The sequence below is a fragment of the Gammaproteobacteria bacterium genome (assembly GCA_029862005.1).
GTDB lineage: Bacteria > Pseudomonadota > Gammaproteobacteria.
Window position 1 is genome coordinate 115,344 of the sequence record JAOTYD010000003.1, and the last position, 56,891, is coordinate 172,234.

Below are 56,891 nucleotides of genomic sequence, written 5' to 3' on the forward strand. Positions count from 1 at the left end.
GAGCGCGGCATCCTTGCCGCGCTACACTTTTGCGGGCAGTCTCCCCGGGCTGCTGGGCATACGAAATTTAGACCTGCTGGCCTTTGCCTTCCTGAAACAGGGATAGTCTCCCAGGCTATTGAATATTCGAGCCGTGGACGTTGGAACTTCTTTGCGGGACGCTGCGCAACAGGGATGTTGCGCGCGAGCCTACATGGATGTATTTACGGCGTTCCCGCGAAGAAGTTCCAATGGCCGCGGCTCTTGCAGCTGTGCTTGTAAAGTTGGTGTTACAGGGTTTTTGAATACCCGGGAATGTCGACAGGATCACGAATCGAGAGCGCGCTTGATTTCCTGGTAGATCAGGCGTGAATGCTGGGTGCGTTTGGCGTCGGTCCTGGCATGCTGGTGGTTACGCAACAACTGGCGCAGTTTCTGACGATCGGCTTGCGTGATTTTGGCCAGCAGTGCTTCGATCGCATCGTTACCCTCGTCAATGATGCGATCGCGCCAGCGTTCCGCACGATGGTGGTGCTGAATAGACTGCCGGCTTTCGTTGTCAATTTCGGCGAGTGCGGCCAAAATAGGCTCGGTATCGCGTGCGCGCAGCAGTTTGCCGAGAAACTGGTAGTGGCGCTTGAGAGCGCTGCGCTTGTTTTGAATACGACGTGCTAACGCGATTGCCTCGAGCACAGGTTGATCCAGTGGAATACGCGCCAATTGATCCGCAGATAATGTGGCCAGCCTCTTGCCAAGGCCCTGAATGGCATGGCTCTCCCTTTTTAGTTGACTCTTGCTGACATATTCGCTTTCATCTATCTCTGCTTCGTTTTCCATAACAGCTTGGGATAAAATAATCTGATGGACCTTGAAAAAAACAGCATGTTAGCATTTCCGCAAGCGGATTCCCTGAAAAAAATCGTTGCCGATGCAATCGAATTAGCACAGGCAAAAGGCGCAACTCAGGCCGAGGCGGGCTTGTCCGTTACCCAGGGCCTTTCAGTTGCGACACGGATGGGAACCGTGGAAACCATCGAGCACCAACAGGATAATGGTCTCGGTATCAGCGTCTACATCGGTCAACACAAGGGCAGCGCCAGCACTTCAAACCTCGATGCGGAGGCAATTCGCAAAACGGTTGAGGCAGCCTGTAATATCGCCCGTTATACGTCAGAGGATCCCTGCACCGGTCTCGCCGATGCCGGGCTGATGGCGACCGATATGCATGATCTTGACTTGTATCATCCCTGGGAACTCGAGCCGCAGGCTGTTATCGATTTAGCGCTGGAGTGTGAAAACGCGGCACTCGAGTATGATCAGCGGATCGTCAACTCCGAGGGTGCCTCGGTAGATTTGAATGCGGGTGTGTCGGTATATGGCAATTCTCATGGATTCCTGCAGGCCGAGCGCAAGACCCGGCACAGCATCAGTTGTTCGGTCGTGGGGGAGTCAAACGGGAATATGCAACGTGATTACTGGTATGATATCAGTCGTCATCCCGGCCACCTCATGAGCGCTCGAAGTATTGGCGAGAAGGCAGCCGAACGCACCGTCCGCAGACTCGATGCCAGTAAATTGAATACCCAGCAGGTTCCGGTGCTGTTTGTACCCGAGCTTGCGCGCGGCATCATTGGCAGTTTCACATCTGCAATCGGCGGTGCGGCCCAGTATCGAAAGGCCAGTTTTCTGCTGAATGCCGTGGGCGAAAGCGTTTTTCCCGAATTCGTGCAGTTGCGCGAAGATCCTTTTATCCCGCAGGCGCTCGGATCAGCTAATTTTGACTCGGAAGGTGTCGCGACGCATGCCAATGAACTGGTTACCGACGGGGTAATCCAGCATTACTTGCTGGACAGCTATTCGGCGCGCAAGCTGGATTTGACTTCGACTGGTCATGCCAGCGGGCTTCATAATCTTACCCTGAATGATACCGGTAAAACCTTCGACGAATGCCTGGCCGCGATGCACCGAGGATTCCTGGTGACCGAATTGATGGGGCACGGGGTCAATGGGGTAACGGGCGATTATTCGCGCGGGGCCGCGGGTTTTTGGGTTGAAAATGGTAAACTGGACCACGCTGTCGAGGAAGTGACTATCGCGTCCAACTTGAAGGCCATGTTCAAGGGCGTTGTCGAGATTGGCAAGGATATCGATTTCAGGGGCAACATTCGCTGCGGCTCAATATTAATCGACAATATGACTATCGCTGGATCGGACTAGAATGCGCATACCTCACCCCTCGATTTTATTACTGGCACTGACGCTAGTCGCCTTACCAGTCAGGGCGCTGGATGAGAAGCAGGCTCAAGGTTACGTATTCAGCGTGACCGTGAGTTCTTCGCAACAGCTCGATGTGGTACTGGACCGCGCCGAGGACCTGCGGGCTCTGTTTAACCCGGATGAGCATGGCAAAATCGCGATTGTCCTGCACGGCGATGAACTGCAGTTGTTTCAGAAAAACAGCTATGCGACAAACCGGTCTGTGGTGGAGCGTGCACGCATGCTGGACCAGGATAACATCATCGATATCAAGGCTTGCCAGACCATGATGCGAGTACTCGATATCGAGCAAAACGAACTCCCCAGTTTTATCGAGCAGGTACCATTCGCACCCGCAGAAATCGAGCGGTTACAAAACCAGCAGGGTTTTACCCGTTTATAAATCCCAGTCGACTTTCTGCAGCGATAGTACGGATTGGCTTTCGCCAGACTCAAGCTTCTCTATGCGCAAGGGCAGGAGCGGATTCGCGGCATCGTAGTAATACTTAATTCTCGAGTTTGATCGAACTATCATCTGCTTGTATATGACGGCGTCGATAGACTCGCCGTTGATATTGACCTTCCCGGTGCCGCCGTAGACGATTCTTGATTTGACCAGTTTTCCTTTGACGTAAAAATCGACGGTTGTATTTTCCTGTTGCCGTAGCTGCATCGCTGCCGTGAGCAGGTGAACGCTATGGTAATCATAGACATTGGCATCGAGCGGCAGCTGTTTCTGCTTGCCGCGCCTGAGCACGGCAATAGTACCCTTGCTCCAGTCGAAGTTCGCAGATTCGTTTTTCTTTTCATCCGCCGCGTCCGTGACCAGAATACGTTGCAACTGGATATCGTTATTGTCCTGAGTGAAGGTGGTTTCCGAGTAGGGGCTGCTGTTGATAAACAGCGAATAAATACCGCGCGACCGTGTTGACATGCGCCAACGCCAGAGCCCATCCGAATCCTGCAGGCTGAGTTCGGCAGTAGCGATATGCATGCCGCCCTGGTAAAGGTCGTAACTGGCGTTAAAGGATCGTAGCGGAACTTCAGCGCTGGATCCCGGCGAGATCAGCAAAAGGATCAACAGTAACAGACTAGCGATCGAAGAGGATTGGCTGTTCAAGCAATGCCTTTTCATAATAAACCTGTTCGTCTTTAATGGTTAACCTGTCGTCGCTGAGCCAGCTCAATACCTGTGGATACATCCTGTGTTCGAGCTGGTGGCCCCTGGTTTGCAGATCCTCGACGGTGTCACCGGCTTCGATGGCGTAGCTTGCCTGCAGGATAATCGGCCCAGCATCGAGTTCTGCGGTCACTAAATGGATGCTGACCCCGTGTTGCGTCTCGCCATTATCAAGCGCGCGCTGGTAAGTGTTCAAGCCTTTGTAAGCCGGTAACAGCGAAGGATGTATGTTAAGGATCCTATGCTCGAATGCCTCGATGAAGCCGGGGGTCAATATGCGCATAAAGCCGGCTAGCACGATATAGTCCGGAGCCATGAGCTCGAGATAGTGCTGCAGGGCTTCATCATAGTCTGAACGACTGGCATAGTCCCGGGCATCAATTACCCGGCTGTGGAGATTATGCCGGGTTGCGCGCACCAGACCATAGGCTTCCGGGTTGTCAGATACCACGGCTGTAATTTCAGCATCGAGACGCCCTGCCTCGATGGCATCGATGATCGCCTGCAGATTGGAGCCATTGCCGGAGATCAAAATCGCCAGCTTCATGCGGATGGTCATGTGAAAATAACCGGCGCGTTGTTTTCCCGTGGTATAACATCACCAATAATCCAGGCGCTTTCACCGAGCAACGCCAGTTGCTCGAGGCATGGTTGGGCCTGTTCTGCTTCAACCGCAAGTACCATTCCCACGCCGCAGTTAAAGGTGCGCAACATTTCCATTGGTTCGACATTACCCGCCTGCTGCAGCCAGTCAAAAACGGGCGATGGTTGCCAGCTGGACAAATCGATTCTGGCGCCGAGTTGATCCGGTAACACGCGCGGTATATTCTCGACCAGGCCGCCACCCGTGATATGTGCGATGGCATTGATCTGGCAGTTGCCGGATAACGCCAGCAGGTTTTTAACGTATATCCGGGTCGGCGCAATCAGTGCATCCGCAAGTGATTGTTCGCCGCAATCCTGTGACAAATTTGCAGCCGAGACTTCGAGGATTTTGCGCACCAGGGAGAAACCGTTTGAGTGTACCCCCGACGAGGCGAGGGCAATCAGTCGGTTGCCCGCGGCGACACGGCTACCGTCGATGATGCCATCTTTCTCTACAATACCGACACAGAATCCGGCCAGGTCAAAATCCCCGGGCTGATAAATACCCGGCATTTCGGCAGTCTCGCCACCGATCAACGCGCAACCGGCCTGCTGGCAACCTGCTGCTATTCCCTTGATAACCCGTTCGGCCTGCCCAAGCTCCAGGTTACCGGTGGCGTAGTAGTCGAGAAAAAACAGCGCCTCGGCACCGAGAACGGCGATATCATTGCCACACATCGCGACCAGGTCAATGCCGATGCCATCGAGTCTGTCGAGCTCGATGGCCAGCTTGAGCTTCGTGCCGACACCATCGGTGCCCGAAACCAGTAATGGATTTCGGTAACGATCCAGTGGTAACTCGAATAATCCTCCGAATCCGCCAATGCTACCGACACTCCCGTCCCGCCGCGTAGATTTGATCGCGGGCTTAATGCGTTCCACCAGTTCATTACCCGCGTCGATATCGACGCCGGCATCGCGATAATTCAAAGATCGTCCGGGATTCATGGTTTGTTGGTTCAGGAAACAATAGTGGTGTGCTATTTTACACGCCTTGAAGGCAAATGTCCGTGGATGAAAATAGGCAAACAATGAAGTCGCACAAACTTTTAGCACTGTTGTCGGTATTGCTGGGTTCGCTAAGTCTGCCTGCTGGCGCAGTAACCGTGGAAGATCTGTTTACCGTGGAATTATCAGTAGCGGATCAAACCACGAGTTTAAGGCTCGAGTCCTTCAGCCGGGCTTTCAGGCAGGTGATCGTGAAGGTAAGTGGATCAGATGACGCCCTGCGCAGCCCGGCCTTTGAGCGGCCGATCGAAAGCAGCGCACGCTATGTCAAGCAATTTCGTTATATCAACCGCAGTTTGCCCGAAGATGATGAGTCCGACGTGGGGCGTCTCTACTTGCGCATCGATTTCGACCAGCAATTGATAGAAAGCCTGCTACGTGAACACAATTTCCCGGTATGGGGGCGCGAACGCCCCAGCACCCTGTTGGTGATTTCCTATGATGTCAACGAAAACATCAAACTGGTATCACAGGATTCAACCCCGAGCCTGGTCGAGGTGCTCGACCAGGCCGCATCGACTCACGCGGTGCCGGTGCTGTTTCCGCTCATGGATCTCGAGGACATCGCCCTGGTGAAGATAAGTGATGTTGTTTCCCGGGAATTCGGCAAAATTCAAACCATGGCGGTACGATACGCCCCGGACGCTCTGCTCGTCGGCCAGGTACTGGGACGCAGTGGCCAGGGTTGGCGCGGCGACTGGGAAGTGCGTTTTGCGGACCAAATTTTCAAATGGAAATTTGAAGCCCCGTCCAGGCGGCAGGTGATCGACCAGGTCATTAGGCACCTGTCAAAGATACTGGCGCTCGAGTATGCACTGGAAGACCATCGTCGGGTCGAGCAAACACTTTTGCTAAGCGTGACTGCTCTGGAAGGTATCGATAATCTGATCAAGGTGCAGAAATACCTGAAATCCCTGAATGTTGTCGAAAGTGTGCACGTTGCAATGATTAACGGTGATGTCATTACCTATCGCCTCAGGTTGCGCAATGATCCCGAAGACTTGCAGCGTCTCATCGATTTCGGAGACGTGCTGGAGCAGGAGAATTTTCCACAGCTGAGCACGAGCGGCGAGGAACAGATTATCCTGAATTACAGCTACATCAATCGCGGAGTCAGCAATTAAACAGATCGCGTTACCGCTTTCGCTTGACCGACAGTTCAGTTTTGAAAACTACATATCTGGCCGGGCAGAGTTGATCCAGACCAGCATCAAGGCGCTTGTTGCTGGCAGCGGCGAGGTACAGATCGGTCTTTGGGGGGCAAGCGCGAGCGGCAAGACCCATTTATTAAACGCCAGCGCTGATCTGGCCAGGCGCAGTGGCGTGCAGCTGCAGATCTACGATGCGGTACAATTACTGCAGTGTGATGCGAGCGCGTTCGAAGGCTTTGCAAATTGCGATGTGCTCGCGGTTGATAACCTGGATGCCATCGCAGGTAAACCCGAATGGGAGGCCTGCTTCTACCAGGTTATCAATCGTTGTCGCGCGGGCGATTTTCGATTCTTGTTTTCGATGTCAGTTAAACCGGATGAACTGGAAACAAGCCTGGACGATTTTCGGTCCCGCCTGCAGTGGGGACTGTTGTTGCAACTACCCGAAAGTAGCGAAATCGAGATTCGTGAAATTCTGCGCAAGCGCGCTGGATTAAACGGGATTGAATTGACCGATGACGTGATTTCCTACCTGATGACCCATTATGCCCGTAACCTGTCTGCGCAAATGGAAATACTCCAGCGGCTGGACGGGGCATCCCTGTCACAGCAGCGCAAAGTGACCATCCCGCTGGTCAAGCAGGCGTTGCTCGAACGCAATTGCTAACTCAAGTCCGTGGCTGAAGCCCGAGGTAACGGGCATAGTAAATACTCGACAGGAACAGTAGCGTGCTGCAGATCGTCGTCCCGAGGCCGTAGATGCGCAAATGCGCATTTGAAACCAGCTCGCTGATTCCGATACAGAAGTAGACCAACGTCATGAATCCAATCCATCTATAGGTGTAGCGTTGATCAGACAGCAAGCCTTTGATCGGAATCAGCAGGGGCAGGGCAGTCAGGAGTACCCAGTAATAGGCAACATCGTTTGCAGGCCACAACAGGTAGAGCTGAGAAGCAAGCAGGCCTAGCCAGGACAACAGGCTGATGGCTTTGAGCGGGTGCATATGCGCTTTTTATAGCTACGCTAGCTTACAGGCAAGATCGGCAATGCGCCGACCAAGTGCCTTGCAGGCTGAACGTTCGTGATCGCTGAGCGCCTGGCCATTCTGCCCCGCGACATGACTGGCGCCGTAGGGGGTAGCCCCGGATCGAGTCTGGTTCAGCGCGGGTTCCGAATAGGGGATGCCGGTAACCAGCATGCCGTGATGCAGCAGCGGTAGTATCATACTGGTCAAGACGGTCTCCTGGCCGCCATGCATGCTGGAGGTTGCTGTAAACACGCCGCCCGGTTTACCGATCAATCCACCCGAGAGCCATAACGCGCTGGTCTGGTCGAAATAATACTTTACCGCAGCAGACATGTTGCCGAAATATCCGGGGCTGCCGACGATCAATCCGGAGCATGTTTCCAGATCGGAGAGGCTGGCGTACGGAACGCCACTTTCGGGAACAGCCTCCTCGGCTGGTTCAGTTGAGAGCGCTACTGTTGGCAGGCAGCGCACAACTGCCTCACAGGCCTGGTTGGAATCAACGCCGAGACTCACCTGTTCGGCCATGCGCGCGACGCTGCCATGGCGACTAAAATAAACAATCAGAATTTTATGCAAGGATTTCCATTATCCTGATCGGTGGGCGTCCAATAATTGCCCTGCCATCCGAAATCACGATGGGGCGTTGCAACAGTGCAGGATATTCGTAGATCGCTTCGATGATTTCATCGTCGGTCAGGGTGTCATCATCGAGCTCCGCGTCCTTGTAAACCGGGTCGGTAGTACGCAGTAAATCTCGCGCGGAGACGCCCAGTATTCCGATGAGTTCCTTCAGTTCCAGTGGCGTTGGCGGATCTTCGAGGTAGTTGATTATTTCAGGACTCAAATTTTTATCTTGCAGAATCTGAAGCGCTTCACGAGATTTGCTGCACGCTGGATTATGATAGATGGTGAGTTCTTTTGCTTTCATTTCCGGGTTTCTTGGTACCGAAATTGCTGCCGTTTTACAATATCAATCAAGGTTTAGCAATAGCAGGCTTCGACTGCTTCAGCAGGGCATATTATTCAATCAATTTGAAGTTCGGCTGTAATCTTCAGAAATTGGTCTATAATCGCCGCTAATTGAGTAATATTTACATTAAAAACTTGCTCTAAAGGGTTGATCAATGTAGGCTTCTTGGCAAAATGGGCTCACAAAAATCATTAAGCACTTAATTCGATAAAGTTCTCGGAGAATACAAAAGATGAAACCAACAGAACTACTTAAAGTTGCGGCTATTGCCGTAGTAACGTCAGGTCTGATCGTCGGTTGTCAGCAGTCGTCTGAAGAGATGACCGAAGTGGCGATGGAAGAAGAATGTCAGGGTGCGACCCCCGAGGTTCGAAATGCCATCTACGCCGCCAAGTTGAAAAATGCACGTGCCAGAAACCTGGGTGCAGAATGGGAAGAGAACGCGAAGATTATCGAGGAAGCGGAACAGGCTGCCGCCGATTGTGAAAACGTTCGCGCCAAGATTCTTGCTAACAAGGCAGAAGATGCTGCGGCAGCAGCAATCGCTGCGATGTCCCAGCCGATGGAAACCGAGACTACCGAAGTGGCAGAAGAATCGCCGTACCTGGGTGGTTATCTCGTAGTCAGCGGCGACAACCTGTGGAACATTGCAGGGCAGGACACCATCTATGGCAATCCTTTCATGTGGCCCTTGATTTACAAGACCAATTCAGGGCAGATAAAAGATGCCGACCTGATATATCCCGGTCAGTACTTTTACATTCCCAAAGCCAAGGGTCCCGAGCGGGCAGCAGCAATCGAGCATGCCAAGAATCGTGGCGCCTGGTCGATCGGTCAAACCGAGGCATCCGACCTGGACTACCTGGCTCAGTAGAAGTCTACAAGTCAATAAAAGAGCCCGCTCAATAGCGGGCTTTTTTTTGGTTTTTTGCTGACAGGAATTGTCAGATCAGTAGCGAAATAACGCATAAGGTTTATATCGATATGAACTGGCTAGATTTTATGGAGATATTCCTGCCCGGCATATTACGACTGACCCAGATCAAATCAATGAACCAAATCTATTTATTTATCTCCTAGTTACCATGAAGATAACATTAAACCGACCGACGCCATGAAGCGATTCTTACTCGCGATATTTTTCTCGATTAACCTGGGGACTGCGGTATCGGCGCTGGATATGCCGCTAACCGATGTCAATGGAAACAAGGTGAACATCAGCAGTTATCAGGGTCAGTGGATCGTGGTTAACTACTGGGCTACCTGGTGCCCTCCCTGTATTGTCGAGATGCCTGAGCTCCAGGCTTTCCATGATGAACATTCGGGCAAGGGAGCAATGGTTCTCGGGATCAATACGGAACTGATCGGTAAGCAGCAGCTGCAGGAATTCCTGGAAGACTATTTCATCACTTACCCTATTTTCGTATCTAAACCGACGCAGGAATCAGAGCTTGGTTTGATACCGGGTTTGCCGACGACTTTCCTGGTAAACCCGGCAGGAAAAGTGGTGGCACGGCAGGTCGGTCCGGTGACACAGGCAATGATTGAACAATTTATTCAGAAGTGGCAGGAAGAGTAGACTTGTGCCCGCCATTGTGCGGTGCAACTCCGTCAATTCCTGCTAATATGAAGTAAAATCATATTAAGTTTAAATCGTGACTAAACCCCTCTGTACCCTGGAACGGATACTTGAACAGCTCGTATCCCAGGAGATCGTTGAGCAGGACAAAGCCAGCATGGTGACTTCGCTGGTGTCTGCCCAGGACAGAAAAAATCTTCATCCAATTGAAATCATAGCCGGCCGACAGTGGAATCATAAATCACATCCAGAGCAGGTTCTGACGCTGGAGATGCTGACGGAATGGCTGGTTGAGCAGTCCGGCACGACTCGATATCACTTTGACCCGTTGAAAATGGACGTTGGGTCCTGCACTTCGATCATGTCATACGCCTATGCGTCGCGATTTAATATTCTTGCAGTCGAGGTCACCGAAGACACGGTGGTCATCGCGGTTACGGATCCCTACAACCTCGAATGGATGGATGAGCTCGAGCGTATCGTCAACAAAAAGATTACCACGGTACTGGCCAATCCGGCCGAACTGAAAAGTTACCTGGTCGAGTTCTACAGCGTTAGCAGGGCCATGGAAGGTGCCGGTAACAAGTCACTGGGAGAATTGCCGGGCAATATCCAGAATCTGGAACAACTCATCGAACTGGGTAAATCCGGGAAGGTGGATGCCGAGGACCAGCACATTGTCAGTATTGTTGACTGGCTAATGCAGTATGCGTTCAACCAACGTGCCAGCGACATTCATATCGAACCGAGGCGGGAACAGGGCAACGTGCGTTTCAGGATCGATGGTGTCATGCACCAGGTTTACGAAATTCCGGCCAATATCACCGCCGCGGTAATCAGTCGTATAAAAATTATGGGTCGTCTCGATGTTGCCGAAAAACGCAAACCCCAGGACGGTCGTATCAAGACGCTGTCCCCCGATGGTACAGAAATCGAGTTACGTTTATCGAGCATGCCGACAGCGTTCGGCGAAAAACTGGTGCTTCGAATTTTCGATCCCGAGGTACTGGTCAAGAACTTTGCGGCCCTGGGTCTCGAGAAAAAAGAGTCGGAATTATGGAACAGTTTGATTTCGCGTCCCTATGGCATCATTCTGGTAACCGGGCCTACCGGGTCGGGTAAAACCACGACGCTCTATACCAGCCTCAAGCATCTCGCCAGGCCGGAAGTGAATGTTTGTACGATCGAAGACCCTATCGAACTGATCGAACCCAGTTTTAACCAGATGCAGGTACAACACAATATCGACCTGGATTTTGCCACCGGGGTTAAGACCCTGCTGCGACAGGACCCGGATATCATCATGGTCGGTGAGATTCGGGATCGCGAGACCGCTGAAATGGCGGTCCAGGCGGCACTGACCGGGCACCTGGTGCTCTCGACCCTGCATACGAATGATGCACCGTCGGCGATCGCTCGCCTCGCTGAAATAGGGGTACCGCCCTACTTGATTACCGCGACCTTGATCGGTGTTGTTGCGCAGCGCCTGGTACGCACCCTGTGCCCGCATTGTAAACAGGAGACAAAGCTCGAGTTAGTCGACTGGGAGGCGTTGATCAAGCCGTGGACCACGTCCCCACCAGAAAAAATCTCTACTGCCGAAGGCTGTCTCGAGTGTCGCCAGACCGGATTTAGCGGGCGCATCGGAATTTATGAAATGATGCCGTTGACCGATGCTTTGAAAAAGGATGTCAGCAATAATTTCGACCTCGTCAAATTTCGCAAAACCGCGATTCGGGAGGGAATGAAACCACTCAATCTGGCAGGTGCGCAAAAAGTGGCACGCGGCCTTACGACAATTGAAGAAGTTCTTAAAGTAGCTCCACCACGCTACGACCTCTAGTTAACCACCGGCATGAAGATTCCCGCCCGATTGCTCTGCCTGGTATGGGCGGCCATGCTGATCCAGTCCTGTAGCGACAAACCTACGTCACCTGAGGCGGAGATTCGCGCTTATATCCAGTCGGGAATTGAAGCGGCCGAGAGTCGCAGTTCCGATGTGCTGGCCGAGTTAATGCATGATAACTACACGGACTATAAAGGGTATAACAAGAAGCAACTGGTCGGATTGCTGCGTGCCTACTTCTTTCGGCATAAAAATATCCATTTGTTTACCAAGATCGATGAAATAGAATTGCTTACTGAAAACGAAGCGACAGTCAGGCTGCACGTAGCGATGGCGGGCAGCGTCATTGCTGATGTGGAGGCACTGTCGGCATTACGGGCACGTATCTACCGGTTCGAATTACAGCTAATCAAGCAGGACGAATGGATGCTGACGCAGGCGGTTTGGGGGCCTGCAGGTATAGGCGATTTCGACTAGTGCATTCCCGCACTATGCTACTACGAATTTAGGCAGACTGTTGATCAAAAAGCATAGATCAAAACTGATAATTGCGGCCTTGCTGATCACCCTGGGATTAGCCATGGAGATTGCCGGGTTACTAGACGCCAGGCAAATACTGACGGTCGCAAGAGAGTATGCCCAGTACTGGTGGCTGGCAGTAGTACTGATCCTGGCGCAAGCCCTGATGTTTACCTTTGCTCTCGCCGGGTCGATTTTCTTGTGGATTGCGGCACCGCTTTATACGCCTCCGATGGCGACCTTTATTCTTGCGGCAGGGGGCGCGCTGGGTGGTCTGGGTGCTTATTTTTTTTCAAATTATCTGTCGCAGGAATGGAAGGAAAAAGTCAAGGATTCAAGAACTTACAGAACGCTGCAGGCCCAGGAGAACTTTTTTACGCTGTTCGCGATGCGGGTTTTCCCGGCATTCCCCCACGCATTGGTCAATTACAGTGCGGGAATACTGAATGCAAGGCTAAGCCATTTTATCGCTGCGGCAATCCTGGGTATTTCCATCAAGTCCTATATTTATGCACGGGTTATTTACAGCGCCAGCAACTCGGCCTCACCGGGTGTGTTGCTGGATTTGACGGTGATTGGTCCCCTCGTGCTCCTGTCGGTCATCAGCGCTGCAGGCGTGTTCATCAAACACCGATTTTTAGATAAATAGCCGCGGCTTGTTCTTTCTTTTGCGCGGTCAGGATTCAGTTTTGTCCGGAGAGAAAATCGGTTCCAAACAACATAACGGCTATCGGAACCGGGGCCACCGACAATAGAATCGTAATCAGAAATCCCGGCACCGAGTAGAGTCGGCTAACACCTGCAAAAAGTGCGATACCGCCACCGCCGCCAATCAGATAATTACCGGGTATGTTTAAAGCAACCGCCAGCGCCAGGTAGCGATAGCGTAACAGTAACGGCAGGAAACGTTTGGGGGCTTTATCGGCCAGGTAGGTAAGCCTTTGTTTTTTGCTGAGCGGCTCAATCGTTTTGAGCAATTTGCTGGTCCGATTGAGTTTGATGTCTTTTGCGAGACGGACCAGTACGGATAAGGGTATTAGACGCCCCAGGATGAAACTCAGTGAAAGACCGGCAACAGTACACAGGTAGACTAGCAAGGCAATCGGTGGTCCTAGCATTACCAGGAGCCCAATGCCAATCTCGGCCCCGGGTACAAACGGAACGGCCAAAAGCAACGCATACAGGGTGGCCGATACCATAATGGTTCGATGCACGGCATCTTCGTTGCCAGGGCGAATCGGAAAGTGGAGCACCTCCATATAGTTACGGGCGAGAAGATTGGCCGCAATCAGCAGGGCAATTAAGCACACTACTTTTACGATTGCACTCCAGCGAATAGTGGTCGGCAATCGTAACTCAGGCATACTACTCGGTGCTTGCGGTCGATGCTGGCTTGTTGGTCAGTGTTCCTTCGAACTCAAAAGTATTCTCAACGGTCCAGTACCAGCGCTTTACTACCCAGGTCGATTTCCCTTTTATTCTGTCGCCCTCAATAGTACCTCGCCAGATAATCTTCGCATCTTTGTAGGGACATTCTGTCTCACTGATAAATTCTGTCCGGTCGCCATTTGAGCGCACAAAATAGGGTCGAGCAGGATACTTACACCTGAGTTCACACTCTTTCGAAACGAAGGTTCCATTTTCGAAAACGAATGAATCAGGGGTGTCCTTGGGCTTACCGTCCGGACCCAGAGCGCCGGTGAACGTCATACCGTCAAGTGGGCCCGGTATAGGCTTCTCTTGCAGGACTGGATTTTCCGCTGACTCGATGTTGCTGGCTGCAGATAACGAAGCCCAGCCGGCGAGCCAGACTAGAATAATCAATAACAGGCACGCATCGACTTTCGAGCTTTGCATACAATCGCTCGTGAAGCTTTCGACCTGCTTAACATGATCACGTTGCATATCAAAGGATAAAGCCTTTGCAGTTGCAGCCTGCACATTACTCCAATCGCTGTGGAATTTCAAAACTGGCGAGGGGCCGCTTTGGTATCGGGCCGCTATTTGCGGATATTGATTATTGCTTGAACCAGTTCTTATGCAGCGCGTTGATTACTTTATTGGGATAGACGGTTCGGCCGAGGCTACCATTATAACGTGCCAGCGCACGCCCTAGGTCGTGTGGTTCCATGTCCATGTAATAGCGCAATATGGTGCAGCCCATTCTCAGGTTGGTGCGTATCTTGAATAGATTTTGATCCGAGATTCCGATCTCGTCAAGCCAGAAAGGCATGATTTGCATCAGACCGCGGGCGCCAGAGACCGAGATTGCAAATTCATCAAAGCGACTTTCAACTTCGATTAATGCAAGCACCAGTTCGGGCTCGATACCCACGCGGCGAGCCTCGTAGTGAATTTGCTTGAGTAATTCGATGCGCACTTTCGGGTCTACGATAAACTTTTCGAGCCGGCGTGACATATCGAGCAGCCAGACCTGCGCATCGAAGCGATCTTCAAATCCCGAATCCGTTTCAATCGCCTTCTTAAGCAACTGAAGAAGCTCGGGGTCAGCCGAGGCATGGGCGGGATTGACCGCTGCCATTGCCAGCAGGGGCAGGGTTACGATGGCTGCGAGCCGTTTTAACCTGGGGTGCATTGGTCTGGATACAGATTATCGAGAAAGGCGGACAGCTCGGCGAGTGGAAGTTCCTGGGCAGTGTCATCCTTTCTACCCTTGTATTCGAACTGTTGTGCCGCGAGTCCGCGTTCGCTTAGCACGATGCGATGTGGAATTCCGATCAACTCCATGTCGGAAAATATCACTCCGGGACGCAGTGCTCGATCATTCAGCAATACTTCGAGTTCACGTTCCAGGCATTGCTGGTACAGTGTTTCAGTGGCCAGTCTGACGGGCTCTGATTTATGGTAATTGATCGGGCAGATTGCCAGTTGAAACGGCGCCAGCGCCGTCGGCCAGATTATTCCATGCTCGTCATGATTTTGCTCTATTGCGGCGGCAACCACGCGCGTGACGCCGATACCGTAGCAACCCATGAACGGGGCCACGCCTTTGCCCTGTTCATCAAGAACCGAGGCCTGCATGGAATCCGAGTATTTCTGGCCAAGCTGAAAGATATGACCCACCTCGATGCCGCGTAGAACTTTTAACTGCCCCGAACCACTCGGACTGGGATCACCATCGACCACGTTGCGAATGTCGACCGTTAGCGGCTCTTCGCAATCTCGCCCCCAGTTGGCGTTGATAAAATGTTTGTCGTTTTGATTCGCACCGCAGACAAAGTCGCTGACGGCTGCCGCACTGTGGTCAACGAAGGTTTTGATGCCTAATCCAATGGGACCGATCGAGCCGATATCGCTGCCGAGACTAGCACTGATTTGCTCGCGTTGAGCGAGTCGCAGGGGGCTTGCAACGCCATCGAGCTTTTCTGCCTTGAGCGCATTCAGATCGTGGTCACCGCGCAATACCAGGGCAACAAGTCCATTATCGTCGGCTTCGACGATCAGGGTTTTCATACATTGCTGCGCGCTCACGCCAAGTCCGCTGGCGAGATCTTCAATGGTGTACATTCCGGGCGTATCGACTGTCTGCATCTCTGCTCCGGGTGCTGCACGTTCGCTCGCGGGCGGCAATGCCTCAACGGTTTCAATATTGGCGGCAAAGTCACCCCGGTCTGAAAATGCGATCGCGTCTTCACCGGAATCGGCCAGAACGTGAAATTCCTGCGAAGTACTGCCGCCGATTGCGCCCGAGTCAGCGCTCACCGCGCGATAGTCGAGCCCGAAACGATCGAATATATTGATATAGGCCTGGTCCATGATTTCGTAGGAGCGCTGCATGCCATCCCGGTCGATATCGAAGGAGTAGGCGTCTTTCATAATAAATTCGCGCGAGCGCATAACCCCGAAACGAGGTCTGATCTCATCGCGGAACTTGGTCTGGATCTGGTAAAAATTGAGCGGTAACTGGCGGTAGCTGTTAACCTCGCGCCGGAATATGTCGGTCACGATTTCTTCATGCGTGGGCCCGATACAGGCATCCCGCTGGTGTCGATCCTGGAGTCGCAGCAACTCGGGTCCAAACTGGTCCCAGCGTCCCGATTCCTGCCACAATTCAGCCGGTTGAAACGAGGGCATCAATAATTCGAGTGCGCCGGCCCGGTCCATCTCCTCGCGAATGATTTGCTCTACCTTGCGTAATATTCGCAGTCCAAGCGGTAACCAGCTATAGATACCGGCAGCATGTCTGCGGATCATTCCAGCGCGCAGCATGAGCTGATGGCTGATGATTTCAGCATCGACCGGGGTTTCTTTAAGTGTTGCCAGGTGGAAGCAGGAAGCTCTCATAGGTATTCAAACGAGGTGCCGATGCACCTTACAATTAATTCGGCGCATTATAGAGATTCCACCAGCGGTTAACAGGGAATTAGGTAATAAAGTCCCTTTACTCGCAAAAGCGCTCGATGTCGGCTTCGCTTTGGGTCTTACGTTCTTCGATTTCCTCGCTTGTCATATAGCGTGTGCTACCGTCAACAGATCGAAGTTTGATGCGGTTACTGTTGTTAATAATCTTGAGATCCTCTTGCGCTTTTTCACAGGCTACCCGGGCCTGGTCTTCGGGGACATTTTCATTCTGAGCGGCATCGCCAGAGCCGCCCGCAGTCGCCTGGGAGCTATCGGGTGATGACAGCCGGGGCAGTGCTTTACCGGGATTACTCGGGGCTGATTGAACGCGAACGCCTTCAGTCTTGGCTGTAACGGGTGGTGCGTCACCGTAATGGGTATTGCCTTCCTCGTCGACCCACTTGTGAATCGTTCCCGCATTCAACGACATCGAGGTCAGTAACATCAGGTAAATCAAATAGCGCATGGTTTTCCCTGTTTCGCATTATTTATGGTCTACGAACCCAAAGAATAGTTGTCATCCAGATATTTACAATCTTTTTTTAATGTCATCCCTTAATCCCAGGACCCGTTTTTTGCGGCAATCATCAATGAAATTTATCTATCCTGTAGGTATCTATAAAAACAATATATAATGTCTTCCCGGACAAATGGGCTAACGTACGCTATGAGCGATCGCAGACTCAAGGTTTTCCACACTGTTTCCAAGTTGCTAAGTTTCACCAAGGCCGCCGAAGCGCTGCACATGACCCAGCCCGCCGTAACCTTCCAGGTACGTCAGCTCGAAGAGTACTTTAACACCCGCCTGTTTGATCGAACCCATAACAAGGTCAACCTGACGCCGGCCGGGGAGCGTGTTTCCGAGTTTGCGGAGCGCATTTTTGACCTGTATTCGGAGATGGAAAACACGGTTCGCGATTTGACGGGCGAGATCAGCGGTGCGCTGACCATTGGTGCAAGTACAACGATCGCCGAATACATGTTACCGGCATTGCTCGGGGAATTTAAAATTTGTTACCCGGATATCAACCTGCGTCTCAAAGTTTCAAATTCCGAAGGCATCGTATCGATGGTTGAGCACAACGTGATCGACCTTGGCGTGGTCGAGTCGCCGGTAAGCAACAAGAACCTGATTGTCGAAGTGTGCTATGACGATCAACTGGTTGTGATTACCGCGCCCGACCACGAACTCGCAAAACGCGGCGACAAGGTGAAGGCCTCCGATATTGTCAGGTACCCTTTTGTCAGCCGTGAAGAAGGTTCCGGCACGCGCGAGGTGATCATGCAATATTTCCTCGATCAAAAGATCAAACCCAGTGATTTGAACTTCAGTCTCGAACTCGGCAGTCCAGAGTCGATCAAGGGGGCAGTTGAGGCCGGCATGGGAATTACGATAATTTCTCGCTCGATCATCGGCAAGGAATTAAAATTGAACACGCTTTGTGAACTGCAACTTGATCCACCGTTGAGCCGACCTTTCTCCTTTGTTCGCCAGCGACAGAAATTTCGGGTCACGGTAATGGAGAAATTACTCGAGTTCGCTCGATCCTATTTCGAAGACAACAAGTAGCTTCAATTGAATCAAGCTTTGAGTAAAACTACGCGCCATGTTTGATATTTTACAACAGTGGTACCGCCGCCATTTCACCGATCCGCAAACCGTGATTTTCGCGTTTATACTGGTGTCCGGTGCGTTGCTAATATTTGTCCTGCATGCGCATCTACTGCCGATTCTTGTCGCGATGATTATTGCCTATCTGGCTGAAGGGTTGGTGGCGTGGTTGCATAAAATCAATCTTGGACGAACAGTAGCGGCGAGCGTTGTAACTGCACTCATGATTACGGCAATCATCCTCACGTTTTTCGTGTTATTGCCGCTGCTGTCCAAGCAGGTTACCGAATTGTTCCGCGAAATGCCGAACATGCTGAGTCAGGGCCAGCATTTGCTGCTGCAACTTCCCGAGCAATATCCTGATTACGTCTCTGCACAGCAGATCGAGGAAGTTCTGACTCTGGCACGCAACGAATTGACGTCTTTCGGGCAGCGCGCGGTGAGCATTTCGCTATCGTCAGTTGTCGGTGTAATCACCTTCCTCGTTTACATGATTTTACTGCCGCTGATGGTGTTCTTTTTTCTCAAAGACAAGGAACTGATTCTTCGCTGGCTCGCTGATTTTCTGCCTGAAGAGCGTCGATTATTGCGCACCGTCTGGGCGGAACTCGACATCAAGATTGCGAGTTACGTGCGCGGCAAGGTCATTGAGGTTTTGATTATCTGGGTGGCTACTTATATCGCATTTGCAATTATGGGGCTTAATTATGCGATGCTGCTCAGCCTTGCAGTCGGCCTGTCGGTTATTATTCCTTACGTCGGCGCCACCGTGGTTACGATTCCTGTCGCCCTGATCGCCTTTTTCCAATGGGGCTTCACTTCGGAGTTTGGCTGGTTGATGGTGATTTACGGTTTTGTCCAGTTTCTGGATGGTAACTTGCTGGTGCCTTTACTGTTCTCGGAAGTGGTCAATCTGCACCCCGTCGCGATCATTGTCGCGGTCGTATTTTTCGGCAGTTTATGGGGTGTGTGGGGTGTTTTCTTTGCGATCCCGCTGGCGACTTTAATCCAGGCAATTATCAAGGCCTGGCCATCCGATGATCTAATTGCTGAATAAGCAGCAAATTCTTGTACATTCACAGCAGTCTTTATAACATACGTCCCTTGATTGGCCATGGGAGAACCGGGGTTGTCCATGTTTAAAGGCAGTATCGTTGCACTGGTGACACCAATGCTCGACAAGGGAGATGTCGATTATACGGCGCTTGAAGCGCTCATCGAATTTCACGTTCGTGAAGGGACTCAGGCGCTCGTAATTGCCGGCACGACCGGTGAATCGGCAACTCTGAGCCCCGACGAACACTGTGACCTGTTACAAAAAAGCTACGAGATCATTAGTCAGCGCCTGCCGATGATTGCCGGCACCGGTGCCAATTCGACCGCCGAGGCTATCGAACTTACCCGTTGTGCGAAGTCGAGCCATGCGGAGGCCGCGCTGCTGGTATCTCCTTACTACAACAAGCCAACCCAGAAAGGCTTGATTTTGCATCACCAGGCGATCGCCACTGCAGTTGATATCCCGCAGATTCTTTACAATGTTCCGGGGCGCACCGCCTGTGACATGCAGGCCGATACCGTAGCCGAACTGGCTAAAGTCAGTAATATCGTAGGCATCAAGGAAGCGACTGGCAGCATGGACCGACTTGCCGATATCAAGCGTCAGGTTGACGATGATTTTGCTTTGTTAACCGGTGACGATTCGACGACCTGCGAGTTTATTTTAAACGGGGGTCATGGTGCGATTTCCGTAACCGCCAACGTGGTCCCTGCCAAAATGGCCAGGATGTGCCAGCTTGCTCTGGAAGGTAAGGAGAACGAGGCCCGCGCGGCGGATGCGGAAATTGCCGAATTACATCGGCTGTTGTTTATCGAGTCCAATCCAATACCTGTCAAGTGGGCGATTTCGCAGATGGGTTTCGGGGAGCTGAACCTGCGTTTACCGATGACAGTTTTAGACGAACAGTACCAGCAACCGCTACGCCAGGCCCTGGTCGCCTGCGGAGCGCTATGAAGTTAATTCCAGCGGTATCGGTTTTGCTACTTGCAGCATTGCTCGCGGCTTGCCAAGGCATGGGTGCGGATAAGCGTTATCTCGAAGCGTCGCTGGGTAGAAACCTGGAACTGCCTCCGGACCTGTCCGAAAATGAGGAAGGTTCCAGTTTTGAATTGCCGACTGGATTTTCTGGTAATGCGGACGGATCGACAGACAAAGTGCCGGTACTGGCGAGGGTAGAATCGCTGCGACTCGAGGGCAGCGGTGATCTTTACTGGCTGAATGTTGACGAGCCGGTCGATAATCTCTATCAGCTGGTTAAGATTTTCTGGTTTTCCGAAGGCTATCGCCTGGTAGTCGATGAACCGGTTATCGGAATTATGCAGACCGAATGGGTATTGACGGAACAGGGTACTAGTGAAGATGTCCGCCCGTGGTACCAGAGACTGTTCGCAAGCGACGACCTTTCCGCAAGCCAGGATCAATTTAAAACCAGGATCGAGCTAGATCCAAATGGGCAGGGTGGCCGGATCTATATCGCTCATCGTGGAACCGAGTATGTTCACGTGCTGGAAACCACCAGCCGAAGTCAAACGAAGGACGATAGCGACGGTAATCAATGGCGCTTTCGGCAACCCGAACCTGAACTCGAGATCGAAATGTTGTCACGCCTGATGATTTACCTCGGTCTGCAAAAAGCCGAGGTCGAGCAGCAAGTGGCGGATATAAAATTGCTTAGTCCAAGGGCTTTCCAACACATCGATCCAAGTGAAAAATCCCCATTCCTGATTGTAAAGGATCCATATCAGATCGCCTGGAATCGGATTTATCATCAACTTGAGCGCATGAATTTTGAAATCGAATCTGCGAAGTTTAAAAGAGGATTACTCCTAGAGGGCGTGATAATTGTCAATGCGCAGTTCTCCGAGAGTGAAGAGCAAAAAGGATTATTTTCTTTCTTCTCCAGTTCCAGTGAAAACGTTAAAAAACAAATCGTGGTGGTGTTGGCCGAAGAAACCCATGAACACACCCGGGTAATGATCGAAACGAGCAGTGGAGATTTTGATACCTCTCCTGAGGGGGCGGCATTTCTGGACCTGTTATATCGGAATATCAGATAACATGCGTATTGCCTCGTTGGGAAGTGGCAGTCGGGGTAACGCGACCCTGGTACAGCACGAGCAAACAACACTGCTGGTTGATAACGGGTTTTCTTTAAAACAGTTTACGCAACGCCTCGAGCGATTCGAAATCGATCCCGGTTCGATAGACGCGGTGCTACTCACCCACGAACATGGCGATCACAGTGGTGGAATCGAGCGTCTTTGCAATAATCACAATATTCCGCTCTGGACTGCGGTGGGTACCGCTCGCGCCACGCTGCCACCCGATTTTCGCTACCATAGGCTGGTGGCCGGGCAAGCCGTTACCTTCGGCGGGATCGAGGTTTTGCCGATCACTGTGCCCCACGATGCCAGCGAGCCACTGCAGTTTATTTTTCATCAACTGGACAATGGTAAACGCTTAGGCATTCTCACCGATACCGGTCATGTAACAAGACACATCGTCGAGGCTTTCAGTCGTCTCAATGCGTTGTTACTCGAGTTTAACCATGATCCCGACTTGCTGGAAGCAGGACCGTATCCGGATATGGTGAAACAACGCGTCGGTGGAAATCTCGGACATTTATCAAATCATCAATCGATCGATTTACTGCGTCAGATAGATACCGCCAGTCTAAGCTGCCTGATTGCCGCCCATATTTCGGAAAAGAATAACAGGCCGATTATCGTCGATGAGTTGATTCGGGAGCTGGAAGATGTGCCGCCCCCGGTGCTGGCCAACCAAAACGAGGGTTTTGACTGGATATCGATTTAGGCTTTTTTATCGGCGTCCTTATCAAACTCGATCAGGGCATAAGCCGAGTGGTTGTGAATCGACTCAAAGTTTTCTGATTCGAGTACGTATTGCCGAATACGATCATCCTTGTTTAGTTCGCCCGCGATATCGCGCACCATGTCTTCGACAAACTTGGGATTATCATAGGCTCGCTCGGTCACGTATTTCTCATCGGGACGCTTGAGCAGGCCATAGAGCTCGCAAGAAGCCTGTTTTTCGACAATATCGATCAGTTCTTCTATCCAGATAAATCCGCTGGTTCTCGCATCAAGCGTGACATGTGAACGTTGATTGTGGGCACCATAATCCGAAATCGACTTGGAGCATGGGCACAGGCTGGTTACCGGAATCTGGACCCTGATGCGGGTGTTGGTGATGCCGGCATTTATTTCTCCAACCAGGGAAACCTCGTAGTCAAGCAGCGACTCGACCCCCGATACCGGTGCTTTCTTGTTTACGAAGTAGGGGAATTTCATTTCGATGTAGCCCGATTCGGCTTCGAGCAGTTCAGCCATTTCCCTGAGCATGTCGTTAAACGATGTATAGGATATTTCCTTCTCGTGATCGTTCAGTATCTTGACGAATCGCGACATGTGCGTGCCCTTGAACTGGTGCGGCAGGAAAACAAACATGCTGAAGGTTGCGATGGTATGTTGTTTGCCATCGGAGCGGTCTTTAACAATCACCGGATGGCGAATATCCTTGATTCCAACCTTGTTTATTGCGAGTTCGCGTGTATCCGCGGATCCCTGGACGTCGGGAATCGTCGAAATTGTTGACTGTGCTGGTTCACCATTCATGACTTGATCCTTAAGCTATAACTTTGCGCATCGCAGCAGTAGATTAGAATGCGTGATACACGGGATGGAAACTACCGGCATTGCAATAACCGAGTAAAATCGTAGGTTATTATACCGAGCGTATGGGGTAAGGCAAATGTTCATATTCGCTATTTTCCCTTTAACATTGCAGAATGTGATGGATAGCTGCGGTCCTCATCGCCGAATTATTGAGCACAGTCTGGAAGTTAACGAAATCGGTAATTTCGCCGGTTTGCTGAACCTGTCTGCGAGAGACGGGAATCAGGGATGAGGTATAAATCTATTGTTGTTATTATAAATTAAGCGGGTGAAACGTCTTCGGCCTGCGGGCCCTTTGCGCCATCCGTAACTTTCATCGTTACGGCCTGACCTTGCTGAAGCGTCTTATGACCTTCAGACTGAATGGCGCTGTAATGAACAAAAACGTCTTTTCCACCTTCTTGCGAAATAAAACCATAGCCCTTGGCATCGTTAAACCATTTAACTGTGCCAGATACTGTTTCAGACATAACATTACTCTGTAGCTTGTTGATATTTATGTCGATTTTTACTACTCGACATCGCACATTGTAGGATAAACCTTATGCGGACGCCATTATTTAAACCAGGCGGTGCGAAACCTATACAATGCTACCCGAATTCGGCGGTTCAGATTTTCTTCTGTTGTCGCGGCAGCCTGTCTAGCTACGGGTAAACTCGACGATAGAATTGCGTATCGTATCGGCATCGAGCCCGTAATCTTTCAGTATCTGTTCCCGGCTCCCCTGGGAGGGGAACTCGTCGTTGAGCCCCAGGCGCAACAGTGGAGTGTTGATCTTTTCCTGGTTCAGGTACTCGAGAACAGCCGAGCCTGCGCCACCGGCAATACTGGCATCTTCCAGTGTTACCAGGAAATCGTGGTTGGCGGCCAGGTCTTTTATCAGTGTTTCGTCAAGCGGTTTGATAAAACGCATGTTAACGAGACTGATATCGAGATCGTCGGCGATTGGTTGCGCAATGTTGAAAAGACTGCCAAATACCAGTAGTGCGGTTTGTTTCCCGACTCTTGTCTGTATCGCCTTTCCGATTTCAGCGTCAATGTCAGTATTCACTGCCGAGGGTTGTGCGACGCTGTCTCTCGGGTATCGCACCATGGCCGGCCCGGGATATTGATATGCAGTGTTGAGCAACTCGAACATATCTTCACCGTTTGCGGGAGCCATCATGATGACGTTCGGGACACACCGAGCAAAGGCAACATCAAAATTACCGGTATGAGTGGCGCCGTCGGCACCAACAACACCGGCTCGGTCAACCGCAAAAGTTACATCGAGATTCTGTACTGCCACGTCGTGAACAAACTGGTCATAGCCGCGTTGCAGGAAGGTTGAGTAAATCGCAACCACGGGTTTGAGGCCCTCACAGGCCATCCCGGCGGCGAGAGTTATCGAATGTTGTTCGGCGATGCCGACATCATGGTAACGCTCCGGTATCTCCTGTGAAAACCTGACCAGTCCCGAGCCTTCCCGCATTGCCGGCGTAATCGCATGCAGCTTCGGCTCTGCATGGCCTTTGGCAACCAGCCAGTCGGAAAATATATTGGTATATGACTGCAGGCCTGGTTTGCTCGAGGACTTGACTTCGCCGGTTTCCGGGTCAAAGGGACCCACGCCGTGAAACTTGCAGGCATCTTCCTCGGCCGGGGCATAGCCCTTACCTTTGCGGGTGACGATGTGGAGCATCCGCGGCCCGGGTATTTGCTGTAAATTCCGGATAAGGGATAGCAGGTCTTTCAGATTGTGGCCATCGATCGGTCCGAAATAAGAGAAACCGAGTTCTTCAAACAGGGTTCCCGGCGTTACCATGCCCTTGACGTGTTCCTCGGCGCGCTTGGCCAATTCCCAGGCACTGGGAATCCTTTTCAACACTTTTTTACTGCCCGAACGCAGGCTCGAGTAAATCTTGCCCGACCAGATACTGGACAGGTATTTTGACATGGCGCCGACATTGGGCGAAATCGACATTTCGTTGTCATTTAAGATGACCAGCAGGTTATTGTCGATGGCGCCGCCGTGGTTGAGTGCCTCGTAGGCCATGCCGGCAGTCATGCCACCGTCACCGATGATAGCCACGTTCTTACGTTCGATCGCTTGCGCGTGCGAAGCAATCTCCATACCCAGCGCGGCGCTGATTGATGTACTGGAATGACCGGCACCAAAATGATCATATTCCGACTCGGTAATTTTAGGAAAACCCGACAGGCCACCCTGCTGTCGCATTCCCGCCATTTGATCGCGTCGACCGGTTAGTATCTTGTGCGGGTAGCATTGATGGCCAACGTCCCAGACCAGTCGGTCATGCGGTGTATCGAACAGGTAATGCAGCGCAATCGTGATTTCCACCGATCCCAGTCCTGAGGCGAGGTGACCGCCGGTGCGCGCCAGGCTTTGTAACAGGAAAGCGCGGATTTCGTCAGCCAGCTCTGGAAGTTGCGCTTCATCCAGTTCGCGTAAATCCGCAGGGTTGTCGATCTGCGCCAGAATCGGGAAGGTATCGCTTAATTTAGTCAAAGAATTGCTATCCGGCATGAGATTACGGTTAGTTTTTCCGCTCGACGAACCAGGCCGAAATATACCTTAAAATGTCGGCTTCCTCACCAAATATCGATAGGGCCTCTAGCGCGTTCTGATGCAACTCCTGGGCTTTTTCATAAGACGCCTCGAGACCGATGATCGAAGGGAAGGTCGGTTTATTTTTGGCGCTGTCAGATCCTTGCGTCTTCCCGAGCATCTCGGTATCGCCAATAACATCGAGGATATCATCCTGAACCTGGAACGACAGGCCGATGCACTTGGAATACGAATCGAGCGCTTTGAATTGCTGCCGGGTCAGGTTGTTTGTGCTGTACGCCACCAGTTGTACACAGGTACGAATCAGGGCGCCGGTCTTATGGATGTGCATGGTTTCAAGTTCCGCGATGTTCAGCGTTTTACCAACCGCGGCCAGATCGATTGCCTGGCCGCCCGCCATACCGCGTGAGCCTGAGAACAGGGATAGTTTTTCGATCATTTGCAAACGAGCCGCCGGGTCATCGACCATTTCTGGATCATGGCTTATGATGTAAAATGCTAGCGCCTGCAATGCGTCTCCCGCGAGTATGGCAGTGGCTTCATCGAACTCGCGATGACAGGTGGGGCGACCACGTCGCAGGTCATCATCGTCCATCGCCGGCAGGTCGTCATGGATCAGTGAATAGGCATGAATGATTTCAACTGCAGCGGCCACGCCATCGACTCGTTCCAGTTCGATGCCGAGCGCCGACGCCGTTGCGTACACCAGGATTGGTCGCACCCTTTTTCCCGGGGCCAGCACCGCGTATCGCATTGCCCGGTGCAACCGCAATGGATAAACGTCGGCCCTGGGAAGCCAGTTATCGAGCGCGGTGTCTACTCTTTGCTGGAATTCTTCAACCAGGGACTCGAAGACCTGGGCATCAATCTTCATCAATGTCTTCGAAGGGAACGGTTTGCTGCAGGCCGTTTTTTTCGATTAATTGTTCGACGCGCAGTTCGGCATTAGCAAGGGTATCCTGGCAAGTCTTTGCGAGTTTGATACCCTTTTCGAATTGCTCGAGTGACTCTTCCAGACCCAGTTCGCCGGATTCCATGTTGCCGACTATTTTTTCCAGGTGCTGCAGGGATTTTTCGAAATCTTTGAGTTTGTCTTTGTTTTCAGTCATTTTATTGCTCGCATTCGAATCAGCGCATTATAGTGTATCCAGGGTATCAGCTAAATGACTGACCGGTATTAACTTCAGGTTATCAAACAATCCGCTTTTCGGCATGTTGGCCTGTGGAATGATTGCCGTCTTGAATCCATGTTTACTGGCCTCGCGCAGGCGCTCTTCGCCATTGGGTACGGGCCTGATTTCACCGGATAATCCGACTTCGCCAAAGACCAGTGAGTGCCGGTTCAAGGGGCGATCACGATAACTGGACAATATCGCAAGCAAGATCGCGAGATCTGCTGCCGTTTCGGTGATGCGTACACCCCCGACCGCATTGATAAAAACGTCCTGGTCAAAGAGTGGAACACTGCCGTGGCGCTGCAAAATAGCGATCAGCATAGCCAGTCGATTTGATTCGAGGCCCACGCTGAGTCGCCGTGGCTGGCCACCGTGGCATTCACTGACCAACGCCTGAATTTCGACCAGGAAAGGGCGTGTACCCTCGCGCGACACCATGATTACGCTGCCCGATACGGGCTGATCGTGCTGGGCCAGGAATATCGCCGAAGGATTACTGACCGGCTTCAGACCCTCGTCAGTCATCGCGAAGATACCGAGTTCGTTGATTGCGCCAAATCGATTCTTGACCGCGCGAATCACGCGGTAGCGGGTCGAAGCATCGCCTTCAAAGTAAAGCACGGTATCGACCATGTGCTCCAGTACCCGCGGCCCGGCAAGCTGACCTTCCTTGGTCACATGACCGACCAGGACGATGGCGACATTGGATTGCTTGGCAAACCTTACCAGCATGGCGGTACTCTCCCTGACCTGGCTGACCGAGCCCGGCGCCGATTGCAGGCTGCTGCTGAATATTGTCTGGATCGAATCGATGACCATGACCGCGGGCTTGATCTTGCCAGCCTGCTGGATGATATCTTCTACACAGGTCGAGCTGAGTAATTTCATGTTGTCAGCCGGGATACGCAGACGGGTGGCGCGCAAGCTGATCTGCTGGGGCGATTCTTCGCCGGTGACGTACAGCGCTTCGTGATCCTGGCTGATCAGGGTCAGGCACTGCAACAAGATTGTAGACTTGCCGATTCCCGGATCTCCACCGAGCAGCACGACCGAACCTTCTACCAGGCCCCCACCCAGTACGCGGTCGAGTTCATCGATCTGGGTGCCGAAACGAGGCGTTTCGCTGACGGGAACCTGGTTGAGGGTAAACACTTCGGCCCCACCGGCAATCCCATGCCAACTAGCCCTGCTTCCCGGGCTCGACGGTAAGACCGGAATCTCCTCGATACTATTCCAGCTTTTACAGTCGGGGCATTGCCCTGACCATTTGGGTAACGCGGCTGCGCATTCCCGACACTGAAACAGTGCATTTTGCCTAGCCATCGGGCGATGGCTCGGATTTTATATCGGTCGTATCCTGATCCGGCAGCAGGGAGATACGGGCGGTTTTAACCATGTTGTTTTTGACCTGCATAATTTCGATCGGGTAATCGTTTATTTTCAAGCTGGTGCCGGCTTCCGGAATGAATTCCATGTGCTCCAGAATCAGTCCATTCAGGGTTCGAGGGCCCTCGGTCGGCAGGTCGATGTCCAGCTGTCGGTTGATGTCACGGATATGAGTCGAGCCATCGATCAGGAGACTGCCGTCGACATCCCGGAAAAAGTCCTGGTGCAGGGCGCTGGGGTCGGTGGTGAACTCACCGACAATTTCTTCCAGGATATCCTCTATTGTTACCAGCCCCTGGATATCGCCGAATTCATCGACTACAAACCCGATGCGCCGCTTGTTCTTGCGAAAGTTCAGGAGCTGCGTCGTCAGCGCGGTTCCTTCTGGTATGAAGTATCCCTCGCGGGTCAGGTCGACCAGGCTTTCCGCATCAAATTCATCTTTCAACAGCAGCGGTAAAATCTTGCGCATTAACGCGATACCGATCAGGTTGTCGATATTTCCCGAGTAAATGGGTATGCGCGTATAAGACAGGTTGGTGATGAGTTTAAGGGTTTCGTGCCAGTCATCTTCCAGATCGATACCGATGATTTCGCTGCGCGGCACCATGATGTCGTCCACGGTCACCTTTTCCAGGTCAAGAATACTGAGCAGCATATCCCGGTGTGAATCCGGAATCAGGCCGCCGGTTTCATCTACTGCAACCCGTAATTCTGCCGAGGTGAGCGCGTCGTTATCGGCATCCTTGCCGGTCAACATAAACAGCCTCAGTACCAGTTTCGCGAGCCAGTCGATAATCACGACCACGGGGTAAGCTATCTTTGATAATGGTCGGTACACGTAGGCCGCTGGGAACGCTATTTTCTCGGGTCTGGTCGCCGCCAGGGTTTTTGGCGTTACCTCGGCAAACAGCAGTAATATCAGCGTTAAAACGCCTGCGGCGATGGCGATACCCGCCTCGCCGTAAAGGCGATATCCGATATAGGTCGCCAGCTGGGTAATCAGTATATTGATGAAATTATTGCCCAGCAGTATTAACGTGATAAGCTTGTCGGGGTTTTTCAACAGCTCTACAGCGCGGATTGCTCCGCCATGATCTTTGGCAGCCAGGTGCTTGAGACGATAACGATTCAAGCTCATCAACCCGGTTTCCGAACCGGAAAAAAAGCCGGATAGCAGGATCAGTGTGACGAATGCGATGAACAGCCAGTATAAGGGGATTTCGTTCAACTAGGTTTGTCGTCGATATTTAAAGGATAAACTCAAGCACCAGCTTGCTGCCGAAGAATGCAAGCATCAGGAAAGCAAATGCCGACAGGGTCCAGCGAATCGCGGTTTTACCGCGCCAGCCAAACTTTAATCGGCCGAATAGCAAAATCCCGAGAATGATCCAACCGATAATCGATAACACGGTCTTGTGGACCAGGTGCTGCGCAAATATATCTTCCAGGTAGACGAAACCGGTTAACAATGAAGCACTGAGGCAGATGAAACCGAAGCCGAGAAACTGGAACAGCAGGGTTTCCATATCATGCAAAGGTGGCAGATGACGGATGAAGCCGCCGGGGTGATGTTGTCGAATCGAGTGATCCTGGTAGGCCAGTAATGCCGCCTGGAAGGCGCCCAGCGTTATCAGGCTGTAGGCGATTACCGACACCATGATGTGCCCCTTGATTTCACTGTCACTGATGACTATCAGATGATCGGCAAAATGCAGGCTGGCGACCATACTGGCGCATCCACTGATCGGAAACACAACGATGCCGAGGCTTTCGATACGACGGTAAATGCAGCTTAGGATAATCTGGATCGAGATCAGCCATCCGATTAACGAAAAGGCGGCGAAAAAGCCGAGATTGAGGCCTTGAGACAGGATGATTATTTCATTCATTGCCATCGCTTGCAGCAGCATCGCGACGACGGCGGGTGACAGCGCAACCCAGCGCTGGTGTTGCTCGGTACCCAGCTGTTTGAAAATTAAAAAAGCAGACAAGCAATAGAAAAAGACGGCGAGCGCACTTGCGGTGATGGGCGACATGGCTTTCGATCAGTAGCTCAAGATTGAAGTGTAACTGAAAATTCGGATGGTCGCACTAGCGTGCAATGCCTATTCCCGTTAATAAATTGGTTCAGATATCACGAGTTGGCGCGAAATTTTACGTGACGCCAGGTAACAGCAACCCGTTTTTTTTCACCCCCGGAGATTGCCATTTACCCCCGGGTTGTAAATAATTGCACAATTCCGTTGTCTGTTTGCTATAAATTCCGCAGTGAAGCAGGAAGTTTCACCTTCGTTATTCTGAGACGCTTTACCGAACTGCATGCAAATTAAAATACTGGGCTGGGCGGGTGGAATCGGCGCAAACCTGCGAACGACTTCCTTCCTGATAGATGACGATTTGTTAGTTGATGCCGGGACTGGTCTGGGCGATCTGCCGCTCAACCAGATGACGGGAATCCGCCGTATATTTCTGACGCATTCGCACATGGATCATGTGGTTGGATTGCCATTGCTCGCGGACAGTATGTACGGCGTCCACGATGAACCCGTTGTGGTTTATGCGCAGGAACAAACCATTGAGGCCTTGAAGTCTCACATCTTCAACTGGATCATCTGGCCGGATTTTTCCGAGTTGCCATCGAAGGAGAATCCTTCGATTAAATTTGAGGTCATGAATCCGGGTGACAAGGTAAATATCAGGTCTCGTGAAATCGAAATGATCCAGGTTAACCATACGGTCCCCGGCGTGGGTTTTTGCCTTGCGGACGATCAAGCCACCGTTGCCTTTAGCGGCGACACCACGACCAATGATAATCTCTGGGATGTACTGAATGGCTACGACAAGATCGACTTGTTGTTTGTCGAGGCTGCATTTCCGGATAATGATCTGGAAATCAGCAAGATTTCAAAGCATTACTGTCCCAGGCTCCTGGGTGAGGATGTTTTAAAAATGAAACATCGCCCCGACATCTGGCTGACCCATTTCAAACCGGGCGACGAAGAGCTGATTTACCAGGAATGTGTCGATGCGATGGCTGATTTCAATGTGCACCAGCTGAAAGGTGGTGAAATTTTCAAATTCTGACGGGTTTCCGAATAAACCCGCTGGTATAATCCGGCCTTTGCATAGCCTCGAGGCCACTTCATGTTCGAGAACCTGACCGACCGTTTATCCAAAACGCTGCAAGACCTGCGTGGCCGGGGCCGTCTCACCGAAGATAATATTCGGGATAGCCTGCGCGAGGTTCGCATGGCATTGCTCGAGGCCGATGTCGCGCTTCCGGTCGTCAAGGAGTTTATCGAGGCCGTACGGGTCAAGGCGCTGGGTCAGGATGTTATCGCGAGCATCTCGCCCGGGCAGGTGCTGATCAAGGTCGTTAACGACGAGCTGGTCTCGATCATGGGAGAATCCCAGTCGGTTATTGATCTGAATCATAAACCACCCGTGGTCGTATTGATGGCAGGACTGCAGGGAGCAGGTAAGACCACGACCGCGGCTAAACTTGCACGCAGGTTACGGGAGGTTGAGAAAAAGTCGGTGATGGTAGCCAGTGCCGACGTGTATCGTCCGGCCGCGATCGAACAGCTGAAAACGCTTGCGGCTGAAGTCGATGTCGAATTCCATCCCAGTAGTAGTGCGCAGAAACCGGTTGCAATCGCGCAAGAGGCCCTTTCTGCGGCCACCACCGCCGGTGTTGACGTATTAATCCTCGACACCGCGGGGCGACTGGCCATCGATACGCAAATGATGGATGAAATCCGTGCTATCCATGACGCGGTGGATCCGATCGAAACCCTGTTTGTCGTCGACAGCATGACTGGACAGGATGCCGCCAATACCGCTAAAGCGTTTAATGACGCGCTGCCGCTGAGCGGGGTGGTGCTCACCAAGATCGATGGTGATGCGCGTGGTGGTGCAGCCCTGTCGGTCCGGTACATTACCGGCAAGCCGATCAAGTTTATCGGCTCCGGTGAAAAAACGGATGCGCTGGAAGCATTCCATCCGGACCGTATCGCCTCTCGCATTCTCGGAATGGGCGACATCCTGTCGCTGGTGGAACAGGCACATGAAAAAGTTGATCAGGAAAAAGCGGAGAAACTGGCACGTAAAGTCAAGAAGGGCAAGGGTTTTGACCTTGAGGACCTGCGTGACCAGTTTACCCAGATGGAAAAAATGGGCGGACTGGGAAACCTGATCGACAAGTTACCGGGAATGGGGACTGGCGTCGCGCAGGCGATGCAGAATCCTCAGCATGCCAGTCAGATGAAACGCATGGTCGCGATCATCGATTCGATGACACCGCTCGAGCGGCGCCGGCCCGACGTGATCAATGGATCGCGCAAACGCAGGGTTGCGCAGGGATCCGGAACTCAGATCCAGGACGTCAACCGTCTGCTCAAACAGCATAAACAAATGCAGCGCATGATGAAAAAGATGGGTAGCAAGGGCGGTATGGCGAACATGATGCGGGGAATGAAAGGCAGGCTTCCACCCGGTGGAATGCCCTTTTAAAGTCACGCTTTATTAACAATAGCCGCGTCAGCATCGTGCTCGAACGAGCGCCTGTTATCTATACGCAGGTCCCGCGCGCGCTGCTTCCTTGCGGTTGCTGAAAAATCACGACAGGGCATTCCTGGAAATATCCTCATAAAAACAGGGTTTTAAGACTTCACAGGCGGGTTTATTTAGGTACAATACGCGGTCTTCTGACCTGAGGGTCAGTGGCAAACTGTTGTCTGATGACAGGTAGCAGGTGTTCGGGGTCGATCTTCGGATTCGATTATTATTGGAGATTTTGTATGGTTTCAATTCGATTGGCACGCGGTGGCTCTAAAAGACGCCCGTTTTATCACGTTGTGGTAAGCGACAGCCGTCGCGCGCGCGATGGCCGCTACATAGAGCGCGTCGGTTTCTTCAATCCCCAGGCCCGTGGCCAGGAGCAGGAGCTGAAACTCGACGATAGTCGGATCGATTACTGGATTTCTCAGGGTGCGAAGCCCAGTGAGCGCGTCGCCAGTTTGATCAAGGGAGCACGCAAAGCTGCGGCTTAAGTAGGCATGGGCCAACACGATGATGATCTGATCTGTGTTGGGCACATCCTGGGTTCGCAAGGATTAAAAGGCTGGGTCAGGGTGTTTTCGAACACGAGCCCACGCGAGAACATCGTAAGTTACGGTCCCTGGTATATCGAACAGGGTAAAGAACTCAAAGTGACGTCGGTGACGGGACGTTTGCAGGGCAAGAACGTGGTCGCGAGACTTGAGGGAATCGAGGACCGAACCCAGGCAGATGAGTTGATCGGTTGCCGGATTTTCATAAAACCGGAACAATTACCCAGCCTGGAAGCCGGGGAATACTACTGGTCCGACCTGGTCGGGTTATCGGTGGAAACGCTCGAGGGCGACCCGCTCGGAGAGGTCGCCTCGATGATGGAAACCGGCGCAGACGATGTGATGGTATTAAAAGGAGAGCGCGAGCGCTTAATACCGTTTGTAATGGATCAGATTGTCAGGGAGGTTGACCTGGTAAACCGGCGTCTGGTGGTTGACTGGTCACCCGAGTACTGAGATGCGAATCGATGTAATCACGCTGTTTCCCGAGCTGGTCGAACAGGTGATAAGTTGCGGGGTTGTCGGGCGCGCCGCCGAGCAGAAATTGCTCGAGCTGTGTTGCTGGAATCCGCGCGACTATACCCGGGACAGGCACCGCTCGGTCGATGATCGGCCTTACGGTGGGGGCCCGGGAATGTTAATGAAGGTACAGCCGCTGCAGGACGCAATCGGCGCAGTACGGGAACAGAATCCTGATGCCCGTCTGGTGTACCTTAGCCCGCAGGGTGAGTTGCTTAAGCAGCAAAAACTGGCCCGGCAGGTGGAACTTGGATCGGTTATTTTTTTATGCGGTCGCTACGAGGGTATCGATGAGCGCCTGATCCAGCGGGAAGTGGACGAAGAATGGTCTATTGGTGATTATGTCATCAGTGGAGGAGAGCTCGCAGCGATGGTCTGTATCGATGCGATGACCCGACTGATACCGGGCGCACTCGGACATGAGGACTCGGCGCAGCAGGATTCGTTTAGCGCCGGTTTACTGGATTACCCGCATTACACGCGGCCAGAGAACTACCTGGGAGATAGCGTTCCAGAGGTGTTGTTAAACGGCAACCACCGTGAAATTGACGCCTGGCGTGAGCAACAGGCACTCGGGCGCACCTGGCAGCGGCGGCCCGATCTGCTGCAACAGATCAGGCTTGATACGAGACAACAGGCTTTGCTGGATGCTTACATCAGCGAGGCTGAAAGGACTCGCAAGCGGTAAATTACACCGCGTAGAACTTGAGTTATTTGAGGAATTGACATGAGCAACATAATTGCACAACTCGATGCGGAACAGATGAGGTCTGATATTCCTGCATTTTCGCCCGGGGATATCGTGATCGTTCAGGTGCGCGTAAAAGAGGGAGCACGAGAGCGTTTGCAGGCTTATGAGGGTGTCGTAATTGCGAAGCGAAATCGCGGTATTAACTCGGCTTTCACGGTACGCAAGATCTCCCACGGCGAGGGTGTAGAACGTGTTTTCCAGACCCATAGCCCCCTGATTGCAGAGATCAAGGTGAAGCGACGCGGAAAGGTTCGGCGCGCCAAGCTGTATTACCTGCGTGGGCGTACGGGCAAAGCAGCGCGCATTCGGGAAAAGTTGTAGACCCTTTCGTTGCGAAAATGCTGGACAAAAAGCGTGTATGCCCGGGCTGCACGCTTTTTTTATGGCAGTTAACCAGCTGATGCTCAGTTCAAGAATATTACTCTTCGTCGCAGTGGGCCTGGGATTGTTATCCCCGGTTACTGCTGACGAACGACTCGACCTGTTGAAGAATATTTCAGCTGCGGGCGCTCCCGGGCTGACTTTGAAAATGCTCGACCAGGCCCAACCCAGCGTTGATGATGATTTGTACGAGTGGATACTCTGGGAGCAGGAACGACTGGCAATATTATCACAATGGCAGCAGTGGGATCAGTTGCTGATCCGCATCGAGGGATTGCCACATGATGTCCCTAATCAATTCAAGCATCAGGTTGTGACTTACCAGGCAAAGGCTTTTTTTGAACTTGGCCAAACCGCAACCGCGCGCCAGGTGCTGCGACAACAACTCTGGCAGGCTTCGGCCGGTGAGTCGGGCGAATACGAGACATGGCGCCGACAAGTCATTGAAACCTACATCGAAGATGGCCGTATCGAGGAAGCACGAATTGCGATGCTCCGCTTCGACCAGGATTTCGACAGTACCGATCTGGACTGGTTGCTGTTGCGCGCAAGGGTATTAATTGATTCAGGCCGTTATGAACAGGCGATCCTTATTTTACAGGGACAGGAAGCCTGGCAGGCAAGGTTGACCAGCATGCTGGCCAGTTTCAGATTGGATCAGATCGACAAGGCTGAACTCTGGCAGCAGGTTAAAAAGCGCAGCGAAAACAAAGCGGTCGGCGCCGAAGAACGAGCGACATTATGGGCACTGGGATACTTTGCCACCGAGCGGATGTCGCCGGTGGATCGCGTGGTTGCCTTGGAATCGTTATTTCGAATCGGGGTGCAGTCACCTCTGCGGCTATTCCAGATACCCGTCGACAGGTTGTGGCAGGCCTACCTTGAATATGCTGAACTGGTGGGCAATCGATCCGAACTGTTGCTCGGGGCAGATGATCAATGGTTGGAGATGGCGACCAAGTCGAGCAAGGTAACCCCGGTTAAGTCACGCTCCCTGTTCGCAATGCTGATATTGCAATCAGCAGAAAATGAGACTTTGAATCTGGCAGCCGCTGGTTATATGGATACGTTTGCCGAGGTTGACGAAGCGGAACGTAATCTGCTGGAGAATCTGTTCAATCGAAGCGAGATCTTTTCCAACGCGCGCAAGATTCCGCATGGGATACGCTATCAGCTCGTTGATCTGGCGTTGAAATCAACTGATATAGAAGAAGCGACACGCCTGATGTCAGGCCTGAACTCCTTCCCCGAGGGCACAAGTCGATTCGATTGGCAATTACGTCAATCCCGGGTGCTGATACTGGGTGGACGATACGAGGAAGGAAACCAGGTACTACAAAATCTGATTCGGGAGTATCGCGAAGTCGAGCCTGCAGCAACCGACCGAATTCTGCAAGTCCTGTTCGATCTCCAAACCGTGAACCTGCATGAAGACGCGATTACCCATTTCAATCGGCTATTGAGTCTCGAGATCGAACCCAAGCAGCGACGCGAGATTTTATACTGGATCGCGGACTCCTACCGCGGCCTGAAGCAGTTCGACCAGGCGGCTCTGCTGTATCTACAGTCCGCGATGCTGCCGGCGCCGGACTCGATGGATCCCTGGGCTCAGACCGCCAGATTCAACGCGGCAGAAAGCCTGCAGGAGTCCGGCCTGGTCGATGATGCGCGCAGGATTTACAAGGAATTGCTGAGCGTTATCGATGATGCCGCCCGACGCTCCATTTTGAATCACAAGATCCAGCAATTGTGGCTGAATCAGAGCGTTCAGTAGAAGAGACAGGCTCAATGTCAGCCAAAATTCGATGCCATCACGCTTGAAAATATGCCTCGATAACCGCATATAGTTGCGTTAATTATCACCTTCCAGTCGGAGAAAACGAGCTATGACTGCAACCGCAAATACTGAAACCCGGGGCTTTGAAACCGAAGTTAACCAGCTGCTGGATCTGATGATTCATTCGCTGTACTCGAACAAGGAAATATTCCTGCGTGAACTAATATCGAATGCCTCTGATGCCTGCGATCGATTACGCTTCACCGCGATATCGGATGCCAGTCTTTACGAAGAAGACATCGAACTCAAGATCAAGATCAGTTACGACAAGGACAACCGTACGATAACGATTAGTGATAACGGTATCGGTATGACGCGCGAAGAAGTCATCGATCATATTGGTACTATCGCGAAATCCGGAACCCGCGCATTTCTCGATTCGATTACCGGCGATGAGAAAAAGGACGCCAAGCTTATCGGCCAGTTCGGCGTTGGATTTTACTCGTCTTTCATCGTCGCGGAAGAAGTCACCTTGCGCACCCGCAAAGCGGGTGACAAATCCGACCAGGGTGTCGAGTGGGTGTCGCAGGGGAAAGGTGAATATAGTATTGCTTCAATCGATAAACCGGGCCGCGGTACCGAAGTAACCCTCAAGCTGCGCGAAAGTGAAGACGAGTTTCTAAACGACTGGAAACTGCGTTCGATTATTACCGCCTACTCGGATCATATCGATTTCCCGGTGGTCATGGATAAAACGGTTGAGCCTGAAGAGGATGATGGCGAAACCGTGGTTGAAGAAGAGATGGTTAACCAGGCCTCGGCGCTGTGGACCCGCCCCAGGTCTGAAATCAAGGACGAGGAATACAAGGAGTTCTACAAGCACGTTGCACATGATTTTGAGGATCCGATTGACTGGATTCACAATCGTGTCGAAGGCACGAATGAGTACACCTCCTTACTCTATATTCCCGCGCGGGCGCCGTTTGACCTTTACGACCGCGAATCCCGCTCAGGTATCAAGCTTTACGTGCAGCGCGTGTTTATCATGGAAGATGCCGAAAAACTGATGCCCCGCTACCTGCGATTCGTTCGCGGTGTGATCGATTCCAGCAATTTGCCACTCAATATATCGCGCGAAATGCTGCAGGGTAGCAAGATTATCGACAGTATTCGCAGCGGCTCGGTCAAGAAAGTATTGGGCATGCTCGAAAAAATGGCCAGGAATGATCCCGAGAAATATCAGAAATTCTGGAAGGAATTTGGCAAGGTAATAAAGGAAGGCCCAGCCGAAGATTTCGCTAATCGAGAAACAATCGGTAAATTGCTGCGTTTTTCGACAACGCATACCGGTGATGAAGAGCAAACTGTTTCACTGGACGACTATATCGGGCGTATGCAGAAAGACCAGGACAAGATCTACTACATTGCAGCCGACTCCCACGCGGCCGCCAGCAACAGCCCGCACCTGGAAATCTTTCGCAAGAAGGGAGTCGAGGTATTACTGCTTTCGGATCGGGTCGATGAATGGTTGACTTCCCACCTGATGGAATACGGGGGCAAGAAATTGCAATCGGTCGCGAAAGGAGAACTCGACCTGGGTGACGATGAAACTTCGGAGCAAGAGCTCGAAAAGAAGGCAAAATCAGCTGAGAAACTGCTCAAACGAATGAAGGATGCGCTCGCTGAAAAAGCCGCTGATGTTCGCGTTACCAATCGCCTGACTGATTCACCGGCCTGCATCGTGCTCAATGAGCAGGACATGGCCATGCATATGCAGCGCATCCTCAAGGAAGCGGGGCATGATTTGCCGAGTTCCAAGCCGATTCTGGAGATCAATACGGATCACCCGATCGTTAAGAAGCTCGATGCCGAAAAATCTAAGAAGAAGTTCGCAGACTGGTCTAGTATCTTATTTGATCAGGCATTGCTGGCTGAGGGTGGCCAACTGGATGACCCCGCCGGTTTTGTCGCTAAGCTGAATAAGATGTTGGTAACCATTGCCAGATAACACGACGATTCGAAAATTTATCCGTCACCCCGCAGGCGTACCGATAGAGGTTTCGCTGGACTGGGCGGAAGATGAAAACGACGAGACCGTAGACCAGACCATAACCAACGTCAGTCTTGGCGGTCTCGCGTTTGTTTCTCATAAACCGATCGAGTTGCTGGAGCGTGTCAGGATCTGCATCCCGGTACTAAACGAGGAAAATTACCTGGTCGGTAATGTTGTCTGGTGTGAAAAGGCGGGTAGTGGTTACGAAATTGGTATCGAGTTCGAAAAATCCAGGGATGCGTTTCGATTGCGAATGATTGAACAAATTTGCCACATCGAGCACTATCGCAAGGAAATCGCGAGACTGGAAGGGCGCGAGCTAAATCCCCAGGAAGCCGCCAAGGAGTGGATTACCAAGTACGCCGGCGAATTCCCGGCACTCTAAACCGCTGATGGGCAAAAAGCCATCAGTCGCCATTATTGGCGCCGGTCTGGCAGGACTTACCTGTGGCACAGCACTAAAGGGCCTGATCGAAGACGTCAAGATTTTCGAGAAGAACGTAATCCCCGGCGGTAGGGTAGGGACATTTCGGGCCGGGCATTACGAGTTTAACCACGGCGCACAATATTTCACGGTAAACAATCCACTGTTCTGGAATATAGTTTCAGCCTGGCAGACCGAGGGTATCGTGCGCCCCTGGGACGGCTGGATCGTCGAACTGCAGAAAGGGCAGGTTATTAACAGCGACATGTCGACGCAGCGGTTTGTCGGTGTGCCGCGGATGCAGGTTATCGCGGAGAAACTGGCGCTTAATTGCGATCTGGTGACTTCGGCCAATATATCCGAACTGGAGCGGCAGGCGGGCGGTGGCTGGCGGCTTTTCAACGAACGCGGCGATTATCAGGGTGTGCATGATATTGTCATTATCGCGACTTCGGCGCACCAGGTCGCCAGTTTGTGTCGAGCGATTGCAACAATTGCCAGGCCTGCTGAAAATGTCGATATGACCGCGTGCTGGAGTGCGATGTTCGCTTTCGAGAAAACGCTTAACATTCCCTACGATGCGGCATTCGTTCTTGATTCCCCACTTTCCTGGATTTCCCGTTACCGGATTAACGAAACTGGCAACGATGCCGATTGCTGGGTTTTACAGGCCTCCCCTGAATGGTCTCAGCAATATGCCGCCAGTTTTCGGGGTCGTGTTATGAATGCCCTGCTCGATGCTTTCTGGGAGGCAACTGATCTGGGAGCCAGTCAGCCGGTCTCGTCCTCGGTGCATTGCTGGAAGCACGCATTGCCCATCAATCCGATCAGTGAAGATTCGTTATTCGACGAACCGGGAGCGATCGGTGCCTGCGGTGACTGGTGCACAGCGCCGCGCATCGAGGGGGCCGTGTTAAGTGGTTTTTCGATGGCGGACAGGGTTATGAAATACGTAAATAAGAATTATGATTAACGCGTAGACATGATAACCGGTAGCCGGATGAGTAATAACGAAAATACCGTTCGTCTCGATAGATGGTTGTGGGCAGCGCGCTTTTTCAAAACCAGGGCACTCGCCAGCGAGGCAGTTTCCGGCGGCAAGGTCCACTTGGCAGGCAATCGAATAAAACCGTCGCGCAAGGTTAAATTAAATGATTGCTATGAAATTCAGCGCGGGTATGAGCGTTATGAAGTGATCGTGACCGATGTCTCGGACCGTCGTGGCCCGGCTTCCACTGCACAGAACATGTACCGAGAAACCGAGGGTAGTATCGAACGACGCGTTGACGAGGCGGAGAAACGCAGGTTGGCTATGATGCAGCGGCCCCGTTCGAGTACCCGTCCCGACAAGAAGCAGCGCCGGAAAATACGCCAGTTTAACGAAAAGTTATGAATCGGGTGTTTGTCTATGGCACCTTGAAGAAAGGCCATCGCAATAGCCATTTCATGCATGGCGCCGAGTTCCTCGGTAACTTTAAAACTCAAAAAATTTACTCGATGTACGAGTTCGACGACTATCCCGCGGTGTGCCTGCACGGCCGTCATGCAATCGAGGGCGAGGTTTACCACGTCAGTAATCGCCAGATCAGGATGCTGGACGACCTCGAGTGGTACCCGCACTTCTACCAGCGCATTGAAATCCCGACGAGCTACGGTGATGCCTGGATGTACATCGTAAAAATCGAGTTCTGCCACGGCAAAAAGCAAATCCCCGGCACCTGGCGCTAACCCGCTCATTTAAGCCTCCGCCGTTGCCATGGCGAGTGGATCCCCACAAAAGGCGCTTCCAACCGGCGCAGGCGCCGGTTGGTCCATCCATGGAATCGCTTGGAGCGCGGCATCCCTGCCGCGCTACACTTTTGTGGGGATCCACTCACCGTGGCAAGAATCATGTCCAATATCGAAATACTTTTTCAGGGAGCCGCAGGCCACCCAGTCAGTCCCGAGGAGCCTCATTGGTTGCCGATTGGCGACAGGTTATTGGGGGGCGGTCTTGATCAGGGACAGGATACTGCTGCGGACCTCGGTGCTGAGCAGGTTACGTACATCGAGACTGACGTAATCGAATTCCGTTGCGAACTCCAGCTGCTGCTGATTGTTCTTCACCAGATATTCGTTCTCGAGCATGGTCTCTATAAAGTCCCGAAACAGCAGGCGGTCGAAAAAGTCAGGTGAATTAAAGCCATAAATCATCGAGATTTTTTGTGCGAGCAAATGGCAGCGATGTTCCAGTGTCGCTTCCTGCAATGGATCCCCCGAAGTTTGCCATAGTACGATAAAGGTCATGTAGTATCGCTCGAGAATAGGCTGAACAATGTGCGCCAGCCTGGTCAACTGGATAAATTCGTGATTACTGCGCCGCGGACGTCGTAAATCCTTGTCGACCTGCTCGAGCAGGGATTCGTCGATAAGGCAGGAGATACATTCATCGACAATTTCCTCGAGACCGGTATCCTGCCACTCCAGTTGCAGTTCCGATTTCAGAAACGGGTAAAGCAGTTTTATTTTCCGCTGTACGCTGGCGCGTGGTACCCGTCGGACATTGACGAAACAACAGGCAATCAGCGCCGGGATAACCAGGCTGTGTAAACTATTGTTGCGATAGTATCCAATCAGGACCGAATCCTTCGGCTTCAGGTAAACAATATCACCCAGTTCATGCTCGCGGATGTGAATAATTTTCTGGTCTGCAATACGCCTGATCTGCTTCTTGTTAACCTTGCCTTCGATATGGATCGACGCCAGGCAGTGGGCCCCGCGGATGAGCCGGTGATGGAGGCGGGCCTGGCTTATTAGCTCTTCAATTTCGATGCTTTGCCGGGGCGTGGCAAGCAAAATGGTGGCGATCGAATTGACCGGGTTGATGACGCAGGCGCGATTGATACCGTACATGATCTCCCGGGCCAGATGATGCAGGCTGGCAAGATACCATTCGGGTTTTTGCCTGACCTCTTCGTATCGATCCGAGAAGTCGTCGCAGTGTTGTTGAAGTATCTGGTTGAGCTCAATGGGCTCGCCGAAGCTCGTGGTAACCTTGCCGAAATGGCCCTTGAGCCTGAAAATTGCAGTTAAGGCACCCAGGGTTGACTCGCGTTTCTTGTTACCCCCGTAGAGTTCACCGAGGTAAGATTTACCCTCGATCAGTTTCTCATACCCGATATAAACGGGAACAAAAGCAAGGGGTCGGACCTGGCTCTTGATGTAGGCATCGACGGTCATGCCAAGCATTCCGAACCTGGGCTTGAGCATTCTTCCAGTGCGACTGCGGCCGCCCTCGACAAAATATTCCAGCGGAACCCCGAGCTCAACCAGCTGGTTAATATAGGCGCGAATTACCGCGTTGTAGACTGCGTTATCCTTGAAACTGCGGCGGATAAAAAACGCCCCACCGCCGCGCAGTATCCGGCCGATAAAGGGAATATTGAGATTGTCTCCTGCAGCGATATACGGTAGTGCCAGGTTCTCGTTGTATATTACATAAGAAAGTAGCAGGTAATCGACATGGCTCCGATGGCAGGGAACGTACACCAGTTGATGAGTCAGAGCAGCCTGGCGAATACGTTCGACATTGTATACCTCGATTCCGCTATAGAATCGGTTCCAGAACGCACGCAATAATCGCAGCATGACTTCGATCGTCAGCTGGGTGCAGTCGGCAAATATTTCGCGACAATACTTGTGTGCCCTTGTATAGCTTTGCAGCGTACTATCGGCCTCTTCGGAGACCAGGCTTTGAACGATTTGATCTTCAATAACTTTCGCGGACAAGTGCTTATGGCTGGTAATCTGGGGTCCATGGGTGGCTTCACGCTGTTGACGCAGCATGGCAACCAGAGATTCCTGCAGATCCTGTTCGTCATTGCCGTTTTGTTCTATAAGCTCGCGAAAATCGAGCGCCTGCGAAAAAATAAGCCGCGTGTTACGGCCGTGAAATAAAATGGTAAAGAACTTGCGGGTACGCCCGGCAAGCGCCCAGGTATCCGCGAACAGGACCTGCAGCCAGTTTTTGTGACGTGACAGGGAGCGGCCCCAGAAAACCGAAACCGGCACAACCTGCAAATCCAGATCCTTGTCGTCTGCGAAGGCTTGCATTAATTCGGTCAGCTTCGCCGAGCGTTTGCGCCGGCGTTTAATCCAGTCGGTCAGCGGGCTGCGTGAAGCAATGCTGTAAACGGAGTGCAAATGGCTTAAGGCATCGATCGGGATATGGGCCTGCGGCTCTGGAAGACCGTAGCGATGGCAGGCCTGGGTTAATACCAGTAAATCACTGATGCCACGGTCGGCAAGCACATAGAGTGTAGGACGCGCAGGATCCAGGACCGAAGCCAGATTACCTGCAGGGAAAACATCGACCTTTACCCAGAGAAATAAAATCCTGCGTAGAATTCGATTAAACTGTGGCTTCAACGGGGACCTGTCGGTTTACTGCAAGTCACACAATCATAACCTTTTGGGGGCAACATAATGAATAAAATCAAACTGGAATTTGAAAATTCCAATGGTGAAAAACTGGCCGGTTTGCTTGAACTGCCCGAGCGGGTTGGCGATGTTTCCAGTTTTGCACTGTTTGCGCACTGCTTTACCTGCGGCAAGGATATTGCCGCGGCATCAAGAATCAGTCGCGCCCTCGCCACCCGGGGTATCGCAGTTTTGCGTTTCGACTTTACCGGGCTTGGCAGCAGCGACGGCGATTTTGCCAATACTAATTTTTCATCGAACATCGAAGATTTGATCCTCGCCGCAAAGGCGCTTGAGGAAAGCTATCGAGCCCCGCAAATTCTGATCGGACATAGTCTCGGTGGCGCCGCGGTCCTCGGCGCGGCGGTAAAACTCGATTCCGTCAAGGCAGTGGTAACAATCGGCGCACCCGCGACCGCGCAACACGTGGCCCACCTTTTCAAGGAAAAGGCCGATCAGATCCAGCAGCAGGGTGAAGCGGTGGTTGCACTGGGCGCGCGCGAGTTTTCGATCAAGAAACAGTTTCTTGACGATATCGATCAATATTCGTCAACCGAAAAAATACGCGACCTTGACGCTGCGCTTCTCGTGTTTCATTCGCCCGTGGATACAATTGTGTCGATCGACGAGGCGGCCAGCATCTACCAGTCGGCAAGGCATCCGAAGAGCTTCATCTCGCTCGATCAGGCCGATCATCTATTGAGCAAGGCAGACGATGCGGAGTATGTTGCGCTGACAATCGCCTCCTGGACAAGCCGCTATCTCGAGCTCGGTCCCGAAACGGATACCGTTGAGAATCCGGACCTCGTATCAGGCGAAGTGCTGATATCCGAATTGAATCAAAAGTTTTTACGTGGCATGTACACTAACAGTCACTTCCTGCGAGCAGATGAACCGCAGAAGTACGGCGGCTCGGATTTGGGCCCGAATCCTTATGACCTGTTGCTGATGTCGCTGGGTGCCTGTACCTCGATGACGCTGCGCATGTATGCCAATTTTAAAAAACTGCCGCTTGAAGACGTGTCGATTCGACTGCTACATGAACGCGTACACGCCGAGGATTGCATCGATTGTGATGACAAGATCGAACGCATTACGCGTCGTATTTCCCTGGCAGGTGAGCTGAGTGGAGAGCAACGCCAGAAATTGCTCGAGATCGCCGACAAATGCCCGGTGCACCGGACCCTGGAGAGCGATCCGCAAATTGTGACCGTACTCGAAGATTAAACCTGAATCAGAATCCCGTGCTCAGGCGGGCACCAAAACTGATATCGGGTGCAGTGCCGACCAGGATATCTTCGGAGAAGAACAGGTCGACCCGGTGGTTTTCGAACAATCCGAGAAATCCGAGCCCCAGTTGAATCTGAAGCGATTCATCGAAAGCGTCCAGATCGCTGTCTTCAATCGTTTCGGAATGCAGGTCAAGCTGGGCGATTCCGACCAGTTTCTCGCTAAATCGGTACTCGAGGCCTAGCTGGGCCACCCAGATTTCATCGACGATCAGTCCTTCAAGGGTGCCGTCGTCAGCGGGGAAACTTAATCCCAGCAATCCGTAGAGCGACATTTCTTCATCGATACGCTTTTCACGCGAAATCCAGATTGCGAAATCGACCGCCTCGTTACCGCTGAAATCTGACTCGGAGCCGGTCGGTAACTCGATGCCGACGAAGTAACGGATCTCGTTCTGCGACTCAAAACCGATTGCGATTGAAAGATCGCCGAGGCCGCTGGTGTCACTATCCTGCGAAAACTGTTCGATTCCCTCGCGCAGGTATTCGATGTTAAATTCGTCTTTGGGGAACTTGTCCCGATCGCCTTCAGGTAATCCGAATAATTCGTGCCAGCTATCGATCAATCCGTCGAGCTGACCGCCGCTGTTGGCCGCGAAGGGAATATTTACCTGCGCCAGCCATCGGTCTTTGCGGTAACTGAAACCGAGCTCGTAGCGATAGTTTTCCACGTCGATGACCAGGTTTTCGCCACTTTCACTTTCTTCCTGGAGGGTATTCGTTATATAAAAGCTGTGGTCGATTCGCCAGCCATTGTCTGGGTTAACGGGAGCCTGGGTCGGCAAATAGATTGGTTGCAGCACGGGATTGAGGTCACGCGTCGCAAGGCCCACGCCCGCAGTTGAGATTTTGCTGATGCTGGAGAGAACCATAACGCCCGCAAGTAAAATCCACCTATTCAGTCTCATAGTCACCATGCTCACGGGTTGCGAGAAATTCTATTTCAGGCCAACGTTCCTCGGTCATGGTCAGGTTAACCCGTGACGGGGCAACGTAGGCAAGGTCCCCGGCATGGTCGAGAGCCAGGTTGTTACGCATTTTCTTTTTGAATTCCTCGAGTTTTTTATTGTCGCTGCAGGAGATCCAGCGGGCAGTATTGACGTTAACGGCTTCAAACTGGCAGTCCACACCGTATTCGTCTTTGAGTCGATGAGCGACCACGTCGAACTGGAGCACCCCGACCGCTCCAAGTATCAGGTCATTGTTGGCGATTGGTCTGAATAGCTGGGTTGCACCTTCCTCGCATAACTGGGTCAATCCTTTCAGCAGGGCTTTCATTTTAAGCGGGTCTTTCAGCTGCGCGCGTCTGAACAGTTCCGGGGCGAAATTCGGGATACCGGTGAAGGCAAGCTGCTCGCCCTGGCTGAAGCTGTCACCGATTCGAATGGTGCCGTGGTTGTGAATGCCGATGATATCCCCGGTATAGGCTTCTTCCACGCGCCCGCGGTCGGCCGCAAAAAAGGTCAATGCATCCGGAATTTTCATGTCTTTGCCGATACGGACGTGCCGCAGTTTCATGCCCCGGGTATATTTTCCCGAACAGATCCGCATGAAGGCAATTCGATCACGGTGTTGCTTGTCCATGTTTGCCTGGATCTTGAACACGAAACCGGTGAGCTTGTCCTCGTCGGGTGCAACGTCGCGGCTCCTGGCAGGGCGGGGCGTGGGATGCGGTGCGTATGCGCTGATGGCATCGAGCAGTTCGGCCATGCCGAAATTGTTGATCGCGGATCCGAAGAAGACCGGGGTCAGTTCGCCTCGAAGATAGCTTTCGAGATCAAATTCACTGGCGGCGCCGCGCACCAGCTCGATCTCCTCGCGCAGTTCGTCTGCCATGCCACCCAACACATCGTTAAGCCTCGGGTTGTCAAGACCCTCTATCACTTCACCGGACGATATTTTTTCCGCATCACTCGCGGAAAACAGATGCACCGAGTCGTTGAGTAAATGGAACACTCCTTTCAGACTTTTCCCCATGCCGATGGGCCAGGTAATCGGTGCGCATTGAATCTTAAGCACTTCTTCGACTTCATCCAGCAGGTCGATCGGGTCCCGACCTTCACGATCGAGCTTGTTAATGAAGGTGATGATCGGGGTATCGCGTAACCGGCAGACCTCCATCAATTTAATGGTACGGGCCTCTACGCCCTTGGCGCAGTCGATCACCATGAGTGCAGAGTCAACCGCGGTCAGGGTTCGGTAGGTGTCCTCCGAAAAATCCTCGTGTCCCGGTGTGTCAAGCAGGTTGATAATAATGTCGCGGTAGGGAAACTGCATCACCGACGAGGTTACCGAGATGCCACGCTGTTTTTCCAGTTCCATCCAGTCGGAGGTGGCGTGCCTGGCCGCCTTGCGACTTTTAACGGTGCCGGCCATCTGGATTGCCTTACCAAACAATAACAGCTTCTCGGTCACCGTCGTCTTGCCGGCATCCGGATGCGAAATGATCGCAAAGGTACGGCGTCGACGCATTTCGTCAATGTCTGACATGTATAGCTTCCAAACTTGTTAACAGGACTGGCTAGCGGCTGAGCGCATCGCCAGGCGGTGATATATGCCTTGCAAACAACAAGGCATCTTCACGGCCTTCGTTTGCAGGGTAGTAGTCTTTACGGCATCCGATTTCGTTAAAGCCGGCCGAATTATAGCAACTTATCGCGGCGGTATTACTCGGCCGAACTTCGAGCAACATCGTCCGTGCATCACGGTCACGGGCCTCTTCGACCAGAAACTCGATAAATTGCCTCCCGTAGCCCTTGCGCTGGTGTTCCCTGGCTATCGACAGGTTCAGCATGTGACTTTCGCCGGCGGTGACGCTGATAACCGCGTGACCCACGATACTCTGCTGATAAAGTGCCAGCCAGCAGTGATAGCCGACGCGAATACAGTCGTTGAAGATTTTATCGGTCCATGGAAACTGGTATACCTCGCGTTCGACATTCATGACCCACCGGATGTCGGCAAGGGTCATGCGCCGAAACCACAACTCGGAATTACTCATTGCAGCATCTGGTAGAGCAGTTTTAGATCCTGCCAAGCGATAGCCTTGGCTGATGGGTTGCGCAACAGGTAGGCCGGGTGGTAGGTGACCTTGACCGGAATTTCAGTTCCAGGCAGTTTGTGCATTTGCTTTATCAGCTTGCCAACCGGTTGACTGGTATTGAGCAGGTTATGCGCGGATACCCGACCGACCGAGAGAATTACCCTGGGCGCAAGCTGCTCGATTTGTGCCTCCAGGTAGGCGCGGCATTGTTGCGCCTCATGGGGTTTCGGGTCACGATTATTGGGGGGGCGACATTTTACGATATTAGTGATGTAAACCTGTTCGCGCGAGATACCGATTGCGGCCAGCATCCGGTCGAGCAATTGCCCGGAGCGTCCGACAAAAGGTTCGCCACGAATATCTTCCTCGTGCCCCGGGCCTTCGCCGATAATTAAAAGATCTGCGTGTCGGTCACCAACTCCGGGTACTTTTTGCGTGCAATTTTGCGCAAGCTCGCAGGCGTCACAGGTATGGATTGCGTCGATAATCGAATCCCAGGATGCGAAGCTTTCTGGAATAGATGTCTCGGCAACAGGGCTCACCGGGATCACGGTAGTCGAACCTTCAATGACATCAGCTTCGGTTCGTGATACAGGGTCGCTGCCTGCCTCGGCGACAGGTTCGCTTGCCGACCTGTCGCCGGGGACAGCTTGACGTTCACTCCAAACTTGAATGCCGATTCCCTGCAGGCATTGCTGTTGCCGGTTGGTTAACATCGACTTTTATACATCTCCCAGCTGGGGATGGGTTCGATCAGCGCTATTGATTACCTTGTTCAAGGCATTGATATAGGATTTTGCCGAAGCAATGACAATATCCGTATCGGCTCCCTGGCCATTGATGACGCGGCCTTCTTTTTCGACCCTGACGGTAACCTCACCCTGCGAATCGGTTCCGGTCGTAATTGCGTTGACCGAGTAAAGCTGCAGGTTGACGCCGGTCCCGGTCAACTTTTCAATTGCCTTGAAACAGGCGTCGACCGGCCCGTCACCGCTGGCTTCAGCCTGTTTCTCGCTGCCATCGATATTCAGCGTCATCGTCGCGCAGGGTGTTTCACCGGTTTCACAGCAAACTTTCAGGCTGACCAGCTTGATGGTTTCGTTTTCGGTTTCGAGCGCGGCTTCGTTGACCAATGCGAGCAGGTCTTCATCGTAGATATCGTGCTTTTTATCCGCCAGGCTCTTGAAACGGGTGAAGACCTCGTTCAGTTCCTCCTCCGATGCGAACTCGATGTTCAGCTCCGCCATGCGCGATTTGAAGGCATTGCGGCCCGAATGCTTGCCAAGCACCAGCTTGTTGGTTGACCAGCCAACATCCTGGGCGCGCATGATTTCGTAAGTCTCACGTGATTTCAGGACGCCATCCTGGTGGATGCCGGATTCATGCGCGAAGGCATTAGCCCCAACAATTGCCTTGTTAGGCTGTACTGTAAAGCCGGTTATTCCTGAAACCATTTTAGAGCAGTTCATGATTTGCGTGGTGTCAAGACTGGTATCGCAGGGAAATATATCCTGGCGGGTTCGAACCGCCATGACGATTTCCTCTAACGATGCGTTTCCGGCGCGTTCGCCCAGGCCGTTTATGGTGCATTCAACCTGGCGTGCACCGCACAACACGGCGGATAATGAATTACCGACTGCAAGCCCCAGGTCGTTGTGACAATGCACGGAAAAGATCGCCTGGTCCGAGTTGGGGATGCGCTCCATCAGGTCCTTAATCAATTGACCGAATTGATGTGGCACATTGTAACCCACGGTATCCGGGATATTGATCGTCGTCGCGCCCTCGGCGATAACTGCCTCGATGATGCGGCACAGAAAATCAGGTTCCGAACGACCCGCATCTTCGGGGGAAAACTCGACGTCGTCGGTGTACTTTCGCGCCATGCGAACGGCCGCCACGGCTGCTTCTACCACCTGGTCGGGTGTCATGCGCAGTTTGTGTTCCATGTGAATGGGTGAAGTGGCCAGAAAGGTATGGATCCGTCCCGAAATAGCGGGTTTGATGGCATCGCCGGCGCGCTCGATATCGACCTGTTTGGCCCGCGCGAGCCCACATACCGTACTGTCCTTGATGATTTCGGCAACTGCCTTAACCGATTCGAAATCCCCGTCACTTGCAATTGGAAATCCCGCCTCGATAATGTCGACTTTCATCAATTCAAGTGCCCGCGCGATGCGTATTTTTTCATCACGCGTCATCGACGCACCCGGACTCTGCTCACCATCGCGCAGCGTGGTGTCAAAAATGATTAATTTCTCTTTGCTCATGGCTATCTCGTCTGTCTGAACGTTAAATATAATGGGTGTTGTTTACGTTTGCCCTCGTCAGGAGTTCTCTGATCTGCCTTACGGCAGCAGAGCGAGCAGCAGAGACAGCAGCAGGTACGCAGGCAGGAGACCCAGGCTGGCTGGAGTCTGTATTGGGGAACTGGGGTACCGAAATTGCATAGAATGAAATATAGCCAACTCTGACGAGCTTGCCAAGCAAAATCTCGGTTCTATGCTCAGGCGGGAGTTACTGCTGGGATCCCGAAAGGCGCACCCGCTTGCGATTCCAGCGGAATAGCGAAACGATCGGGCCGGACAACATGTACAGGAAAAAGAAAGAGAACAGCACGGTTGCCGTTTCCATTGACAGGAAAACAAAAATCAGCACCACCGCCAGTATCGCCACGAAAGGGACGCGTTCGCGTAAATCGAAATCCTTGAAACTGTAGTAAGGGAATCGTGAGACCATCAGGATCCCGGTCACGGTGGTAAGCACCAGTGCCGCGTAGGTCACGTCCTCTCCGGCGATGTCGTAACTTTCGCATACCCAGACCGCACCCATGACCACGGCTGCTGCCGCGGGACTGGCAAGACCCTGGAAGTAGCGCTTGTCGGCAACGCCGATCTGGGTATTGAAGCGCGCCAGTCGGAGCGCGGTCGAAGCTGCATAAATAAATGCTGCCAGCCACCCCAACTTACCCATGAACGGCGATACATCGCGCAGATATTCCAGCGACCACAGGTACATGATCAGTGCCGGCGCGACACCAAATGAAACCATATCGGAAAGGCTGTCGTACTCGGCGCCAAAGGCCGACTGGGTATTGGTCAGGCGCGCCACGCGGCCATCCAGGCCGTCGAGTAAACCGGCCAGGAAAATTGCGATTGCGGCAATTTCAAAGCGCTCATTCATGGCCGCGATAATCGCGTAGAACCCGGCAAACAGGGCGCCCGTGGTGAACATGTTGGGCAACAGGTAGATGCCCTTGCGCATACGCTTGCGAACTTCTTTCGGGTTGCTGTCATCCATAGATTCAGGACCGACGCGAGGCGCCTACGAATCCTTTTAGTTTTTGGATTTATCCACCAATGCGTTAGCGCTTAGCCAGGGCATCATCGCTCGCAGCCGGGCGCCGACCTGTTCGATTTCATGTGCCGCATTGTTGCGACGCCAGGCGGTCATCTCGGGGTAGTTCGATTGACCTTCACTAATGAATTTTTTCGCATAGGCGCCGCTTTGAATATCGTTCAGGCATTCCTTCATCGCCCAGCGACTTTCCTCGTTGATAATCTTCGGGCCGGTGCTGTATTCGCCGTACTCTGCATTGTTCGAAATCGAGTAGTTCATATTGGCGATACCGCCCTCGTGGATCAAATCAACAATTAACTTGAGCTCGTGCAGGCATTCGAAATAAGCAAGTTCGGGGGCATAGCCGGCTTCGACCAGTGTTTCGAACCCGGCCTTGACCAGCTCGATGGTGCCCCCGCACAATACCGTTTGCTCACCGAACAGGTCGGTTTCGGTCTCGTCCCGGAAAGTGGTTTCGATAATTGCGGTGCGCCCGCCGCCGATACCGGCAGCGTAGGATAGCGCCAGTTCTTTTGCCATGCCCGAGGCATCCTGCTGGATCGCGATCAGGTCAGGAATACCGCCGCCCTTGACAAACTCGGAGCGCACGGTGTGCCCCGGCGCCTTGGGTGCGATCATAATGACGTCGAGATCTGCGCGCGGCACTACCTGGTTGTAGTGAATCGCGAATCCATGCGCGAACGCCATGGCAGCGCCCTGCTTGATATTTGGTTCGATTTCGTTGGCGTAAAGATCGCTTTGAAATTCATCGGGGGTAAGGATCATGACTACGTCGGCTTCGCGGATAGCGTCAGCAGTATTCTTGACGGCGAGACCCGCCGCCTCGGCCTTGGCGGCCGAAGCCGAGCCCTCGCGCAGTGCGACTGTAACGTCGACGCCGGAATCTTTAAGATTATTCGCGTGGGCATGGCCCTGTGAACCGTAACCGACAACGGTGACCTTTTTGCCCTGGATGATGGATAAATCGCAATCCTTATCGTAATAAATGTTCATAACTGCCTCGTGTCGAAAATCTGGTTAATGTTTTTTTATTAAAGCGTACCTTCCGGGTACCACTAAATGGTAAGCGCTTTTTCGCCGCGCATTATACCCATCGAGCCGGAGCGAACCACCTCGACGATGTTGTTTTCGTGCATGGCCCTGATGTAAGCGTCGAGTTTATCCCCAGCGCCGGTCAACTCGATACAGAAAGTGGTATCGGTGACGTCGATAATACGTGCCCGGAATATATCCGACAGGCGTTTTACCTCGGCACGCTGCGATTCGCCTTCGGCCTTGACCTTGACAAACATCATTTCACGCTCGATGAAATTACCCTCGGTAAAGTCCTGCAGCTTGACGACATCGACGAGTTTATTGAGCTGCTTGGTGATCTGCTCGATGATACGATCCGAGCCGGTTGTAATAATCGTCATGCGCGACAGGGTCTGGTCTTCCGTGGTCGCCACCGTCAGCGATTCGATGTTGTAACCCCGCGCGGAGAACAAACCGGAGATACGGGAAAGTGCGCCGGCCTCGTTTTCGACCAGCAGGGAAATGATGTGTCGCATTAAACCAGTTCTCCCTTCGCCTTTAGTGATGCCTGCACTTTCTGCTGCAGCGGGGAGATATCCATTTCGTTATGGGCTTTTCCGGCCGAAATCATCGGGTATACATTCGCTTCCTGGTCGGTAATGATGTCGAGAAACACGGTTCGGTCCTTGAGCTTGAAGGCCTCAACCATTGCATCGTGTAAATCGTCGGGATCTTCGACGCGAATGCCGACGTGCCCGTAGGCCTCGGTCAGCTTGACGAAATCGGGCAGCGAATCCATGTAAACATGCGAATAACGCTTCTCGTAGAAGAATTCCTGCCACTGGCGCACCATTCCGAGATAGCGGTTATTAAGATTAATAATCTTGACCGGGGTGCCGTACTGCAGGCAGGTGGATAACTCCTGGATGCACATCTGGATGCTGCCTTCTCCGGTGACGCAGGCGACGTCCTTATCGGGGAAGGCAAGTTTGACGCCCATCGCAGCGGGAAGTCCAAATCCCATCGTGCCGAGACCCCCGGAATTGATCCAGCGTCGTGGCTTATCGAAATGATAGAACTGGGCGGCATACATCTGGTGTTGACCGACATCCGAAGTAATATAAGCATCACCCTTGGTGACTTTATAGAGTTCTTCCACGGCCTCCTGCGGCTGAATCAGGCCTTTCTTCTTCTCGTAAGCGAAGCTTTCCTGCGACTGCCAGGCCTTGATAGTTTTCCACCACGCATCAAGCGCCTTCTTGTCGACTCTGAGATCGGTGTGTTCCAGCTGTTTTATCATCTCGATCAGAACCTGTCTGGCACCCCCGACGATCGGAATATCGGCGTTGATCGTTTTTGAAATTGATGCGGGATCGATATCGACATGAATAACTTGGGCATAGGGGCAGAACTTACTGGTCACACCGGTTATACGATCGTCAAAACGTGCCCCGATGCAAATTAAAACGTCGCATTCGTGCATCGCCATGTTGGCTTCGTAGGTGCCGTGCATGCCCAGCATTCCAATAAATAGCGGATCGGTTCCGGGAAAAGCCCCCAGGCCCATCAGGGTTTGCGTGATCGGATATCCGAGCTTACGCACAAAGCTGCGCAACTCATCCGACGCATTGTCGAGAATAACGCCGCCGCCGGTATATATCATGGGCCGCTTGGCACTGAGCATTAATTCGATTGCACGTTTAATCTGGCGCGGATGACCCTTGAAATTCGGATTGTAGGAGCGCATCTCGACCTTTTCCGGGTACTGGTACGGAATCTTGATATGCGGCGCGGTAATATCCTTCGGGATATCGACAACGACGGGGCCGGGACGACCGCTGGTGGCAACGTAAAAAGCCTTCTTCAGGGTCTCCGCCAGTTTATTTAAATCCTTGACCAGGAAATTATGTTTGACACAGGGTCGGGATATGCCCACCGAGTCGACTTCCTGAAATGCGTCACTACCGATTGCGTGGCTTGGAACCTGACCGGTTATTACAACCAGTGGTATCGAATCCATGTAGGCAGTCGCGATGCCGGTGATCGCGTTGGTCGCGCCGGGACCGGAAGTCACCAGGCAGACGCCTGGCTTGCCGGTTGCCCGTGCATAACCATCCGCGGCATGCGTAGCACCTTGCTCATGACGCACCAGGATATGCTCTACGTCGTCCTGCTTCTGCAGTGCGTCGTAGATATGCAGGACGGCACCACCCGGGTAGCCAAACAGGTGTTTGATCCCTTCGTCTTTCAAGAACTGGATTATTATTTCGGAACCCGATAATTCCACACTAACCTCTGATAATCATTAAAACAAAAAGCGCAATTGTTTATGCCAAACCCAAAATTCTATTATGGTTAATAGTCAAATGCACTAATAACAGCTTGGATTTATTGAAGATATCCCAAAAAATCGCAAATTTAGACGCCCAGGGCCGGGATTATCGATGTTTGCGGCTCGGAATCGATTTAAGCCGGGTTTGACGGGATTTTCAGGAGAATCGGGGACTTCAGATTTTCTTCAGTAGAAAAACAAACTTTCCACCTTCCTCACCCGATGACAACAGCTGGATATTGGTCTGCTTCGAAAATGCCTCGAAGTCTTTTATCGATCCCTGGTCAGTCGAGATTACTTTCAGGGTTTGACCGCGCTCCATGTCGTCAAGCATTTTCCTTGCCCGCAACATTGGCAGCGGACAGTTCAGTCCCGAGGCGTCAAGTTCCCGGTCGAATGTTGCCATCAAAAATCTCCGTTTGCCGGTTGGCGGGTCTTACCAAACGGCATTTATATGTCAGGGCTTTTTAAAAGGCAAGCGAGACCGTAACTAGACGATGGCCTCGGCGGGTTTAAGGTCGAGAGCATGACCTCCCGCCGCCCACTTGACGACGCCACCGCGCAGACTGATCACGTTATTGATACCCTGCTGGTTTAAGAAACGGCAAACCTGCGCAGAGCGGCTCCCGGTTCGACAGTAGATAACGATTTGGCGCGGTGATTCGGAGAAGTAGTTGATTTTTAGCGGGATGAGGTGCATCGCCAGCGTCTTGGCGTTGGGCAATACACCACGCTCGATTTCCGCCGGGGTACGGATATCGAGTAATTCAAAATGATCTTCCTTGCGTAACATGCGATGCAAATCGGAAACGCTTATTTCTTTTATCCGGGACATAGAACCTGGCTTGTGGAACGAATACTGTACTACTGTGTCGATACTATTCTAATATAGTCCAATTTTATATCGATCCCAGTAAAATGTTGTTGTGTTTCCGGCTATTACGCAATCTCGGCCTCATGGCCTGTATCGGAATTTCGCTGCTGCTAAACAGCCAGGTTTCCTACGCGAATTCCGAGCTGCCGAGCCTGGGTGAAAATGCGCCATTTAACATTGACCGCGAGACGAAGTTAGGGCGCTCGGTTTACGAAAAACTTCTGGCAAACGGGTTGATCGAAACCAACCCGTTGCTCGATCACTATATTAATGACTTTGGATTCCGGTTACTGGCAGGAGTTGACAACCGCGCGCGCGAGTACCGTTTCTTCATCGTGCGTGATGATTCGGTAAACGCATTCGCGCTGCCCGGCGGCTATATCGGTGTGAACCGGGGTTTGATCGCGCTGGCTCGTACCCAGCACCAGTTGGCCTCGGTGCTGGCACACGAGATAGCCCACGTCCGATTGATGCACGGCATCAACATGATGGAAAAAGCAGGTGAGATCAGCAACGCGACCATTTTGACGATGCTCGCGGGTTTGCTGGTCGGGAGCGTCGATTCACAGGCCGGTAGCGCGTTGTTATTTGGTGGTGCGGCGGCCGGTCAGCAAGCGATGATCAATTACACCCGGGAGAACGAATACGAGGCCGATCGGATCGGGATCGGGCTGTTGAGTGATGCCCGGTTCGATCCCCAGGGCATGGTCGAGTTTTTCGGCATCATGGGTCAGCTCTCGGGCAGTTCCGGGCTTGGTGGGATCGAGTACTTGCGTACCCATCCACTCAGCAATAATCGTGTCGCGGAAGCGATTAACCGGGCCAATAGCTTGCCCGCAGGTGCCAACCAGGTGGACGATTTTTTGTTGTTCAAGGATTTTCTGCAATACCTGAGTAGTGATCACTTACCGCTGCAGGGTAGCGAATATCTGCGTGCGCTGGCCTCGATTCAGGCCGCCGAGTATCAGCGTGCCGATAAGATGCTGGGTGAGTTATACCGTGGCGATAGTGAAAACATCTGGTACGGCATCGCTTATGCAGAAAACCTGGAACAGCTGGGGCGCGAGGCCGACGCGGAGCTGGTGTATCGGCGCTTGCTCGATATCTTCCCCGGGGACTACGTGCTTTCGCTGCGCCTGGTACGCTTGCTCAAGATGGTCGGCCAAAATCAGGCCGCGCTGTTGATTGCAAGGCGGCTCGAAAACAGGTTTTCTCAAGAGCAGCAGGTTTATTTCGAGTTATCGGAAATTTACCGGGCGCTGCAACAACCTGCTCTGCGTATGATGGCCGAGGCAGAATTTCATCGAATTACAGGTAATCCGCAACAGGCAGTAAAACTCTACGATCAGGTACTTAAGTTACCCGAGACAGATCTCGCTACCGAATCAAAGGCTCGCGAAAAGCGCCTGCTGCTGTTAGAAAAATAACAATCGACCCTCGCAGAAATAAAGCTTTAGCCGCGGCTGCCGATAAGTATTCTG

Annotated in this window: 60 protein-coding genes; 28 read left to right on the top strand and 32 right to left on the bottom strand. The window is 52.4% G+C overall.

Annotated features, from left to right (window positions below; all coding sequences use genetic code 11):
• Positions 1-306: 306 nt before the first annotated feature.
• Positions 307-816: a DUF615 domain-containing protein gene (locus tag OES20_03565; GenBank protein ID MDH3633761.1), complete on the bottom strand. Its 510-nt coding sequence runs from the start codon at positions 814-816 to the stop codon at positions 307-309.
• A 24-nt stretch (positions 817-840) separates the two neighbouring features.
• On the opposite strand from OES20_03565, the gene pmbA reads away from it, so the two are divergent.
• Complete coding sequence (gene pmbA / locus OES20_03570; protein MDH3633762.1) at positions 841-2,196, top strand: metalloprotease PmbA; 1,356 nt, start codon at positions 841-843, stop codon at positions 2,194-2,196.
• Between the two features lies 1 nt (position 2,197).
• Positions 2,198-2,638 carry a DsrE family protein gene (locus OES20_03575; GenBank protein MDH3633763.1) on the top strand — a complete coding sequence of 147 codons (441 nt, stop codon included), beginning with the start codon at positions 2,198-2,200 and terminating at the stop codon, positions 2,636-2,638.
• Here OES20_03575 and OES20_03580 read toward each other — a convergent pair.
• Genes OES20_03580 through purM form a run of 3 tightly spaced genes read right to left on the bottom strand, consistent with a single transcriptional unit; the run spans position 2,633 to position 5,008 of the window.
• A complete protein-coding gene (locus OES20_03580; GenBank protein ID MDH3633764.1) occupies positions 2,633-3,355 on the bottom strand; it encodes a DUF3108 domain-containing protein in 723 nt (240 codons plus the stop codon). The two genes, OES20_03575 and OES20_03580, sit on opposite strands and share 6 nt — an antisense overlap.
• The gene (purN, locus tag OES20_03585) at positions 3,327-3,974 is read right to left on the bottom strand and encodes a phosphoribosylglycinamide formyltransferase (GenBank protein MDH3633765.1); all 648 of its coding nucleotides are present in this window, start codon (positions 3,972-3,974) and stop codon (positions 3,327-3,329) included. The genes OES20_03580 and purN overlap by 29 nt, the downstream gene beginning before the upstream one ends.
• On the bottom strand, positions 3,971-5,008 hold the full coding sequence (gene purM, locus OES20_03590; GenBank protein MDH3633766.1) for a phosphoribosylformylglycinamidine cyclo-ligase: 1,038 nt from the start codon (positions 5,006-5,008) through the stop codon (positions 3,971-3,973). Before purM ends, purN begins: the two co-directional genes overlap by 4 nt.
• Positions 5,009-5,091: 83 nt before the next feature.
• On the opposite strand from purM, the gene OES20_03595 reads away from it, so the two are divergent.
• Positions 5,092-6,192, top strand: a complete 1,101-nt coding sequence (locus tag OES20_03595; GenBank protein MDH3633767.1) for a DUF2066 domain-containing protein — start codon at positions 5,092-5,094, stop codon at positions 6,190-6,192.
• 4 nt (positions 6,193-6,196) lie between these two features.
• Positions 6,197-6,886 carry a DnaA/Hda family protein gene (locus OES20_03600; GenBank protein MDH3633768.1) on the top strand — a complete coding sequence of 230 codons (690 nt, stop codon included), beginning with the start codon at positions 6,197-6,199 and terminating at the stop codon, positions 6,884-6,886.
• Between the two features lies 1 nt (position 6,887).
• Here OES20_03600 and OES20_03605 read toward each other — a convergent pair whose 3' ends face one another.
• Genes OES20_03605 through arsC form a run of 3 tightly spaced genes read right to left on the bottom strand, consistent with a single transcriptional unit; the run spans position 6,888 to position 8,178 of the window.
• On the bottom strand, positions 6,888-7,223 hold the full coding sequence (locus tag OES20_03605) for a DUF2069 domain-containing protein (protein ID MDH3633769.1): 336 nt from the start codon (positions 7,221-7,223) through the stop codon (positions 6,888-6,890).
• 15 nt (positions 7,224-7,238) lie between these two features.
• Positions 7,239-7,826 (bottom strand): NAD(P)H:quinone oxidoreductase, encoded by a 588-nt coding sequence (wrbA, locus tag OES20_03610; GenBank protein ID MDH3633770.1) that lies wholly within the window; start codon positions 7,824-7,826, stop codon positions 7,239-7,241.
• Complete coding sequence (gene arsC, locus OES20_03615) at positions 7,819-8,178, bottom strand: arsenate reductase (glutaredoxin) (GenBank protein MDH3633771.1); 360 nt, start codon at positions 8,176-8,178, stop codon at positions 7,819-7,821. The genes wrbA and arsC overlap by 8 nt, the downstream gene beginning before the upstream one ends.
• A gap of 274 nt (positions 8,179-8,452) precedes the next feature.
• Here arsC and OES20_03620 point away from each other — a divergent pair, with 274 nt between their 5' ends.
• The 5 genes from OES20_03620 (at position 8,453) to OES20_03640 (ending at position 12,813) form a co-directional block, all read left to right on the top strand.
• On the top strand, positions 8,453-9,094 hold the full coding sequence (locus OES20_03620) for a hypothetical protein (protein ID MDH3633772.1): 642 nt from the start codon (positions 8,453-8,455) through the stop codon (positions 9,092-9,094).
• 240 nt (positions 9,095-9,334) lie between these two features.
• A complete protein-coding gene (locus tag OES20_03625) occupies positions 9,335-9,799 on the top strand; it encodes a TlpA family protein disulfide reductase (protein MDH3633773.1) in 465 nt (154 codons plus the stop codon).
• Between the two features lie 76 nt (positions 9,800-9,875).
• A complete protein-coding gene (locus OES20_03630) occupies positions 9,876-11,642 on the top strand; it encodes a GspE/PulE family protein (GenBank protein MDH3633774.1) in 1,767 nt (588 codons plus the stop codon).
• 12 nt (positions 11,643-11,654) lie between these two features.
• Positions 11,655-12,122: a hypothetical protein gene (locus tag OES20_03635; GenBank protein MDH3633775.1), complete on the top strand. Its 468-nt coding sequence runs from the start codon at positions 11,655-11,657 to the stop codon at positions 12,120-12,122.
• A gap of 40 nt (positions 12,123-12,162) precedes the next feature.
• On the top strand, positions 12,163-12,813 hold the full coding sequence (locus OES20_03640; protein ID MDH3633776.1) for a VTT domain-containing protein: 651 nt from the start codon (positions 12,163-12,165) through the stop codon (positions 12,811-12,813).
• 34 nt (positions 12,814-12,847) lie between these two features.
• Here OES20_03640 and OES20_03645 read toward each other — a convergent pair whose 3' ends face one another.
• From OES20_03645 to OES20_03665, 5 genes are all read right to left on the bottom strand, one after another.
• Positions 12,848-13,528 (bottom strand): hypothetical protein, encoded by a 681-nt coding sequence (locus tag OES20_03645; protein MDH3633777.1) that lies wholly within the window; start codon positions 13,526-13,528, stop codon positions 12,848-12,850.
• A 1-nt stretch (position 13,529) separates the two neighbouring features.
• Positions 13,530-14,132, bottom strand: a complete 603-nt coding sequence (locus tag OES20_03650) for a hypothetical protein (protein ID MDH3633778.1) — start codon at positions 14,130-14,132, stop codon at positions 13,530-13,532.
• A gap of 49 nt (positions 14,133-14,181) precedes the next feature.
• The gene (locus tag OES20_03655; GenBank protein ID MDH3633779.1) at positions 14,182-14,760 is read right to left on the bottom strand and encodes a lytic transglycosylase domain-containing protein; all 579 of its coding nucleotides are present in this window, start codon (positions 14,758-14,760) and stop codon (positions 14,182-14,184) included.
• Entirely contained in the window at positions 14,745-16,469 is a 1,725-nt protein-coding gene (locus tag OES20_03660; GenBank protein ID MDH3633780.1) for a proline--tRNA ligase, read from the bottom strand. Before OES20_03660 ends, OES20_03655 begins: the two co-directional genes overlap by 16 nt.
• 97 nt (positions 16,470-16,566) lie before the next feature.
• On the bottom strand, positions 16,567-16,992 hold the full coding sequence (locus OES20_03665) for a DUF4124 domain-containing protein (GenBank protein ID MDH3633781.1): 426 nt from the start codon (positions 16,990-16,992) through the stop codon (positions 16,567-16,569).
• A 201-nt stretch (positions 16,993-17,193) separates the two neighbouring features.
• Between OES20_03665 and OES20_03670 the strand changes: the two genes are divergently transcribed.
• The 5 genes from OES20_03670 to OES20_03690 all read left to right on the top strand — a co-directional run bounded on the left by OES20_03670 (position 17,194) and on the right by OES20_03690 (position 22,009).
• Entirely contained in the window at positions 17,194-18,096 is a 903-nt protein-coding gene (locus OES20_03670) for a LysR family transcriptional regulator (GenBank protein MDH3633782.1), read from the top strand.
• 37 nt (positions 18,097-18,133) lie between these two features.
• Positions 18,134-19,195 carry an AI-2E family transporter gene (locus OES20_03675; GenBank protein ID MDH3633783.1) on the top strand — a complete coding sequence of 354 codons (1,062 nt, stop codon included), beginning with the start codon at positions 18,134-18,136 and terminating at the stop codon, positions 19,193-19,195.
• 78 nt (positions 19,196-19,273) lie between these two features.
• Entirely contained in the window at positions 19,274-20,149 is an 876-nt protein-coding gene (gene dapA / locus OES20_03680) for a 4-hydroxy-tetrahydrodipicolinate synthase (GenBank protein ID MDH3633784.1), read from the top strand.
• The gene (gene bamC, locus OES20_03685; protein MDH3633785.1) at positions 20,146-21,252 is read left to right on the top strand and encodes an outer membrane protein assembly factor BamC; all 1,107 of its coding nucleotides are present in this window, start codon (positions 20,146-20,148) and stop codon (positions 21,250-21,252) included. Before dapA ends, bamC begins: the two co-directional genes overlap by 4 nt.
• A 1-nt stretch (position 21,253) precedes the next feature.
• Positions 21,254-22,009 carry an MBL fold metallo-hydrolase gene (locus OES20_03690; GenBank protein ID MDH3633786.1) on the top strand — a complete coding sequence of 252 codons (756 nt, stop codon included), beginning with the start codon at positions 21,254-21,256 and terminating at the stop codon, positions 22,007-22,009.
• Here OES20_03690 and folE2 read toward each other — a convergent pair.
• From folE2 to ccsA, 8 genes are all read right to left on the bottom strand, one after another.
• Positions 22,006-22,830 carry a GTP cyclohydrolase FolE2 gene (gene folE2 / locus OES20_03695; protein MDH3633787.1) on the bottom strand — a complete coding sequence of 275 codons (825 nt, stop codon included), beginning with the start codon at positions 22,828-22,830 and terminating at the stop codon, positions 22,006-22,008. The two genes, OES20_03690 and folE2, sit on opposite strands and share 4 nt — an antisense overlap.
• Positions 22,831-23,150: 320 nt before the next feature.
• On the bottom strand, positions 23,151-23,360 hold the full coding sequence (locus tag OES20_03700) for a cold shock domain-containing protein (protein MDH3633788.1): 210 nt from the start codon (positions 23,358-23,360) through the stop codon (positions 23,151-23,153).
• 171 nt (positions 23,361-23,531) lie between these two features.
• Positions 23,532-25,400 carry a 1-deoxy-D-xylulose-5-phosphate synthase gene (dxs, locus tag OES20_03705; protein ID MDH3633789.1) on the bottom strand — a complete coding sequence of 623 codons (1,869 nt, stop codon included), beginning with the start codon at positions 25,398-25,400 and terminating at the stop codon, positions 23,532-23,534.
• 28 nt (positions 25,401-25,428) lie between these two features.
• A complete protein-coding gene (gene ispA, locus OES20_03710) occupies positions 25,429-26,334 on the bottom strand; it encodes a (2E,6E)-farnesyl diphosphate synthase (GenBank protein MDH3633790.1) in 906 nt (301 codons plus the stop codon).
• Positions 26,324-26,569 carry an exodeoxyribonuclease VII small subunit gene (locus OES20_03715; protein MDH3633791.1) on the bottom strand — a complete coding sequence of 82 codons (246 nt, stop codon included), beginning with the start codon at positions 26,567-26,569 and terminating at the stop codon, positions 26,324-26,326. Before OES20_03715 ends, ispA begins: the two co-directional genes overlap by 11 nt.
• Positions 26,570-26,596: 27 nt before the next feature.
• A complete protein-coding gene (gene radA, locus OES20_03720; protein ID MDH3633792.1) occupies positions 26,597-27,958 on the bottom strand; it encodes a DNA repair protein RadA in 1,362 nt (453 codons plus the stop codon).
• Positions 27,951-29,252, bottom strand: a complete 1,302-nt coding sequence (locus tag OES20_03725; protein MDH3633793.1) for an HlyC/CorC family transporter — start codon at positions 29,250-29,252, stop codon at positions 27,951-27,953. The genes radA and OES20_03725 overlap by 8 nt, the downstream gene beginning before the upstream one ends.
• A 19-nt stretch (positions 29,253-29,271) precedes the next feature.
• Positions 29,272-30,060: a cytochrome c biogenesis protein CcsA gene (gene ccsA, locus OES20_03730; protein ID MDH3633794.1), complete on the bottom strand. Its 789-nt coding sequence runs from the start codon at positions 30,058-30,060 to the stop codon at positions 29,272-29,274.
• 283 nt (positions 30,061-30,343) lie between these two features.
• On the opposite strand from ccsA, the gene OES20_03735 reads away from it, so the two are divergent.
• From OES20_03735 to OES20_03790, 12 genes are all read left to right on the top strand, one after another.
• Positions 30,344-31,108: a 3',5'-cyclic-nucleotide phosphodiesterase gene (locus tag OES20_03735; protein MDH3633795.1), complete on the top strand. Its 765-nt coding sequence runs from the start codon at positions 30,344-30,346 to the stop codon at positions 31,106-31,108.
• Between the two features lie 60 nt (positions 31,109-31,168).
• Entirely contained in the window at positions 31,169-32,536 is a 1,368-nt protein-coding gene (gene ffh / locus OES20_03740; protein ID MDH3633796.1) for a signal recognition particle protein, read from the top strand.
• A 287-nt stretch (positions 32,537-32,823) separates the two neighbouring features.
• On the top strand, positions 32,824-33,075 hold the full coding sequence (gene rpsP / locus OES20_03745; protein MDH3633797.1) for a 30S ribosomal protein S16: 252 nt from the start codon (positions 32,824-32,826) through the stop codon (positions 33,073-33,075).
• A 6-nt stretch (positions 33,076-33,081) separates the two neighbouring features.
• Positions 33,082-33,591 carry a ribosome maturation factor RimM gene (rimM, locus tag OES20_03750; GenBank protein ID MDH3633798.1) on the top strand — a complete coding sequence of 170 codons (510 nt, stop codon included), beginning with the start codon at positions 33,082-33,084 and terminating at the stop codon, positions 33,589-33,591.
• A gap of 1 nt (position 33,592) precedes the next feature.
• The gene (gene trmD, locus OES20_03755; protein MDH3633799.1) at positions 33,593-34,342 is read left to right on the top strand and encodes a tRNA (guanosine(37)-N1)-methyltransferase TrmD; all 750 of its coding nucleotides are present in this window, start codon (positions 33,593-33,595) and stop codon (positions 34,340-34,342) included.
• Positions 34,343-34,381: 39 nt separating this feature from the next.
• Positions 34,382-34,726 carry a 50S ribosomal protein L19 gene (rplS, locus tag OES20_03760; GenBank protein ID MDH3633800.1) on the top strand — a complete coding sequence of 115 codons (345 nt, stop codon included), beginning with the start codon at positions 34,382-34,384 and terminating at the stop codon, positions 34,724-34,726.
• Between the two features lie 61 nt (positions 34,727-34,787).
• Positions 34,788-36,560: a hypothetical protein gene (locus OES20_03765; GenBank protein MDH3633801.1), complete on the top strand. Its 1,773-nt coding sequence runs from the start codon at positions 34,788-34,790 to the stop codon at positions 36,558-36,560.
• Between the two features lie 112 nt (positions 36,561-36,672).
• Positions 36,673-38,571 (top strand): molecular chaperone HtpG, encoded by a 1,899-nt coding sequence (gene htpG / locus OES20_03770; GenBank protein ID MDH3633802.1) that lies wholly within the window; start codon positions 36,673-36,675, stop codon positions 38,569-38,571.
• Positions 38,561-39,001 carry a PilZ domain-containing protein gene (locus OES20_03775; protein ID MDH3633803.1) on the top strand — a complete coding sequence of 147 codons (441 nt, stop codon included), beginning with the start codon at positions 38,561-38,563 and terminating at the stop codon, positions 38,999-39,001. Before htpG ends, OES20_03775 begins: the two co-directional genes overlap by 11 nt.
• Before the next feature lie 7 nt (positions 39,002-39,008).
• On the top strand, positions 39,009-40,013 hold the full coding sequence (locus OES20_03780; protein MDH3633804.1) for an NAD(P)-binding protein: 1,005 nt from the start codon (positions 39,009-39,011) through the stop codon (positions 40,011-40,013).
• A 27-nt stretch (positions 40,014-40,040) separates the two neighbouring features.
• The gene (locus tag OES20_03785; GenBank protein ID MDH3633805.1) at positions 40,041-40,433 is read left to right on the top strand and encodes a S4 domain-containing protein; all 393 of its coding nucleotides are present in this window, start codon (positions 40,041-40,043) and stop codon (positions 40,431-40,433) included.
• Positions 40,430-40,768: a gamma-glutamylcyclotransferase gene (locus OES20_03790; protein MDH3633806.1), complete on the top strand. Its 339-nt coding sequence runs from the start codon at positions 40,430-40,432 to the stop codon at positions 40,766-40,768. The genes OES20_03785 and OES20_03790 overlap by 4 nt, the downstream gene beginning before the upstream one ends.
• 249 nt (positions 40,769-41,017) lie before the next feature.
• Here the strand turns inward: OES20_03790 and plsB are convergent, their stop codons facing one another.
• Complete coding sequence (plsB, locus tag OES20_03795; GenBank protein ID MDH3633807.1) at positions 41,018-43,447, bottom strand: glycerol-3-phosphate 1-O-acyltransferase PlsB; 2,430 nt, start codon at positions 43,445-43,447, stop codon at positions 41,018-41,020.
• A 57-nt stretch (positions 43,448-43,504) separates the two neighbouring features.
• On the opposite strand from plsB, the gene OES20_03800 reads away from it, so the two are divergent.
• Positions 43,505-44,725 carry a bifunctional alpha/beta hydrolase/OsmC family protein gene (locus OES20_03800; protein MDH3633808.1) on the top strand — a complete coding sequence of 407 codons (1,221 nt, stop codon included), beginning with the start codon at positions 43,505-43,507 and terminating at the stop codon, positions 44,723-44,725.
• A 7-nt stretch (positions 44,726-44,732) separates the two neighbouring features.
• Here the strand turns inward: OES20_03800 and OES20_03805 are convergent, their stop codons facing one another.
• The 11 genes from OES20_03805 to OES20_03855 all read right to left on the bottom strand — a co-directional run bounded on the left by OES20_03805 (position 44,733) and on the right by OES20_03855 (position 55,371).
• Positions 44,733-45,695, bottom strand: coding sequence for a DUF3187 family protein (locus OES20_03805; protein MDH3633809.1), 963 nt, complete (start codon positions 45,693-45,695; stop codon positions 44,733-44,735).
• Positions 45,682-47,277, bottom strand: coding sequence for a peptide chain release factor 3 (locus tag OES20_03810; GenBank protein MDH3633810.1), 1,596 nt, complete (start codon positions 47,275-47,277; stop codon positions 45,682-45,684). The genes OES20_03805 and OES20_03810 overlap by 14 nt, the downstream gene beginning before the upstream one ends.
• A 31-nt stretch (positions 47,278-47,308) precedes the next feature.
• Positions 47,309-47,788, bottom strand: a complete 480-nt coding sequence (gene rimI / locus OES20_03815) for a ribosomal protein S18-alanine N-acetyltransferase (protein ID MDH3633811.1) — start codon at positions 47,786-47,788, stop codon at positions 47,309-47,311.
• The gene (locus OES20_03820) at positions 47,785-48,546 is read right to left on the bottom strand and encodes a uracil-DNA glycosylase (GenBank protein MDH3633812.1); all 762 of its coding nucleotides are present in this window, start codon (positions 48,544-48,546) and stop codon (positions 47,785-47,787) included. Before OES20_03820 ends, rimI begins: the two co-directional genes overlap by 4 nt.
• Before the next feature lie 6 nt (positions 48,547-48,552).
• A complete protein-coding gene (locus OES20_03825) occupies positions 48,553-50,100 on the bottom strand; it encodes a 2-isopropylmalate synthase (GenBank protein ID MDH3633813.1) in 1,548 nt (515 codons plus the stop codon).
• Positions 50,101-50,347: 247 nt separating this feature from the next.
• Entirely contained in the window at positions 50,348-51,130 is a 783-nt protein-coding gene (gene pssA / locus OES20_03830; protein ID MDH3633814.1) for a CDP-diacylglycerol--serine O-phosphatidyltransferase, read from the bottom strand.
• Positions 51,131-51,166: 36 nt separating this feature from the next.
• Positions 51,167-52,183 carry a ketol-acid reductoisomerase gene (gene ilvC, locus OES20_03835; protein ID MDH3633815.1) on the bottom strand — a complete coding sequence of 339 codons (1,017 nt, stop codon included), beginning with the start codon at positions 52,181-52,183 and terminating at the stop codon, positions 51,167-51,169.
• Positions 52,184-52,245: 62 nt separating this feature from the next.
• The gene (ilvN, locus tag OES20_03840) at positions 52,246-52,740 is read right to left on the bottom strand and encodes an acetolactate synthase small subunit (GenBank protein MDH3633816.1); all 495 of its coding nucleotides are present in this window, start codon (positions 52,738-52,740) and stop codon (positions 52,246-52,248) included.
• Positions 52,740-54,491 (bottom strand): acetolactate synthase 3 large subunit, encoded by a 1,752-nt coding sequence (locus OES20_03845; GenBank protein MDH3633817.1) that lies wholly within the window; start codon positions 54,489-54,491, stop codon positions 52,740-52,742. The genes ilvN and OES20_03845 overlap by 1 nt, the downstream gene beginning before the upstream one ends.
• A 220-nt stretch (positions 54,492-54,711) precedes the next feature.
• Entirely contained in the window at positions 54,712-54,942 is a 231-nt protein-coding gene (locus tag OES20_03850; GenBank protein ID MDH3633818.1) for a sulfurtransferase TusA family protein, read from the bottom strand.
• A gap of 84 nt (positions 54,943-55,026) precedes the next feature.
• Positions 55,027-55,371, bottom strand: coding sequence for a rhodanese-like domain-containing protein (locus tag OES20_03855; GenBank protein MDH3633819.1), 345 nt, complete (start codon positions 55,369-55,371; stop codon positions 55,027-55,029).
• Positions 55,372-55,454: 83 nt separating this feature from the next.
• Here OES20_03855 and OES20_03860 point away from each other — a divergent pair, with 83 nt between their 5' ends.
• Entirely contained in the window at positions 55,455-56,837 is a 1,383-nt protein-coding gene (locus tag OES20_03860) for a M48 family metalloprotease (protein MDH3633820.1), read from the top strand.
• Positions 56,838-56,891 lie beyond the last annotated feature (54 nt).

What these genes read in the sequence shown, in the direction of transcription:
- ccsA (MDH3633794.1), bottom strand. Translation starts at nt 30,060, where the DNA reads ATGTCGCCCATCACCGCAAGTGCGCTCGCCGTCTTTTTCTATTGCTTG.
- OES20_03620 (MDH3633772.1), top strand. Translation starts at nt 8,453, where the DNA reads ATGAAACCAACAGAACTACTTAAAGTTGCGGCTATTGCCGTAGTAACG.
- ilvC (MDH3633815.1), bottom strand. Translation starts at nt 52,183, where the DNA reads ATGAACATTTATTACGATAAGGATTGCGATTTATCCATCATCCAGGGC.
- rimM (MDH3633798.1), top strand. Translation starts at nt 33,082, where the DNA reads ATGGGCCAACACGATGATGATCTGATCTGTGTTGGGCACATCCTGGGT.
- OES20_03860 (MDH3633820.1), top strand. Translation starts at nt 55,455, where the DNA reads ATGTTGTTGTGTTTCCGGCTATTACGCAATCTCGGCCTCATGGCCTGT.
- purN (MDH3633765.1), bottom strand. Translation starts at nt 3,974, where the DNA reads ATGACCATCCGCATGAAGCTGGCGATTTTGATCTCCGGCAATGGCTCC.
- trmD (MDH3633799.1), top strand. Translation starts at nt 33,593, where the DNA reads ATGCGAATCGATGTAATCACGCTGTTTCCCGAGCTGGTCGAACAGGTG.
- purM (MDH3633766.1), bottom strand. Translation starts at nt 5,008, where the DNA reads ATGAATCCCGGACGATCTTTGAATTATCGCGATGCCGGCGTCGATATC.
- dapA (MDH3633784.1), top strand. Translation starts at nt 19,274, where the DNA reads ATGTTTAAAGGCAGTATCGTTGCACTGGTGACACCAATGCTCGACAAG.
- OES20_03855 (MDH3633819.1), bottom strand. Translation starts at nt 55,371, where the DNA reads ATGTCCCGGATAAAAGAAATAAGCGTTTCCGATTTGCATCGCATGTTA.
- OES20_03735 (MDH3633795.1), top strand. Translation starts at nt 30,344, where the DNA reads ATGCAAATTAAAATACTGGGCTGGGCGGGTGGAATCGGCGCAAACCTG.
- OES20_03675 (MDH3633783.1), top strand. Translation starts at nt 18,134, where the DNA reads ATGTTTGATATTTTACAACAGTGGTACCGCCGCCATTTCACCGATCCG.
- rpsP (MDH3633797.1), top strand. Translation starts at nt 32,824, where the DNA reads ATGGTTTCAATTCGATTGGCACGCGGTGGCTCTAAAAGACGCCCGTTT.
- OES20_03645 (MDH3633777.1), bottom strand. Translation starts at nt 13,528, where the DNA reads ATGCCTGAGTTACGATTGCCGACCACTATTCGCTGGAGTGCAATCGTA.
- OES20_03850 (MDH3633818.1), bottom strand. Translation starts at nt 54,942, where the DNA reads ATGGCAACATTCGACCGGGAACTTGACGCCTCGGGACTGAACTGTCCG.
- OES20_03655 (MDH3633779.1), bottom strand. Translation starts at nt 14,760, where the DNA reads ATGCACCCCAGGTTAAAACGGCTCGCAGCCATCGTAACCCTGCCCCTG.
- OES20_03700 (MDH3633788.1), bottom strand. Translation starts at nt 23,360, where the DNA reads ATGTCTGAAACAGTATCTGGCACAGTTAAATGGTTTAACGATGCCAAG.
- bamC (MDH3633785.1), top strand. Translation starts at nt 20,146, where the DNA reads ATGAAGTTAATTCCAGCGGTATCGGTTTTGCTACTTGCAGCATTGCTC.
- OES20_03575 (MDH3633763.1), top strand. Translation starts at nt 2,198, where the DNA reads ATGCGCATACCTCACCCCTCGATTTTATTACTGGCACTGACGCTAGTC.
- arsC (MDH3633771.1), bottom strand. Translation starts at nt 8,178, where the DNA reads ATGAAAGCAAAAGAACTCACCATCTATCATAATCCAGCGTGCAGCAAA.
- pmbA (MDH3633762.1), top strand. Translation starts at nt 841, where the DNA reads ATGGACCTTGAAAAAAACAGCATGTTAGCATTTCCGCAAGCGGATTCC.
- ispA (MDH3633790.1), bottom strand. Translation starts at nt 26,334, where the DNA reads ATGAAGATTGATGCCCAGGTCTTCGAGTCCCTGGTTGAAGAATTCCAG.
- OES20_03780 (MDH3633804.1), top strand. Translation starts at nt 39,009, where the DNA reads ATGGGCAAAAAGCCATCAGTCGCCATTATTGGCGCCGGTCTGGCAGGA.
- OES20_03565 (MDH3633761.1), bottom strand. Translation starts at nt 816, where the DNA reads ATGGAAAACGAAGCAGAGATAGATGAAAGCGAATATGTCAGCAAGAGT.
- ffh (MDH3633796.1), top strand. Translation starts at nt 31,169, where the DNA reads ATGTTCGAGAACCTGACCGACCGTTTATCCAAAACGCTGCAAGACCTG.
- OES20_03660 (MDH3633780.1), bottom strand. Translation starts at nt 16,469, where the DNA reads ATGAGAGCTTCCTGCTTCCACCTGGCAACACTTAAAGAAACCCCGGTC.
- OES20_03820 (MDH3633812.1), bottom strand. Translation starts at nt 48,546, where the DNA reads ATGTTAACCAACCGGCAACAGCAATGCCTGCAGGGAATCGGCATTCAA.
- folE2 (MDH3633787.1), bottom strand. Translation starts at nt 22,830, where the DNA reads ATGAATGGTGAACCAGCACAGTCAACAATTTCGACGATTCCCGACGTC.
- OES20_03690 (MDH3633786.1), top strand. Translation starts at nt 21,254, where the DNA reads ATGCGTATTGCCTCGTTGGGAAGTGGCAGTCGGGGTAACGCGACCCTG.
- OES20_03785 (MDH3633805.1), top strand. Translation starts at nt 40,041, where the DNA reads ATGAGTAATAACGAAAATACCGTTCGTCTCGATAGATGGTTGTGGGCA.
- rimI (MDH3633811.1), bottom strand. Translation starts at nt 47,788, where the DNA reads ATGAGTAATTCCGAGTTGTGGTTTCGGCGCATGACCCTTGCCGACATC.
- OES20_03605 (MDH3633769.1), bottom strand. Translation starts at nt 7,223, where the DNA reads ATGCACCCGCTCAAAGCCATCAGCCTGTTGTCCTGGCTAGGCCTGCTT.
- OES20_03765 (MDH3633801.1), top strand. Translation starts at nt 34,788, where the DNA reads ATGGCAGTTAACCAGCTGATGCTCAGTTCAAGAATATTACTCTTCGTC.
- OES20_03800 (MDH3633808.1), top strand. Translation starts at nt 43,505, where the DNA reads ATGAATAAAATCAAACTGGAATTTGAAAATTCCAATGGTGAAAAACTG.
- OES20_03810 (MDH3633810.1), bottom strand. Translation starts at nt 47,277, where the DNA reads ATGTCAGACATTGACGAAATGCGTCGACGCCGTACCTTTGCGATCATT.
- OES20_03790 (MDH3633806.1), top strand. Translation starts at nt 40,430, where the DNA reads ATGAATCGGGTGTTTGTCTATGGCACCTTGAAGAAAGGCCATCGCAAT.
- ilvN (MDH3633816.1), bottom strand. Translation starts at nt 52,740, where the DNA reads ATGCGACACATCATTTCCCTGCTGGTCGAAAACGAGGCCGGCGCACTT.
- OES20_03635 (MDH3633775.1), top strand. Translation starts at nt 11,655, where the DNA reads ATGAAGATTCCCGCCCGATTGCTCTGCCTGGTATGGGCGGCCATGCTG.
- OES20_03670 (MDH3633782.1), top strand. Translation starts at nt 17,194, where the DNA reads ATGAGCGATCGCAGACTCAAGGTTTTCCACACTGTTTCCAAGTTGCTA.
- radA (MDH3633792.1), bottom strand. Translation starts at nt 27,958, where the DNA reads ATGGCTAGGCAAAATGCACTGTTTCAGTGTCGGGAATGCGCAGCCGCG.
- pssA (MDH3633814.1), bottom strand. Translation starts at nt 51,130, where the DNA reads ATGGATGACAGCAACCCGAAAGAAGTTCGCAAGCGTATGCGCAAGGGC.
- rplS (MDH3633800.1), top strand. Translation starts at nt 34,382, where the DNA reads ATGAGCAACATAATTGCACAACTCGATGCGGAACAGATGAGGTCTGAT.
- OES20_03665 (MDH3633781.1), bottom strand. Translation starts at nt 16,992, where the DNA reads ATGCGCTATTTGATTTACCTGATGTTACTGACCTCGATGTCGTTGAAT.
- OES20_03595 (MDH3633767.1), top strand. Translation starts at nt 5,092, where the DNA reads ATGAAGTCGCACAAACTTTTAGCACTGTTGTCGGTATTGCTGGGTTCG.
- OES20_03825 (MDH3633813.1), bottom strand. Translation starts at nt 50,100, where the DNA reads ATGAGCAAAGAGAAATTAATCATTTTTGACACCACGCTGCGCGATGGT.
- OES20_03715 (MDH3633791.1), bottom strand. Translation starts at nt 26,569, where the DNA reads ATGACTGAAAACAAAGACAAACTCAAAGATTTCGAAAAATCCCTGCAG.
- OES20_03625 (MDH3633773.1), top strand. Translation starts at nt 9,335, where the DNA reads ATGAAGCGATTCTTACTCGCGATATTTTTCTCGATTAACCTGGGGACT.
- OES20_03805 (MDH3633809.1), bottom strand. Translation starts at nt 45,695, where the DNA reads ATGAGACTGAATAGGTGGATTTTACTTGCGGGCGTTATGGTTCTCTCC.
- htpG (MDH3633802.1), top strand. Translation starts at nt 36,673, where the DNA reads ATGACTGCAACCGCAAATACTGAAACCCGGGGCTTTGAAACCGAAGTT.